Consider the following 57,671-nt stretch of genomic DNA (forward strand, 5'->3'; position numbering starts at 1 on the left):
CCTGTCGGTCACGGTCTCGTCGGCCGGGACAGGCAAGCGGATGATCACGTTGGCCAGGGCCGACGTTGCGCCGTTCGGCACCAGCAGTTGTTGCTGCAACGTTTTGATTACCCATTTGCGGATGACGTCGGACTTGTAGGTGGCGACAAGCGCGTCCAAGGCTTCGCCGACCGCGCCCTTCAAAGAGGCGATGAAGTCCTCGACCAGCCCGCGTACGGCCTCGCGCAACGGCGTCAGCGGGTCCCGCGTGACACGCTCGATCGCCTGCGTGAAGCGGCGCCCGGTGGAATAGACCGAGGAATAAAGCTCGATGCTGGCGTCTGCATCGCCCGACGGCGGAGCTGCCGAGATCGCCTCGTCGAGCACGGCGATGAAGTCGGCCATGCTCCGCGAGACCTCGGGATAGACGCGTTCCAGCGCATCTGTCCCGCTCACGCCATTGAAGGTGAGGTTGCGGAGGCGCATTGAGAACGCCGTCAGTGCGTTGCGCACCGGCGTCAGCACTCGGTCGCGAATGAAGGCGTCGGCATCGTCGGCCAAGCCGCCGCCGAACTCCCGGATTTCGCGCAACTTTGGTTCGAGGCCGAGCAGAAGCAACAAGGCCTTCAGCAGGTCGCTGATCTTGACGATGCCGAGCAGCTTGGCATTGCCGCCGAAGAATTTTGACAGGTCGTTGCCTTTGACATTCTCGGCAGCGGGCGGGATTTCCGGCAGTTGCGGCAGTCCCCCGAGCTGATCTTTCGCGCTGGACGGCACGGTGGGCTGCTGCGCAAATTTGGCGATGGCATCCCCATCGCCGATAGGCCCGCGCGATCGCGAAAGAGCCACGACATCGATTTGCGGCCGCGCCACCGCGCCGCCGCGCTGGCCCTCGTTTCCAAACCGCATCGGCAGCGGCTTCAGGAGGGCAAGGAAGATGTCCCTCTCGTTGTTCGGTTTTGCGGCGGGCTTGTCCTCTCGTACTGCGGAAGGGGGCGGGTCGAACCCGCTCAAGGCGTAAGTTGTGTCGTAGCCGACTGTGACCGGCTGGTTCGGCTGGCCTGTCAGCCGCTCGATCTGCTTGACGTGCACCACCGCGCGCCGCATCGCGGGGTAGAATGGCGGTTGGTCGGCGCCGTTGAGGAAGGCATCGTTGTTAAAGTTGCTGTTCACCGATAGCGGCTGGTACTGCGCCGGATTGATGTTTCGCGCATCGATGCGGCCACCCTCGACGGCGAAGGTCAGCGTCTCGGTTTCGAACTCCGTGTCGCCGTCGTTTTCCGGTGGCGCGTAGATCAGCTTCTGGCTGAACAGCGGTCGCTGCACCAGGGCCGCTCGCGCCACATAGGGCGCAAAGGACGGATCCGGTTGGGTCTCCGGCGGCGTGCCGTGCAGATTGTAGTAGTGCGTCAGCGGCTGCAGCGATTCTGCCCTGTTGACCGTCACATTGTCGACGAAGACCATCGGCATGCGCACCCGGATCTTATCGTCGAGAAGGACCTCGAACATCACTTCGGCACCCGATCGCCGCGCGGTGCGCGGCCAGAACGGCGTGCCCGGTTGCGCATCCTTGGGTTTCGCTTCGTCGGCAGCTTTGGGACGTTCGATGAGGTCGATCAATCCGCCTGGCCACACGCCGGTCTCGTCTCGCGTGCCGGCAAGGTCGAACGGGTCGACGATGTCCGGCGTCTGGAGGGTGACGACGCGGACCTTGCGGAACGGCACGCGGCGCCCCTCGTCGCTTTGCCGGAACGCGCCGAAATCCTTCACGGGCTTGGCAATGCGGATGAACATCCGCTGCCTGAGCACGGCAACCGGACCGCCCTTGCCGTCTATCCGTTCGAACCGCCGCTCGGTGCTTTTGATCAACGATGCGCGGATGCCGAATGGCATCAGGTAGCCCTTGTAGACGACCTCGGCGCTGATATCGCGTCCGAGCACGATGCGGTGCCGCCAACGCTCGATCGACAGCGCGTCGAACAGCGTGCCGCGCTCGTAGTCTATGATGGACGCCGGCGGTTCGAAGGAGGCGTTGACCGAAAGGAACCCGCCGAGGGCGCTCAGCGCCAGTTCGAAGCCCTGGGGATCGAGCGGTCTCGGCACGTAGATATCGCCGAGATCATATTGTTCCTCGCGATTGGCCGGTTTGCCGAGCAGCGAGACCTGGAAGCCCCGCGGCGGCTCGCGCTGGTCCCTGCCGATGCGCTTGCCGCTCAGCGAGACGCGCCCGAGCACCGGAAGTCCATGAACCGAGCTCAGCGCAACCAATTCGTGTCGGTCGAATGCGTCGAGCGAAGTGCGGAATCGATGGCAGTCAAGCTCCCCCTTCGCCTCGGAAAGGTTGAGTGATGAGAGATGCCGTCCGATCACCCAGGGAGCGTAGGGTCCGCGCAATGGTGCGCGGTTGACCCTTGAGCGCTGCTTCGGAAAATGCCGGGTGATGAACTCCGGAAGGGCAGGCGTGGCGGAACTCGCGAACTTGTTCCAAAGGCCTTCGCGACGTGGCTCCTGCGGCAGGAACGCCTCCGACCGATAGTCCGGCGACCAGATCGCGCGGGTTTCCGCGCCGGATTCGGGATCGAGCTCGGCCGTCCACAGCGCCGTGGGTCCGGGCGTGGAATAGTCATCCTGGTCATGGACCGACGGCGGGAAGAGTTTTGCCGGGACTCCCCGCGGGGTGCGGAAGAGCGCATCCTGGGATGGCGACAGCATCAGCCGGAACGGCATCTCGATCGCGGTCTCGAGATCGGTCGGCGGCTCGCTGGACAGCTTGACGACCTCGGCGAGGCGCTGATCGACCGTGACGCGGGCCTCCGACCAACGGCGTGCGCTGGCCGGGTCGGCGAGGTCAGGGTCGCCTTGCACATCTACCGGCTCCAGCTTTCCGCCGCCCTGCGAAAAGCCCTGGTGAACCAGCATGTGGGCGAAGTCCTGGTCGATCTCGGTGTCCCAGGCCGGCCGCCGCGACCCATCGAGGTGCGACAGCAGCAGCTTCTGTGCTCGGCGCACCACGGAAAGCTCGAATCGCGAGAAATCGGTCAGCGCGTCGACAGTGAAGGGTATCTCGCCGGTCGCGAACTTTGGATCGTAATCTTCCGTGTTGATGCGGAAGGCCAGGCGTGTCGGGCCGGACAGCCGCGACTGGACCGGTCGCATCGGCACTTCGGCCCCGGTGTCGGCAGCCGGAAGCACCTTCAGCGCCTCGGCAAGGCGGGCCACCATCTCCTTGGCCCACCACTCGGCAAACGCCTTCTTTGCGTCTTCCTTCTTCGCCTCGTCCTCCGTCTTGACGAGGTCACGGTAGATATCCACGACCAGTCCGCGGAGTTCGTCGCCCCCAGCGAAGGCAGCGAGCTTGCCGGTCTGCTTGTAGCCGGGCGGAAAAGCGACGACGCCTGCAATTGTTGCGTCATATTTCTCGGAGAACGCCGTGTATCCGGGACTGCGCAACTCGCGAAGAGCTTTCGCCTGGGTCTTCGCGTCCTCTTCCGGATTGCCGACCGCGCCGACGAGGTTCGCTTTCAGCGCTTCAAGTTCCGAAGTGCTGACCGGGTTCGCGGGTACGTTGTCGAGAATCGGATTGCCATCGGGCCCGTTTGTGATGGCGGCTTGCTGAAGCGACATCTGTGCCAGTTCCGCATAACGCAGCGTATCCGGATCGACGAACTCAGGTCCCGCGTAGAGTTTTTGCTCGAGCGGAAAATTTGGCGGCGGCGTGTTGATGTCGTCGACCGGTGTTGAACCGGGCATCGGAAACAGGCCGGCGAAGGTGTCGGCAAACGCGAGAAAATCAGTGATCTGCCGCTGGAGCTTGTCGTCCCCCCCGAGATCGAGCGTGCCAGCGGGTACGGCTGACCGCTTGAGCAGCGCCGCCAGAGTCTTCCACGTGTCACGCCAGCCGAGCTTCCACTGGTCGTCGCTTTGATCTTTTGCTTGCGGGATCACTTCCCTGATCAGGAAGAACAGGATGTCGGCACGCAGCTTAAGCCGTGACGCTTCGCTGCCAGGAGCGTAGATGGCGTGCAGATCGCGCAGCGCCTGACCGATCAGCCGAGTTTCGCGCGCAGGCGTCGGCAGCTTGGGAAGCGACGGCCGCACGGTGCGGAGCTGGAAAAATGCCTGCTCGGCCCGGTGTTGCGGCGGAAATTCGACGATGATCATCGGCCGCGGGTCGTGGACGGCACCCGTCAGAGGCAGGGCTAGTGGCTCGGCCTCGGTCTTCCCTGGGTCGCCTGCTTTCTTTACTTTGGCAGCGGCGGCCTCCGCCTCTTCGGACACGACGACAATCTCGTCTGCGAGCTCGGGGTCCGGTAGCGGATCGCCGATGCGGGCGACCACCGCTGGCCCACGGGGCCGCAGCACGCTCTTAGTGCCGTCGTTGATCAGGTCGAGCCCTGCGAAGCGGAAGCGCAGGTCGGCCAGATCGCCATAGCGGAGGACGCGCAACAGCGCGCGATCCATCGGCAGGCTCGAGGCGGGCGGTTCCGGCGCCTGCGGCAGCGGCAGGCCGCTTGTCGTGCCGAGCAGAATGTGGCCAGGGTGCAGGATTGTCGGCTGGTCGATCCCGTGCAGCCGCAGCGCGATCTCAGGGCCGCCGAGGAAATCCAGCCTGCTGAAGTGCCCGCGCGGTGCGCCGAGCTGCGCAACGGTGGCGCGATCGTCGAGCAATGCAACCGATGCGTCCGCTATCCGCACGGCCGCCTCGAAATGCGAGATCGTCGTGAAATTCGTGGCGCGGATCACGATCGGTCCATGCGTGCGCTTGTCGCCCGGCAACTGCTTCTTCAACTCGGGCCGTTCTGCCGAATAGACGCCCAGCGAGGTCGCAAGCGTGAACGTCCTTTCGGCGAGCGGAAGCCGGCACAGCAGGTCGAGGTTGCCCCAGCGTGGGCTGATCGCATTCGCTTCCGAGAGGGCGGTCGACAGGCATAGTTCGCCGCGTTCGAAAGGCAGCTGACCCTCGAGGAACTCAGGTCCCGGCGGCTCGAGTTGCGCCACCGACGCGATGCTGAGATCGCCGGAAAGCATCACCCGCGCAGCAACTGCCTCAGTGGCATCGCCCGTTGCATCGATGACAGTCGACCAGCGAGCGAACTCCACAGCCGCGTGAACCTCGCCCCGTTCGTCGCCCTTGGACTCTTCGTTCTTGCTCGCATCGGGCAACGCCAGCGTGTAATCGTCGAGCACGACGGCTACGATCCCGTGGCTGACGTCATCCGGAAACCGGTGCGCAGCCGCAAGGAGCCGGCTTCCACCGACGGCGGCTCCGCGGAACGCGCCGCGAATGATCGAGCCCGCCGGTTTCCGGTCGGGGAAGTTTCCCTCGACCCAGCCAAGCTCCTCCTTCTTTTCCGTCTCGTTGCTCTCGGTCTCCTTGCCCTCGGTCTTTTTGACATCGGCCTGGCCGGCTTTCTTCGTCGGCTCAGCACGCGGCTGTGTGTCGCGCCAGATATCGAGTTCCGGGGCGCGGGCCACTGTGCTCTGCTGCGGCATCGCGCGCCCTCCGCCAGGCTTGCCGGGGCCGGTCAGATCCGCAGGCCGTACGCTCGACAAGGTGAGAGCCGTCGCCGCGGCGCCTGCTTTCTCGGCGACCGTCGCGATGCGCCACAGAAACTGGTCGCCAGGCTTCATTTGCGGTAGAACCAAGAGCTCGATCCGCGCTGCATCGACGATCGAGCCGAAGACGCTGTCTTTGAATTTCGTGGCGAGGCCATTTGAATCGCCCGCAGTCTCGAGACGGACAGGCTTGCGACCGCTCTTGATCCACGATTCGAGATCCCGGCTGGCTAAGACGGCGGGTTTCTTTTCGCCGAAGATCCACCCTTGAGCCTCGACCCGGAAATCCGGCGCGAAGGTTTGCGCCGTTACGTTGTGCCTGACGACGAAATCGAGCGTGAAGAAGCGGTGCTCGTCCTGGTCGAGCTCTGCCAGCCCTTCCGGCAACATGGTCGCGTGTGAGATGCGGAGCCGCAGGTCCACCCGACCCGCTGTCTCGTCCACCGCGCCGGTGGGGCGCACATCGATCCGAGCAACGACGCCGAACGAGAGCTCGCGGAAATAGAACTCTTGCTTGGGCCTGCCGGCTCCGTCGAAGTAAGTCAGCTGATAAATAAAGCGGTCGGCGCCGTCTTCGGATCGTGAGTATACCCAGCGATCTTTGGGATTGGTTATCTCCGCGCCAAAGACCTTGTCGGCAACAAAGGCGCTGGCAACGCCGCCGGCGATGAATCCGCGTCTCGTGACGCGCAAATGTCCGCTGCCTTCATCGACATCCGATGAAGACCATGCACCCTCCCGCTCGGCCAAGTCCCCCCCCTGTCAAGCAATAGAACCAGCATTTTGTGACCGTGCCTTGAAGACCGTGACCGTGTTTTCGGTCTTTTCTCCGTCAATCGCCCCAGTATCTTCGTCGAAAGCAACCATTGACGCCTCCCGTTAGGTCACTTAGACTCTCTACAGAGTTCATATATAATCAAGCCGTAAGTCTTTCCGGTGCCTCAATAAATGGTATCTGAACTCCACGCCGAACAAGTAGTGAGTGGTTGATACCGAGGATTTTCCGAACACTCGCAAGAGCCGCTTCGCTCACCTCGATGTAAGCCACGATGTACCATTCGCCGTTTTCCTCCTTCGCCATGCCCATGGGTTCGGCCCGCCATTTGAGCGCGCCGTGATGCGGCATGAAGTAGGTCTCCTGAACGCCGCCTACCGCACTCAGGCCTTCGTCGAGAGCATACTCCATGACGGCGCAGCACAACTCGGTAAGCGTGCCTCTGCGCCCAGTCGAACGCTTGTCGGGTACGACGAATGTCCGGGTCCACTCCGCCCAATCAGGGCGCCGCGGAACGCCGGATTTCTCGCACATGTGGGAAAAGACCTCCGAGACCATGTGCGGCTCGCTCGTTGGAATTAATCGAGCCGAGGTAACTACGCGACCATCTTCGATACCGAGCAGGTAGGTCGCCGCATCTGTATCGAATTGATCCAGTTCGCGACCATCCGGGCTCGGAGGGCGCCAGCGTTTTTGATGCACGAAGAAATCGTGCCGCCGGCGCAGAAATTCCTCGAATTCGTTTTCGTAGAGATGCTTGTTATGCGCATTGACTACGTGGGCCGTTATCATGGCGCGATCCCCCGATCACTCTCACAGGGATATTCGCAGTTGCGCTAATATACGTCACCTGTCCGATCGGACAGTTGACTTATCAAGGATGTATTAGTCGGCGGCGCACGGCTTCAACAACAGCTTGCGTTGTAGTCGCAACGCCAAATGCTCGCGGGCTCTTGTTGAATGCCATTTGATGGTACGTTCCGTCAGGCCAAGGATCTGGGACGTTTCCGACGAGGTTTTTCCGGCCGCCGCCCACAGAAGGATTTCCCTCTCACGGTCGGTCAACAGGTCCAAATCCTCCTCATCGTCATCTGAGAAAGCTTGGATCGACATGCCGGCATATACGGCCATAATGACCAGTTGCACCTGCTGTCGAGGTGACAGACGGCAGCACTTGGCCGACGACGCAAACGAGAGCACCGACTGCCAATGATGGACACTGAGCATCGGCACGGCAAAGCCACTGCAGATGCCAAATTCCGTGGCTTCACCTGCCACACGCCGTGATCCCTCGGTATCCGACCATTTTGCGGGGATCTCTTCCCAAAGAAATGGCTTCAGCGTCTTTGCCGAATAGATGCATACGCCATCAACAGCTGCATGCTCTGCTTCGACGTAGCGTTCGAACCAGCCGGCCGGCCAACCATTCAACTCGACCAATCGGTGCAAGCTTTTGTCCACCAAGTGGAACACCGCTTAGGATAAGATGCTCGAAGCCGAAATTCTAACGATTCAAGAAGATCGCTAAGCAGCGGCTCGGTTGCCCTGTGCTTTCTGCAGCGCTCTACAAAATCAAATACGTCTGCGTCGATCGTGGCAGAAACCCCAGTCCCTAGCCGCAGAATAAATCTAGCTAAAATTTTATTCCCCGAATATCCTTCTTTGGCAACCATTAATGAATTTATGCGGTAAAGTCCTTGCGGTTAGTCAACGTCGGCGCCTCACTACTGCTCGACCTCAAGCTGCCGATTCCGGCTTCCGGCGAAGCTCAGGGGCTACAGTGCTGGTCGAGGAACTGACGACGACCCCGCGCTCGACCTACTCAAATGAGCCGATCCGCAACGATCCCGACATTCTGGAAGGCGAGCGCTATATCGAATCGGGTTCACGTTTTCGCCGTACGGATGGAACTTGACACTTCACAACTGCCACAAGATGGATAGCCGAGGAGAACCAAAATGGGCGCATTCAGTATTTGGCATCTCGCGATCGTCGCAATCGTTATTCTCGTCCTTTTTGGGAAAGGGCGGATTTCTGGATTGATGGGAGACGTTGGCAAGGGCGCTGGTAGTTTTCGTCGCGAACTTCTCGGCGCACGAAAGGGTGTCGAGGAAACCGAACTCATGATGAAAAGAGACAAGCTTAAGCTTTGACACGAGTAGGCGTCGCAAATGTCGCCGAGGGGACAGAGGAGGCAATTTGGTGATCGATACTTACCCCAATAAACCCGCAATCAGACTGCTCGCCCTGACAGCCGCCGTTTTCCTGGTGAGCGTGACCACGCTCAAGGGAGCGTACGCATGTAACAGCGGCCCTGATTATTGCACCGACGATCCGCGGATCCCGAGGGCACTCGCCGACAAAAAAGCTCAGTTGGCCAAGGACTACCCGGATCGACTGGTCGCTTTGCTGGATCTTGGAGTGCAATGTGTGGCGCGCATTCAGCAGAGCCCCGATGGCTTCAGTCTGGTGATCGTGAAGGACGGTTCCGTCGACACACTGTCATGGGATCAAGACAATGAGAATGCCGCCAAGGCTGAAATTGCTGCGGGCACAGTCAAGCGCTTCTGGATCGTCAACAGCAGACGCGCCTTTAGCTGCGATGGCCAACCCAGTTACGACGTACAGCCGGATTATGACTCCGCCGACGACGTCAACACATCGCTCGCTATCAAATGTGACAATACGGGATGCTAGTCTTAAATGATTCGCTTTGGACGCAGCTCTCTTGTTCAAGCCCGTAGAAAACATTTTGCGTTTGGGTGGCGGAAGCGCGAGCCAAACGAGCGAAAATGAGGGGCGCGGTAGCCATAACGACGTGGTTTTGCCGCATACTGTTTGGGCGGCAGAAGGGCCCGCGGACTGCCTGCCCTCGCCCAGAATTCTGTTGTATATTCCAGACTGCTTAAATTGAACCTTGGACGGCGTGGTCATGAGCAAGTCTTCGATTGCAATCTGTGTTCTTGCGTCATTGGCGATCTCGACCGGTTCCGCGCAATCTCAAGTGCCCCCCTTCGAGGTGCGTGCAGTCGGCGGGCTGGATGCACCGACACGCGATCTTATCGAATTGATGCCCCAGATAATCAAAGATCAGATCCTGGCAGGTATTAAGGAGGCAAAGCCGCTGATCGACGACAGTTTGGCAAAGGCAACTCAAGGAATAGAAACCGCCCTGCGCAATACGATCGACAACGTTCGATGTCAGGCTGAGGGCCTGCGTGCGACGACCAAGGACACGGTCGATTCCTGGTTTTCATCGCTTAACCCATTCGGCTCGACGGCGCCCACGAAACCCTTTGACGACATCGAGAAGGAATGGAACTCGATGCGAGCAGATATCTCTTACGACAAGAAGGCCCGGCAGATCGCTATCGAGACCGCCGATTACCTGTATCATCTCAGCATCGTGGAATGCAAAACGAAGGTCGGCAACAAAGTTACTGTCACGACTTTACAAGCTGAAATGGCTCAGCGCGGGGACGCTTCGGGCCTGCTTTGGCTCTCTCTGGCGAATCGCTGTGGTACGGCGGACAACTGCCTGGTTGCTCGGTATGAAGATGTAGGGAAAATTCTGGAAGACAGCGACAAACGCGACATTGACGAGGCAGGAGCACGGGCCAGCTACGATGCCCTCGCTAAACCTGTCGTGCTTTCATGGCTAAACCGGTTCACGTTTTCCATCGACAACTACGAACCCGACCTTTTCAAACTGCAGGGCGTCGAACGAAGTGTCAAACTGGCAAAATTTCGCCGGGATGAGCGTGCTCAAGCTCTTATCCCCGGCATCACCAAGGTCCTCGACGACGAAAACGATTTGCTCACCCAGGCGGAGGCGCCGCACAATGTTGCGGGCTTTGCGGGGGTGCAGCAGCTTCTCGCCATGCTTAAGCAGACCAAGGCATTCGTGGTTACCGCCAGTGCACAAGTGCGCACGGATGCTGCGAAAGCGTCAGAGATCTCGTCGGTCGTGCAGGAGGACGTGAAGACAGCACTCGATCGGCAAGACAAGCTTGATGCTCGCGCTGCGAAAATAAAGGTGAAATAACGCGGTCCTCCGCTCTTATCGGCAAAGTGACGGGGCGGTACCAGTGAATCGACGTTTTCCTGCGCACCATTCACTTTTGAGCACACTGCAGATTATGGGATTCGCTCGAAACAGGTGGCTGCAGTGGTGTCTGAGTGCACATTCTTAGAGGACATTTGGTCAACGTCATCCTCTCCGGAGACTGTGTGTTTAGTAAAATTTGAATTTTGAAGAACGTATATGCATGACCAATTGCATGTCACCGCATGGCCGTCGTCGTTGTTGATTCCAACGCTTATTTTCGCAGCACCGCCCGAATTCTCGTAGTGGCACTCAATCGTTTGACCGGCGACCGACGCCTCTGGCAAGGAGATCGACAAACTAGCTCCTGCGATGAAGGAAGCGTATTTGGCACTCAACCTCGGCATTTTTACGTCCGTCCCTTTTGCCTTGCTCGCCAGCCTCGGGGGATTATCGCAGAGTCACGTTCTGCTCTGCGGCAGATCTTATTAGATGTACGATTCAGCCAGCTCCCAGCCTGCCTAATATTGAAAACAAAATCGCGGCAAATACTCTTTCAACAAACGATGCGCATCCCGAGAACGTCCTATATTCTGGTAAATGCGCCTTTAATTAGACAGTTTACAATATTTCCTTTTGAATTACTACTGTTATGCTGCCCCGCCAGCGATCCGGCTAAAGGCGTCATGCGGCTGCGCCACGCCGGGAGTGACATAGATTTCGCATTCCACGGCGCCATCGTCCCTACGTGGCAAAACGCGGAGAACAAGCGCCCGTTTTGGCAGAAGCAGCGAACGGCCCCTTTTTCAGGAACGCCGAGATGGTTCGCGCGCGTTTTTGGCTGATTCCCGCTCAGGAAATCTATTGCTGGGCTTTATTAGCGGGATTCCAGACGCCTGCAGCCCGTATCTTTCACAAGCGCCCGCAATTCGGGCGGAGGTACAAGACAAACAGTTCGAAAGCTTCCACGAACGTCAGGCAAACTGGATGCCGCAGCGTACAATGAGGTACATGGAAATCCCGGCGAACATCCGCATAGGAGCGGTCAATTTCGTCGGCAAAAGAGCGTCCGAAAAGGCCTGTCAGCATCTGCCTCGCGGGAACGAAAAAAGAAGAGGAGCAGAACTTTCGTGTGCGGTTTTTGCACACGACATCTCATAACTGCCTGATTTTCTTTATCTATCCGTCCAGTCCATCATGGGCGCCACGGCAACTTTGTGGCGTAACATATTCATTTTTCTAGTTTCTCTGTCTCAATCCGTCCGACACTCCGTTCGAATGACAGAGCAATTTGGCAAGAGATACAACACCTAACTAACGCGATATACGATTTTGCCGCCGCAACTGAAAGCAAATTGGCATGTCACAATGTCACTGTACGCACCAGTTAGATGCCTGCCGTGGAACGATGCACCGCCGGCGGCATACCAGTCAGCCAAGGCGAAGCGTGTTGCGGGCGATCTGCCACGCGTTCGACATGCCGCCGCGCCGCCGCCTCGTCCGGCTTGCGCGACCGGATTGCATCCATGATTTCGGTCATTCGGCGATCGCCGGCTTTCAGGACCCGACTTCCGGCGATGTCTTGCTGGAAGGAAAATCACTGCTTGCAGTGCCTTCGCACAAGCGCAACATCGGCATGGTGTTCCAACGCTACACGCTGTTTCCGCATCTGACGGTGGCCGAAAACGTCGCTTTTCCGCTGCGGGTTCGCCGCCGGCCGGACGCTTCGCAGCGATGGAGGCGTGCTTAGGATAAGTTGTGGTTCGGTCCATCATCAGCTTCGGTCGGCAAGCGCGTAACGTGTTCGACACACCGGCTGCTGATTGGATGGCGGGGGTAGCTCCTGTATCCATTGACAGTCGTCATGCTCGGTTGGAAGATGAAGAAGGTCAGCGGCGATAGCCATACGGGAAGGCAATGGTCCAACCGCCAGATACCGGACACCATCCTGGCAGCGTCGTCGCGGTCATCGTCATTTGTTTGATCATCGTTGCTTTGTTCTTCATAGGCTTCAGATACTCAAGGCCGGGCCAGGGTACTCTCGTTATTCCTGGCGGTGCGCAGCAGCAACCGTGAATCCGCCCCTTGGCGCGCGCTGATGCGGAGCCGTTCTCGGGCTGCCAAAAGTAGCCGGCGGGACTGGGGGACGCAGCAGAATGGTCCGGCGCTTCGCAGCCGGTCTTTTTGCTCCCGCCGCGGCATTCCTTTCCCACCTAAACAACCAAGCCTGGCCGGTGTGAGGTCGACCATGCCGGGACACGACGAGCCCTCATCTCCAGGCACTAGAGCGTCGGACGTTCATGTGAGTCCATATCCTGCGGCAGAGAAGTAGTTTCTGCATTCTGTTGGAGAGAAGAGATTGCAGATATCGCCAATGGCCTGCCACAGGGCGTCGATGGTTCTGATGGCCTTTGCGCGCAGATGCGCCTTGAGCTTGGCGAAGGCCATTTCGATCGGGTTGAGATCGGGGCTATAGGGCGGCAGGAAGAGCAGCCATGCGCCTCTGGCCCGGATGGCTGCCTCGGCGGCCGGACTCTTGTGGGCTGCGAGATTGTCGAGAATGACGACATCGCCCTTTGCCAGCGTCGGAGCGAGCTGCGTTTCGACGTAGGTGTCGAAGATGCGACGGTTCATCGGCGTGTCGACGACGAAAGGGGCGGTGAGCCCATGGCAGCGCAGCCCGGCGATGAAGGTCTGCGTCTTCCAATGTCCGAACGGTGCCTTTGAGCGCAGCCGTTGGCCCTTCAGGCAGCGACGGCGCAGGCGCGTCATCTTCGTAGTGGTTCCGGTCTCGTCGATAAACACCAGCCGATGTGGCTCAAGCCGCATCCGCGGCTGGCGTTTGGCCCGCCACTGCTGGCGCGCCTTGCTGATGTCGGGTCGATCTTGCTCGCTGGCCAGCAGCGTTTTTTTTGAAGCGGTAGCCGTTCCTGATGAGCCAACGTGAGATCGAGGCGGGAGCCACTTGGACGCCTGTAGCAGTAACCAGCTCGGCGGCAAGCTCCGGCATGGTGATGTCGTCCTTCTCGGCCACACAACCAATCAGGAACGCACGATGCGGGTCGAGCTTGGAATGGCGGCGGCCTCCGCTCGGCTTGGGCACCAGGCTCTCGGTCTTTCGATAGTTCCTCATCAGGATCACGACGAACGAAACCGACACCCCAAAATGTGCCGCCGCCGCACGCCGCGAATGCCCGGCTTCGACATAACCGACAACGCGTTCACGTAGATCGATCGAATAGGGCTTGGGCATCGCAAATCACCTCCTACCGGAAAGTGAATCACGAACGCGGTCTCACTGGAATCCCTCTTGATTCAATCTGAGCGTCCGGCGCTCTAGACGGCCCTGATCAGCCGGAGCAAAGAAAGCGCTTCGAAAAAGGTCCCTTTGCGAAAGGCGAGATAGGTCGGTTCTTCGACACCATGGAACCGGCGCTTGAAGGCCGCCTGCCCCTGCAGGTTGAAGCGGGTGCGATTGACCCACGGCGAGTCATAGGCACGCTGGAAGGCGCGCCGCCAGAAATCGCTTTCGGCAAACCCGCTAGGTCCGATTTCGACAAGCGGCGACAGGCCGAGGGTGACCACGGAAACACCTTCGTCGCGAAAGCGGTCGACCGCGAATTTGGTCAGGCCGATCTCGGCATGCGCCGAGGCATCGATGTGCTTGCGCTTGAACGAGGTGGTGTAGCCGATGACCTTGCCGTCGCTGAACAGCGGATCGAAATCCAGCAAGGCCACGAGTTCTCCATCCGGACCGTGCAGGACGAAACGGCGCATATCGACGCCAAGGTGATCGGCAAAAGGCCTGTTGAGAAACCTCATCTCCCAGCGCTTGACGATGCGGTCGGCCCGCCAATTCTGGGAGAGCCTGGCAATCTCGTCGAGGAAGACGGTCCCATTGTCCTCCGCGAAGGAAAACCCCTTCCTCAAGAGCCAGCGTTCGGAATAACGCACTGTCTCATTACGCTTTCCGGAAAAGTCGTGGCCGGGCAGGACAAGCCTGGTGTCGACGCCGAGGCGGTTGACCTGATAGCCAAGTCCGGCAAGCACGTGCGCCGTCTGTCCGCCGATCTGCACGAACCACGGGCTGCCGGCAACCTCGATGAAACGTTCGATATAGTCGCGCCGATCGGCCGGGGCAGCCATTGGATCACCGAGCGCGAAGTGATGTCGCGTTTTGGTTCCGTAAGCGATGTAGCCCTGGGCATCGCCAAAGTAGTGAAGCCCCTTCTGCACGGCGGTCGAATAGGCAAGGGAAAAATCACCATGGCGACGGACCAGCGCCAGGCGCTCGACATGGTTCAGCTGTAGCCGCGGTATTTTAGGCCCGCGGTTTTCCAGGAAACGATCGAAGCGTCTTCGCAGTGACGACATGGTCGACTTTCGCGTGCCGGCTAGGCCGATGAAAGAGCTGGCGGACCCCAACCGATCATATTGCCGCGAGCTGATCCTTATCTCAGCGCGTCATGCTTCCCCAGCCGGAACCGCCAGATTCCTAGGCGCAATCTGCCCCGGTCCCGTCCCGAGGCGGCACCACGCGTTGTTGCCGACGCCGATGCCACTTCGGAAGCGCCCAGGTCACCTGCCAAACACGATGCTCTTATCGAACTGCGCTCTGAGAAGATTCTGCCTGATCGGAAGCCAGGAACTCGTCGCGTTCTGCTATCCACAAGTCGGCATAGTCGACATTCTGCCACTCGGCAAACCACGGGCCGCCACTCGTATAGTGGACCGCCTTAGGTGTGCCGACAGCAGGCTTTTCGTTCCAGCCCTCGAGCCAATTCCACTCTACCGGCAATGAACCCAAATCTTTGTCGGCAACCCACTGCATTCGGTGAAGATAGGCGCCACTTTCCTGATTCACGACCTCTGGCGTGAGCGATCTGACCGAAGGATGCGCGCAATTGAACAGCATCAACGACGACCAGTTTTTCCGAGGATAGGATGTCTGGACCACGCCATCCATCTTGGTTGTGGCCTTCGGCGTATAGTCATGCTGGACGCAATAGACCGCCTTGTCCGAGTCCGTATATTTCAGCAGGCCTGCGACGTCACCAAGCCACAGGAAATCGCAATCACAAAACAGGGCCCAACCCGTGTAGTCGGCGAGAAAAGGCGTGAGGAAGCGCGTGTAAGTGAACTCCGTCGAGGCGAGTGGATCTTTTTCCCGCCAATACAGCCGGCGGGCACGCATCTCGTCTTGTTTGATCGGAATGACGGAGACAGGCGCCGACGCATGTTTGAGCAGCGAGTGTCGCGCGACGTCGTACGCGATCGGCTCACGGCTGTCCCATCCGATAAATACCCTAAACGCATCAGTCATATTCACTACCCTGGCTTTCGATTTTAACGGTCGTACACTAACTAGTTGGCGATGGCTCGGCAACAATTGCGGTCAACCGAGCCGGTTTCTCACAGGTTTGTCCTGGCCTCAGCCTTGCTTTTTTGGGTGGACCTGGCCTCGCATTCCCAATGCGACACGCGCCCATTTCTGATAGGTGTAGCTGGCCGAATACGCGGCCACCATCGCACCAATGGAACCGTCCAGGAATCCCAGCCGGAAAATATAGCTGCGCACATACGCCCAGACGGAACGCAAAACTGCCTTGCCTATCGAGCTTTTTTTGCCCTCGGCAAGCAGCTGCGCGGCGGATGCTTCTGCGTACCGGCCGATCTTGTCGTGGGCATCTGCCAGGTCGGTGATCGAGTCGTGCTCGATCGGCTGGGACAATCGCCCGACCTTTCCGGTCAGCACCACTTTCTCGTGCACGGTGTCGTCGCTGAAGCGCCCGGAGCGGCGACGGAAGAGCCTGAGCACCAGATCGGGCGACCAGCCACTATGGCGGACAATGTGCCCGCAAAAGCGCGATCTTCTCGGTATTTCGAAGCCGTCATAGGCTTTTGGGTCGGCGATTGCGGCCCTGATTTCCGCGCCGAGCGGCGCCTCCACCCACTCATCGGCATCCAGCGAGAGGATCCAATCCCCCGTTGCCGCGGCCAGCGCACGGTTTTTTTGCGCGCCGAAACCGGGCCAATCAAGGGTCATCAAAACCTTGGCCCCCAAGTCACCGGCAATCTCCCTGGTGCTGTCGCTGCTGTCATTGTCGAGAACGATGATTTCGTCTGCAAAATCCACCGAGCGAAGGCAGCGCGCGATGGACGCCTCCTCGTTGCGGGTGATGATAATGACCGAGAGCGCCGGCACGGTCAGAAGGTTCCGGCATCAAAGCTGCCACTGTCATTCGATTGCATCTGCAGCATCGGCTCCCGGCCCGCTAGCACACTGAGGGTACTAACCTAATTCAACAAAGTCGAAGATCATTTCAGATCAAGGCTTTCATACAGCGCCATCATTCGTTTGATCATGACATTGAAATCATAATGTTCGGCCGCCGCTCTCACCCGGGTTCCGGTTTCAGGTCGTGACGCCAACTGCAGCGCGTGGGCGAGCGCTGCTGCGAGGTCACTTTCGCTGGCCGCATCGCAAACGAGCGTCGGCTCGAACCGCTCGACAAGCTCGCGCGCTCCACAGCCGGTGCTTACCACGACGGGTAAGCCGCTCGCCATCGCTTCGATGACCACTGTGCCGAAAGGATCATAGATGGAAGGCAGCACGGCAATATCGGCCGCGCCGTACCACGGCAGCATGTCTTTCTGCGGCCCCAGCATCTTGAGCCGTGCGCCGAGACCGAGCCTGTTACCGGCCTGCCTGAAGGCGTTGGCGCGCGAATCATGGCCGATGACCCACAATTCCGGCTCGCCATCGAGCGTGGCGACAGCCTTCATCAGTGCAAGCAGTCCTTTTCGCGCAAAGCCCGAGCCGACAAACAGGACGACCGGCCTGTTTTCGTCGACGTCGAGCCGCGCGCGGACCGCGGCCCGATGCTGTTGGCGCAGTTGCGGATTGAAGCGGTCGAGGTCCACCCCGTTGGGAATATGGTGCACATTTTCGGCCGGATAATCATAGTGACGGACAATGTCCTCGGCGACCATCTTCGAAATCGCTATGACAGCTTTGAGCCGTGGGCTGGCATAGGTTGCGCGCTCGAGGCGCAGCGTGTGGCGGTGAAAGGGGCTCAGCGCCATTGCCGCCCTGCCAAGCCGCGTCTCGAAACGCCGCCGTTCGGCAAGATAGGCGGCATGAACGCCCTCCCCGGCCCGGAAAACATCGCAGCACGGGAGGCGATCGTTGCTCTGCACCAGCGCCGGTGGCATCTCGGCGATCTTGCGGCAGGCGGCTTGAGCAAAGGACGCCGCCCGCAGCGAACGCGGAAAGCGGCGGCCGGCGCAACGGATGAATTCTATGCCTTCATAGCGCGGCCAGTCGCCGGAGAGCACGGCCACCGACCGCTGACGCGCGGCAAATGCAGCCATGATGTTTTCCAGCATGATCTCGCCGCCGCCAAAGGGCGCATAACGCTGGCGCACGAACAGGATCGGCCTGTCGAATTGATTTTCGATGCCACGAATGCCGGCATGCATGGGGTCAGGGCTCCGGCCTTGTTGCCATCTGACGATGTCTATAGAGGCCAGCGCGCATCGGCAACAGTTGGAAAGCTCACTCGCGGAACTCAGAACAGGCCTGTGTCCATTGTCCGCGACTGCTTGCGATTTGCCTGACGGTGCTGCATGTAGAAATTAACTGCAAACAGCGGATCAGCGCCAGCTCCAGCCGGGTAGTGACCGCTATGAGGGGGAATCGACGGCTTGAGCAAAGCAACCTGGCCCGCCATTGTCCGCCGGACGATTACCGACACCGCCATATATCGGCTGAGACGCACCTTCGGAAGGCGGGCAGAAGTGTCATCGCTGCGGCCGATAACGCCCCTCAAAGTGAATGACCTGCCTTTGATCCTCGTCATCCGCAACGAGGCGGACAGGCTACGCCCGTTCCTGAAGCACTATCGCGAGCTCGGCGTCACCAGATTCGCCGTCCTTGATGATCGCTCGACCGACGGAACAGCTGAGCTTCTGGCCGAGCAGCCAGATGTCGATCTATTCAGCTCGCCGCTCACCTATTCTCAGTCGGACCTGGGAAACCTTTGGCGGCAGCGTCTTGTGCAGATTTATGGTCAGCCTCGCTGGTATCTGACCGTCGATGCGGACGAATATCTTGTCTATGACGGCATGGATCAGAATCCGCTCGGCGCGATGGCCGCCTGGCTCAAGCGGCGCGGAATGACACGCCTGCTGGCGCCGATGATCGACATGTATCCGAGCGGAAACATCTGGGACGTACCCTTCGATCCCATCGTGCCCCCATGGCAGGTTGCGGACCATTTCGACGGCAGCGGCTATGAGGTGACGAGGAGCCCCCGGCATCTCAAGATCACAGGCGGCCCGAGGACCCGGCTTTTCGCCAGGCAGCACAAGTTGACCAAGTTTCCTCTGATATATGTTGATCGCCAGACGATTTTTACGTCGATTCACGCACCGCTGCCCTACTGGCGAAACTATATAAAGGGATTGGCCGGCCTGCTTCATTTCAAGTTCTTCGCCGATTTCAACGACAAGGCGCAGGTCGCGGTGGCGGAAGGTCAGTATTGGAACGGCGCTTCCAAATATCGCCAGTATCATGAGGTATCGAGCGGTAAAGCCGCTCTCAGCGCGATGAGCGAACAGTCAATGCTGTACGAAGGCGCTCACAGCCTATTCCAAACGGGTTTGATCGACAAAATTGATTGGTAGACGGCACTCCAGCAGATGCCGAACCAACATCATGCATAACCGAACGCTTTCATGAGCTGGGCACCTCGTCCTTGTACCAGGTCCTGTAACTCGGCGTTTCCAAGTTCGGAGCGCCATCTCCCGCTCCCGTCATAGATCGGCTGATTGACCTGTTGGTTCCGGAGCACCTCGTGTGGCGTCTCGACGCTGGCGTCGGTCGGCTTGAACCATTGCTGCGGGTTCTTGTGGTAGTCGAGGAGATCCGGGCTGAAGGTCACATCAAGAAAGCCGCATATCTGCTCGACGACTTTGGCCGGATTCTCGACCAGATCCTCATAGCGATAGATCAGCACATCCGGCTTTCCCCGTTCCGCGAGAACCAGCGCATTGTCGTTGATCCAGCGGTCGAGAGCCTCCTTTGGGTCGTCAAGTCGTCTGGTCAGCGACGCCACGACGTCGCGCCCATCTCGCACCGGCATGATGAAACGCGCGCCGGGCACGAGCCGACGAATGCGGGCCACACGGCGGATATGCCGCGGTGTCTTTTCAAGCAGCACGTTCTTTCCAGCCTCGCGCGCCGCCCGCTTCAGTTTCCAGAAGCGGAACATGGCCAGTGGCGTCCACTTGAAGAAAATGTTGGTTTCCTGAAGCGGCAGGTAGACGTCAGGATGCGACGCAAGGATCGTCGCTATCAACGTCGTCCCGCTATGGCCGCAGCCGCAAATGAATCCGGTCCGCATCACCATGTCGGCAATGCCCCCTAACCCAAAGCGACCCGGGCGCGGTTATCGACGCGAGCATAGCACAAGCCGTTCGTGCTAAAGACCTTGTCCAGCTTCTCCCAATATTCGAACTTGGCCAACTGCTCGTCACAATAGGCCACGTCGTTCTCGGAAAGATATTCGCCGTAACCGCCTATCTTACCCTTGCGCACCTTGAAGCTTTCGGGATCATTCGCATCGCGCGGCTGTAATATCTTGCCGTATCGATCGGACAGATCACCGGTCGATTCACTCACTTTCATCTTGTCGAAGGTTCGGTTGTTCGCCACCTCGACAAGCGTCTGATCGTCAGCCTGCCGGTTCAGGAATCCAAGGATCGCGCGAAGGACACCAGCCGTATCCCGATGCATATCTTCATATTGAAGATACCGGATTTCGCGCATCCGGGGCATGGCTGCGAACCATTGCAGATTGAACCTGATGATCTTTTCAATCCCATGATTGTCGCTTCTGATAAAATCACTGAACGATCCGGCTGGAAGCATGTGGCGCTTCTGAACCTGAAAGTACCCTGAGACCACCGTATCTCTTGGGTCGCGAACAAGCATTATTGTTCTTCTCTTCTTGTAGCGAGATTTATTCTCCTTGAGGCTCGATTTTGGTCGAAGTAACTTGTGGTCGGTTCCGTCGTGAATGTATTGAACTTCAACCCCGAGATCGTCCAGCATGACACGCAGCCACGTGCGCCCTGATTTTGGAAAGGATACGATAAGAGGAAGAGCCGGCGCTTTGGCCTGGAAAAATTTTAGAAAGGACATGGGAGAGACCTCCTTTAGATTATCAGAGCTGGCGCCCGAACCGCTGCCGGCCAGACCAACCCCATTACTGGGCGCCTAAGCCTACGGCTGATTCGAACACAAGGCAGAAATGCCGGCAAGAATTGCGATCCTCTGCGGGGCGAATTGGCCTTTACTATATCCCGGTTCGGAATGCCTTATGTTTTTTGGCCTGTTGCGACGAGTGTTCGACACGGGCGCTCCATTCAGCGATCCGTCGGCCGAACGCTTAATGCGGATCGCGTCGATGCGTATTCAGTGACCCGCTTTCGGACGACATGCATTAGCCACTCACTTTTGTGATCCATGGAGCCAGGATGGCCTCGGCCTCGCTCATCACCACGGACCAGGGGCGTTCCAGTTTCGAGACCAGCACGGCCGATGGATAGTAGGGCGTGCGGTCGCCCTCGACCGGCCAGGAGCGCTTAAAGCCGTCGCCCAGAATGAAAACCGAGGGGATGCCGAGCGCGCCCGCCAGATGCGCACCGGTATTGCTGATGGTCACCACGGCGTCCATCGCGGCAACCTGCGCGGCGAAAAGGTCCATGTCGACGAGCTGATCGACCGATCTGTCATGAAGAATGCGCTCCGGCTCACCGTCGGTCAGGATCTTCAGATCGGTCTCGATCTGGCCGTACTGCAGCGAGACGAACCGGAGGTCCGGGCGGCCGATCAGGTTTCGCCAGGCGGCAAGCGGCGGCAGGTCTTTGCCGGGATTGGAGCTGCCCCATGCGATACCGACCAACGGCCGCCCTTCCTTCTGGTAGCGGGCGCGAAGTTCAGCGACCCGGGCCGGATCCGGCTTAAGGGGCACGAAGTGCTCGCGGATCGTTGCCTCGTCGGTCTCGAAAACGGCAGTCAGATGCTGGACGCCGGCGAAGGCCTGCGCTTCGGCATAGACGGCCTTGCCGCCAGCGCCGACCGGCCGCACATCGGCAGTCGGAAAAGTGCGCTGAAAGAGCGGTACCAGGCGGCGCTCGACGAGGACGATCGAATGGGCGGCGCGCGCCAGGGCACAGCCGACGGAGCTCGCATGATGGATCGCGGTGGCCAGACCCTGCTTTTCGGTTTCCATCAGATCGATCAGCAGTGTCTGGCCAGAAATATCCTGGCCCAGCCACTCGCCATCGACGCGGCCGTTGACGATGTGGCGTCGTGCAATCCTGAGTTCGGCGGCTGCGCCATAGGCGCCCATCCGCATCAGCGCCTTGCTGAGCTCGTCGAGCAGGTGGACCTCGCCCCTCGATTTTGCAATGGATCCAAGAGCCAGGGCTTTCGGCAGTGCCGCCGGCCAATCGCGGGACTCGACGCTCCGCCGATAATCCGCCATCTGATCGGCAATGTCGCCGTCACGCCAGCGAAGGAAGAGCTGCCGCCGGTGACGTCGGAACCAGACCTTGTATTTGTAGCCTGCAAGCGCGACAGCGCGGCGCAACCGGCCGAGAAGTAGGCTACCTTCCATCGCCAGCTCCGCCGATGATTTGCATGACCCGTCCGCCTGCCTCCTGCACTGCCGACGCCCAGGCTCGGCCGCCTTTTCGGACCAGTCGAACGCTCGGATATGCGGCGACGGTCTCGCCGAAGGCAGGCCAGGACAGTCGAAACCCGTCGTCGAGCATGACAACCGTCGGCACGCCGAGCGCTCCGGCCAGGTTGGCACCGGTATTGCTGATCGTCACCACCGCGTCGAGCGCCGCGATTTGGGCGGCAAAGCGGTCCATGTCCGTCAACTGGTCGACGGAAGCGTCATGGATGATGCGGCCCGGCGCGTGGCGCTCGAACTCGGAGAGAGCCGGCCCGACATCGCCATATTGCAAGCTGACGAGGCGCCCCGGCAGGCTGCCGAACAGCGTCCGCCAATCGTCCAGAGCCGGCAGATCCTTGCTCTTGTTCAGGCTTCCCCAGGCAAATCCGATCAGGGGACCCGGGCCGCCATCGAGATAGGTGCCGCGCAGCTCGGCAACCAGTCGGCGGTCCGGCTCCAGCGGAACGAAGGGCGCGCGTGCCGCCGGGTCGTCCGGCCAGAAATGCTTTGCGAGTGTCTCGAAACCGGCAACGACATCGGCGTCCACCGCCGCCATGTCCTCTTCCCCTTCAATCCTGACATCGAGCCCGGGATATGTTCTGCGATAAAGCGGTGCCAGTCGCGGCTCGACGAAGACGATGCATCGACCGGCAGCCGCGACCACTGGGCCAAGCAAAGACGCGAACTGGAAAAAGATCGCCAGGTCGCCTTCGCGACGATCGACGAGAAGCGTGCGACCCGCAAGATCACTGCCATCCCAATCTGGCCTGCCGCGCTGCTTGCTCGCCGCCATCAACTGCCAGATGCGATTTCCTCCGTCGAGACGCCTCAGTCCGCGCCCCGCTTTCTTGATCAGGCCGAGATCGCCAAGCTGCTCACCAAGCGCGCCAAGCGCCAGTGCATGGTCGCGAGCAGTTTGCCAGTCACCACGCTGCACGCTTTCCTCCATCAGCCTCATATGCCTTTCGGCACTTTCGTCGGCGTGGCGCGAGGGACGTCTAAGAAGTTCCTTTGCCCGCTCGAGAACCTTCTGCAGCCGCTTGCCGACGGCGCCTTGCGGGCGCAGATCGGCGGTTTTTGCTTTCTGAAGGATGGTTCGTCTGTTCTGCACGGCGATGTTCTATCGTCCTGGGGGAGCGTCGGAAAGCGTCGTCAGGATCGACGAGAGCCGCCGGCCGGCCTCGTCGAGCACCAGCGACCAAGGGCGCCCCTCCTTGCGAATGACAATGCCCTTCGGATACCAGGGTGTCCGGTCGCCGGTCACCGGCCATGCCGTCTGAAAATTATCGTCGATGAGGAAAACAGTCGGCACGCCAAGGGCTCCGGCAAGATGGGCCGCCGTATTGCTGATCGTCACGACAGCATCGAGTGCGGCGACCTGTGCCGCGAAACGGTCCATGTCGACCATCTGGTCGACGCCGTCGTCAAAGATCAGACGCGCGTCATTGCCGTTGCGAAGGCGCCGCAACGCCGGCTTGATCTGTCCGTACTGGAGCGAAACGAAGGTCGCTTGTGTCTGGGCGATGAACCGTGCCCATTCAGGAAAATCAGGCACGTCCTTGGTGTGGGATTTGCTGCCCCAGGAGAGGCCGACCAGCGGCAGATCCGTCATCGCCCGATAGCGCTTGCGGAATGTCTCGACGTGTTCAGGATCTGCCCGCAGCGGCACGAAGTCGGCAGCAAGCTTTTCGGCATCGCGTCCGAACACCCAGGCGAGATCTTCGAAAGTCGCACGTTTGTTGGCGACCACATCCCGCTGCGCCGGGACCACGGTCGCCTTCGGGAACGTTCGCTGCAGAATTGGTACCAGGCGCGGCTCGACCCGGATTGTTGCGCTTTGCGCATAGGCAGCGGCAGCGCCGGCCAGTCGCGCGTGGCGGATAACCCGGCCAAGGCTGCGCGGGTCATCCTCCACAAGGTCGATCAGCAGTGTATCCGATCCGAGATTCTCGCCGGTCCACTCGTTCGCGCTTTTCCCTTTCCGCAGCCGGCGAGCGGAAAGCCGAAGCTCAGCTGCCCGCGCAAAGTTGCCAAGCCGTTCGAATGCCTGGCCCGCCTTCTGCATCAGCTCCGGGTCGCGATTATGATCGGCCGCGACAGCTATCTCATTGGTACCGGCTTCAAGGCCTTTCCAGTCCCTGCGAACGATCAGGGCCTCAACCTTGGCTTGCAGCTCAAGAATGGACCGCGGCTGCTTGGGGCCGGAAAACAACCTGCGCACCGCCTTTTTGTACCGGCGCACCTGAAGGCCCAGTCCACCAATCACATACCGAACATAGGAACCGTGATAAAAGCTGGTCATCGGCCTTCAGCGCAATACGCTCTGCCGCAGCTTTTTGCCGCTTTCGACCATCGGATCGGGCGCCTCCAGGTGGAATATCGAACGATATATCTCGCTGTGCTTGGCAAGCTGGTCACGCGTTCCAGCATCGACAAGCTGTCCGGCGTCAAACACGAGAATACGATCGGCCGCCTTGATTGTAGACAGCCTGTGCGCAATGCAGATCACTGTGCGCTGAAATGTGTTGTCGAAGGCTGCCTCCATGACTGCCCGTTCGTTTTCACCGTCAAGCGCCGATGTCGCTTCATCATAGACGATTACCGCAGCATTCTTGAGCAGGGCGCGTGCGATGGCGACGCGCTGTTTCTGCCCGCCCGACAGATTGGTGCCGCTCGGCCCGACAAGCGTGTCGAGCCCGTTTTCGAGCGCCGAAGCAAAGCTGGTGACCCGGGCGAGGTTCGCAGCGGACTCGATTTCCTGATCCGTGGCGTTCGGGCGGCCGTCGCGAATGTTGTCGCGGATCGAGCCTTCGAACAGGAAGACGTCCTGTGACACCAGTGCGATATTGTCGCGAACGTCGGCCAGGCTGATCTTCGAAATGTCCTTTCCGTCGATCAGGATCCTGCCCTTGTCCGGCTCCATCAGGCGCAGGATCAGATTGACGATGGTGGTCTTGCCGGCGCCGGAGCGGCCGACGATCGCCAGCTTCTCACGAGGTCGCACGTCGAAGGAAACACCCTCGAGCGCGGGGCTGTTGCCGTCATAGGAAAAGGCCACATCTTCAAACCGGATACCACCATCGACGTCAGCCAGGCGCTCGCCCGCGATTGCGAGTCGCCGCTGCTCGGGCGTGTCGATCAAATCATACATCTGCTCGACGGCGACCATTTGCTTCTGGATGTCGACATTGACCCGGGCCAACCGCTTGGCAGGCTCATAGGCAAGCAGGAACGCGGTAATGAAGGCCATGAATTCGCCGGGCGTCTTGCCGTTGCCGAGGGTCTGCCAGCTGGCGTACATAACGAAAAGCCCGATGATCACGCCGCCGCCGGTCTCCATCAATGGGCTCATCAATGCTGACGTCCGGTTGATCTGGATGCCACGTCTTTCCATCTTGCGGACGGCCTTTGCAAAGCTGGCAACCGCCTTGTCCTCGAGCTGGAAGGACTTGATGGTGCGGATGCCTTCGACGGCTTCCGTGCCGATCGACTGGACCTGTGCGGCCAATTCCGTCTCGCCCCTCGCCAGCGCCTTGAGCTTCCTGGTTATCGCGCCGACTGACAGGAACAGCATCGGCAGAACCGCCACGGATATTAGCGACATTACCGGGTCCTGCTTGACCATGACGCTGGCCAAGGCAATCAGGGTCAGCAGATCAGAGACGGCGCTGCTCGTGAGGGTGAGAATAACGGTCGCCCCGGCGCGCGCGTTGAACATGATTTTGGAGATAAATTTTGCCGGATGCTGGTTCGCGAAACGGCTGATGTCGAAATACACCATTCGGGAAAATTGACGGTTTTGAAGGTCTGAAACGATAGCCCGGCGAATCTTCCCCGTGGTGATGGTCTGGCAGTAGGCAGCTATGCCCTTGACCAGGAAAATGCCGATGATGACGACGCTGATACCCGATACAGCGGCAGCGTCTCGCTCGACATAGATGGTGTTGATCATGACTTTCATGATCCAGGCCGCTGCCCCGGTCGCCGCAGCAGCAGCGATCGAGCACAGCAAACCTGTCACATACAGCATCTTGTGCGGCGGCAGATTTTCGCCAATCAGACGCTTGATCAGCGGATATGCTGGGCCCGTTGACACTCGTTTCTTTGCAATCATCTCGTCGCCGCCCGTTGCGATCCCGTCCGGTCTTCGTGTTGTCTTGAAGCGCGAAACGGTTTCGATCACCTGTCTGTGGCTTCGTTCCCGACCGCAGTCAATGCCGAACCGGATCCTTGCACGTCATCGGCTTGCGACCGTCGGTTCCTCGCGTACGAGCATAGCGGACCCAGCCACGCGGCTCTTGCGCCATTCGCCGTCGGCGGCGCTATGCCCGGTCAGTGTTTCCCGAGGACCATGAGATGGCTTCCAAGAGGCGAGGTGTGATTGCTTTTGATTGAAAAGCCCACATCCGAAAGCACCGCGATCATCTCTCTATCCTTGCCAGGAGGAACGCGGGCAACGATCGTTTGAGCACGCCTGGCGATATCGCACAGCACGCGTCGCGCCTTATCCGCGCCGAGGCTCCACTGCATGTGATGGTAGACCGCCAGCAGCATGACGATGTCATACTGCGGTTGGAGAACATTTTGCAGCTTCCGGCTGCCAAGATCGAGACAATCGAACCGGCTTTGAACCGGACAACCCAGGAAGATCATCCTGGCCGTCTCGATATGCGGCTTGAGAATGTCGATCCCATGGATCGAACTCGGTCCTAGCTTGGATATCTCATAGGCGACAACACCCATGTTGCAGCCAACATCGAGAATGGACTTCCCGGCGTAGTCGACCTCTGCTGAGAATAGGCCGTCCAGTCGGTCGTCCCACGTTCCCTTGAATCTCTTTTGCTTATTTGACCACCACAAATCATTGTTCTCCAAAAGCGGCGCCGGACTGGTTTCCTTGACGGAGGACGACTGTGCGCTGGGCCTTGGCCCCGGACCAGTTGCTGGCGCGCAAACGACACTGTCCAGAACGTCCTGTAAACGCAACCGCGGGAGAAAGGAACTCCTGATCACAGCATCCTGCGAAGACGTTTCGGGAAGCTGACGAACACCAGCTCGACAGATCGACACATCGGTTGGAAACCGCAATGTCGCTTGGCGCCCCCTACCCGGGCCTGCCCTCGAGTTCCTGAAACGTACGCCCTTTCGGCAAGGCAAGCCATGTTTGTTCTTGCTTTGTGCCGGCAGCTATGCTACTAATTTGCCTATGGTGCTGATTTGCACCAACGACCGTCTTGCCGCGAGATGCGGTTTTTCAGCCAGGCTCGATCAAAGCTCGCCCGCATTGCGGGGTCTTGGGCGATCAAGGTCGAGCGCCAGCCTTTTCGGCAGCTTCCGAGAAGGGAAATCGGAAAAGCAGCTTCCGGTTCTCGTCGCAGATTTCGAAGGAAAGGCCTGTCAGGACTGGGCTGCCGCTGAGCAGACCCTCGACCAGGATTTCCTTGGCCGAAGCCATGGCGTTGTCCTGGGCGGCAGACAGGCCATCCAGCTCCCCCTCGAAATTTTCCGTCAAACGGCCGTCATTGTTTCGGAAAAGAAAAAATATCTCGCATGCCTGCTCCGGCTGGTGGGTTATGTCGTCGCGAGCGGTCTCAGAAACAGCGTTGGATTCGTACAGGACAGCACTGTACGATTTTGACATCGGGATTCATGGCATTCAGGCCTTCATGCGTCAGGTCGATCGAACAGCACCCCCAGCCCATGCTCGAACGCACATGCCGCAATCATGTCGTCCAGGGCTTTTCCTGAGACCGGGCAATTCGGCATGACAGCCGTGATCGCCATCTCAGCCGCTGCGGTGGAAACCTCATCGTGGCGCCTCTTCCTGGTCTCGATATATTGCTCGATCAGAATTTTCAGGCGCCGCGCTGCAATCTCGTCGACGACCATCGTTCTCCCTCGATTCGGCACAATGTCCGTCTTCCGGGTGAAAGGTCCGCTGCCATTGGGTAGCAGCGGACCACTCGGCTGGGTGACCCGATAGCCCGAGGCGGGGGTCTCGGACCGTCACACAATAGCTTCGAGAGGCCACTCGTTCCACAGAACGCTGCCGTTGGTAATATTCGTACACTGAACATTGCCGCAGGCAGTCCGCGACTGTGCGATTTTTCGGCTAAGCTGCCGTCGCCGGATACCGGATCAGCTCCGGCTTTGATAGCTGTAGATGCCTGCGCCGATAGCGACCGCTCCTACGGTGATCAGAATCGATGGCACCCCCATCAACGTCGCGACGATCCCCCAGACGATGGCGACGGCGATTGCGCCGGCAGTCCCCAGGACCAATCTAAGCCGTTTCGACATTATCCATTCCCCCAAAAGTGCATCTCTGGCCTTTTCCGGTCGAAATACCGCAATGCGGCACCATTGTCTGCCCTTCGTCCAACTTTCTATGCCGCCCCTGAGCACGACCGCTGAGGCGTAAGCGCTCCGTATGCGGCCCTGTTGCAAACACCCACTCGACAGCGGGGAAGCTTTGGGCGCTAGCCCGAGAAGCGAGGCGTCAGAAAGCGAGATATCTATGCAAAATTTTCGGAATTTACTCCGGTTCTCGATCATGGCGGTGGCGGCCACGACAACCGCAACCAGCGGAACAGGCGGTACCAGCGGCGGTGGCCACTCTACTTGACCATGCCGGCGACCTGGCGGCCGCCAACGGCAATCAATCCCTCATAACAACGGGAGTAGTAGCTTGACGCTCCAACCGAAATCGGCGACCGCGCCCCTCACCGGCCTCGCAGGATTGCTTGGTCTTGCGCTGGCTGTCGCGATGCTCGTCGACAGAAGCTGGCCTGTGCATTTGCAGGCCATGAACGCGTCTGTTCGCAAAGCGCATCGGTCGCCGATCGAGCGCTCCGGCTGAATGCCGTGCTCTGACGATCAGCGGCAGTTGGCGCCTATCGCCTCAACGCGTGATCGCGATGCCGATCCTCGCCGCTCATCGGCAACGGCCGATCGCCTTCGAGCAGGCGGGTGATCCGTGCGAAGCCGGTAAAAGCCTTTCGCGCTTCCTCGGCCGACATCCGGCCGGCCATGGCCGCAGCGCAGCAATTCACGGCGCACTGGTAAACCGGCCCGCGCCGCCCGGCCGGCCATTTTCGCAAGAATGCCATTGCTTCGGCAACGCTGTCGATCTCCTCCACGGGCTGTCCCTGTCCGCGCAAAATCCGCACGGGTGAAAAGAATTGCAAGCGGTCCATCATTTCCTCCCCGTCGACCGGATGCGTGCGATCGAACCCCACTAAACTCGCGAACCGGGCTTTGGTTCCCGGCAAAGAGGGCTTGGCTTGGAAAATGTTGGCGGACCAGACGAGCAGCGGTGGAAACGCCCCGCAGCCCCTATCGGATGACATCTTGCCCCAATTGGATGACATCTTGCTATGGTACGGGAACGTTAGCGCGGCTGATGCATTTCGATGCCACGAGCAGTCTTTTTTGAGGGAAATGCCAAAACATGAGAATAGCCCATGTGGCGCCGCTCCATGAATCCGTGCCACCCCGGTTCTATGGAGGGACGGAGCGCATCGTCTCCTATCTGACCGAAGGATTGGTCGAGCTTGGCCATGACGTGACCCTGTTCGCCAGCGGCGATACCAAGACATCGGCAAAATTGGTGGCGTGTCGCGAGCGCGCGCTCCGTCTCGATCCGCGCCCGCACAAATCCGAAACCGCGGCGCATCTCGCGATGCTCGCCGAGGTGAGGAACCGGGCGCAACAGTTCGACATCATCCATTTCCATCTCAGCCACTTCCTGCATTTTCCTTTCTTCGAACACATGCCTGACCGGACGGTGACGACACCGCACGGCAGGCTCGACTATGTCGACCTGGCCCCGGCCTACGAACGTTTTCCGCGCTTTCCGATGATCTCGATTTCGCGCAGCCAGAGAACCGGGCTACCCATGGCCAATTGGCTGGCGACCATCCATCACGGGCTGCCGATCAATATCTACGAGCCGACTTTCGAGACGGATGCGGACGAGCCGTATCTGGCCTTTCTGGGCCGGCTGTCGCGCGACAAGCGCCCGGACCGTGCCATTGAGATCGCCTTGCGCTCCGGGTTGAAACTGAAGGTTGCGGCAAAGATCGGCGACGACGACCGCGCTTTTTTCCACGGCACGGTCGAGCCGCTGATCGACGGCGACCGTGTCGACTACATCGGCGAGATCGAAGAGGACAGAAAAGCGGAATTCCTCGGCAAGGCGGCCGGCCTGCTGTTTCCGATCGATTGGCCGGAGCCGTTCGGTCTTGCCGCGATAGAGGCTATGGCCTGCGGCACGCCGGTGATCGCCTGGAAATGCGGTGCCCTGCCGGAGATCATCGACCACGGCGTCACCGGTTTCCTTGTCGATTCAGTCGATGCTGCTGTCGCCTCGATACCGGAATTGCTGCGCCTCGACAGGCGACAGGTGAGAGCCGTATTCGAAAACCGTTTTTCTGCCACGAGAATGGCCCACGACTATGTGACTGCCTATGCGCGCCTGATCGGCACTCCCGGTGAAGCGAGAGCGTCCTGATCGGCGTCATTGTGGACGTTGGAAACGAAACGACAGAGCTTGTGACGTATGAATCAACTCGACGAGCGTAAGCTTGATCCCGCCGTAGCCCTCGCCTCGCTCGACGAGGTTGCGCCCCGGGAGCCGCACCGACTGTTCGCCCTCAAGCAAGGCGACTGCTTCGCGGTGGCCGACGCTTATGGCGATATCCGCGGCGCCGGCGACGGCTTTTTCCGAGACGACACGCGTGTGCTTTCGGAATTCCGGCTGACGATCGGTGGCCGGCAAATGTCGCTGCTGGGCGCATCGCTCAGCCAGGACAATGTGCTTTTCACCTCGAACCTGACCAATCTGCCGATCCAGAGTGTCGGTGGCCGCGACATTCCGCAGGGGGCGATCCACATAGAACGCGTCAGGCTGCTTTGGCAGGACCGGCTGTTCGAGCGCATCACCCTTTCGAACTACAGCCAGGAATCGTCGGCCATTCGGGTTTCCTTGCATTTCGCAGCAGATTTCCGCGACATGTTCGAGGTGCGCGGTTCGACCCGGCTCAAGCGCGGAATAGCCCACGCCGCCGAGACCAGTCCGACATCCGTGGTGCTTCGATATGACGGGCTGGACCAGCTCGTGCGCCTGTCGGCGATCTCGTTCTCGCAGGCGCCGGATAATTTGACCGCCAGCCGCGCGGATTTCCTGGTTGCGGTGACGAAGCGCAGCAGCGAGGTCCTCTATATCGAGGTCGGCCCGGAAGTGGCGGAGACACCCGACCGCGACCGTTTTCGGGCTGCCGCCGCCCGCGCTCGCTTCGGCATGCGCGCCAAACGCCGCCACGGCGCGACGGTGCACAGCTCAGGCCGCGTCTTCAACGACTGGATCGAACGCGCGCGCGCGGACGTGGCGTTGCTGACCACCGAGCTTGCAACCGGACCTTACCCCTATGCCGGCATACCCTGGTTCTCGACGGCGTTTGGCCGTGACGGGGTGATTTCCGCACTGCAGATGCTGTGGTTGAATCCTGGGCTGGCGCGCGGCGTACTTGCCTTTCTCGCCCAGCATCAGGCAACCGAAACGTCGCCGTTCAGCGATTCGCAGCCGGGCAAGATCATGCACGAGACCCGCAAGGGCGAGATGGCGGCGCTGCGGGAGCTCCCGTTCGGCCGCTATTACGGCGGTGTCGATACCACGCCGCTCTACATTCATCTCGCTTGCGCCTATGCGGATCGTACCGGCGACATGGCGTTCGTCGACAGCCTGTGGCCATCGCTTTGTGCAGCGGCCGAATGGACGGAAGAGACAAGCCGCGCGACCGGCTTCGTTACCTACCAGCGCGGCGCCGAGACCGGCCTCGCCAACCAGGGCTGGAAGGACAGTTTCGATTCCGTCTTCCATGCCGATGGCCGCATGCCCAAGGGGCCGATCGCCCTGGTCGAGGTGCAAGGCTACGTCTTTGCTGCGTTCCGTGGGCTGGCAGCGCTCGCCCGCCGCCGCGGCGAGGACGACAAGGCCGATCATTGGGAGGAACGCGCCGAAACCATGCGCGCCGCGGTGGAACGCCATTTCTGGATGGACGATCTCAATTTCTATGCACTGGCGATCGATGGTGCAGGCGAGCTCTGCAAGGTACGGACGTCGAATGCCGGCCATCTTCTCTATGTCGGGCTGCCCGAGCCGGAACGGGCGCAGATGGTCGCCGATCAGCTGCTCTCCGCGTCGTTCCACTCTGGTTGGGGAGTGAGGACGCTGGCCGACGATGCGATATTCTTCAATCCCATGTCCTACCACAATGGTTCGATCTGGCCGCACGACACCGCCATGTGCGGTGCCGGCCTGGCACGTTACGGCGTGCGCGACAGCGTGGTCCGGCTGATGAGCGGCACGTTCGAATCGGCTGTCCATTTCAACATGCGGCTGCCGGAACTGTTCTGCGGCTTTACCCGGTCGCCGGGCGAAGCGCCGATCGCCTATCCCGTCGCGTGCCTGCCGCAGGCCTGGTCGGCGGGATCGGCCTTCATGCTGATGCAGGCCTGCCTTGGCCTCGAGATCGACGGCTGGAAGAGCGAAATCCGGGTCACCCGCCCAAGGCTGCCGATCGGCATCGACACGCTGACATTGCGGCATCTGGGTGTCGGCTCGACGGTGGTCGACCTCACATTCCAGCGTGTCGGCGACCGCGTCGTCGCCTTTCTCGCCGATCGGTATGAGGGGATGGTGCCGCTCATCGTGCGCACTTGACGCCGCCGCGCTGCGGCGCATCGAAAATGACACCCGGCACTGCAATCGTCCGGAACCGATAGCCTCTTTGTGCGTTGCAAAAATGGGCAGCGGGGGATGCTGTCGTCGTCACACGGCAGCGAACCAGAAAAACAAATAAAAACGGCTATCGGCCGGCCGGAGGCGAGATCACATTCGATGTCAGATTATACTGTAAACCTGCTCTGGGTTTTGCTGATTGCAAGTTTTGGCTTTTCCGCTTTTGCCATTCTCCTATCGATATCCCGCCAGCGCCGCGGCCGCGCAACGGCGGCCGCATACACGCCGAGCGAGGATGTCGCGTCGGAAGCGGCACGCAAGGTGCTGCGCGAGTTCGAAAAGAACGGCCAATCGGCCGATGCGGCACTCGTCACGTGGTCGCCCGACACCTTGCGCAAGATCCTGGCCGACGACCTGCCGGACGCACAGGTCATCGTGGTGTCCAACCGCGAACCCTACATCCACAACATCAAGGATGACGGCGTGCAACTTTTAGTGCCGGCCAGCGGGCTGGTTTCGGCACTCGAGCCCATCACCCGCGCCTGTGCCGGCACCTGGATCGCCTATGGCGGCGGCACGGCAGACCGCCTCACCGTCGACAAGGACGACCGGGTGCAGGTGCCGCCAGGCAATCCGTCCTACACGCTGCGCAGGGTCTGGCTGACGGAGGAGGAATATCAGGGCTATTATCTGGGTTTCGCCAATGAGGGGCTATGGCCGCTTTGCCATATCGCCTTCACCCGCCCCGTGTTTCGCGCCTCGGACTGGGACGCCTACGAGGCCGTCAACCGCAAATTCGCCGATACGGTGGTTGCCGAAGCCCGCAACGAACGGCCGATCGTGCTGGTGCAGGACTACCATTTTGCGCTGCTGCCGCGCATGATTCGCCAGCGCCTGCCGGACGCGATAGTCATCACCTTCTGGCATATCCCCTGGCCCAATTCGGAAGTGTTCAGCATCTGTCCGTGGCGTGAGCGGATCCTGGAGGGACTGCTCGGCAGTTCGATCATCGGCTTTCATACCCAATTCCATGCCAACAACTTCACCGAAAGTGTCGACCGCTTTCTGGAGAGCCGGATCGAACGGGCAGACGCGGCAATCTCCTATGGTGGGCAGACCACATTGGTCCACGCCTATCCCATTTCCATAGAATGGCCGGCCCAATTGCTGGCAAAACTGCCGTCTGTGGAGGAGTGCCGCGCCCGTGTCCGCGACAGATTCGGCCTGTCAGCGGATACCAAACTGTGCATCGGAGTCGAGCGCCTCGACTACACGAAAGGCATTCTCGATCGCTTCCATGCCTTGGACGAATTGTTCACGAAATATCCCGAATGGATAGGCAAGGTGGTTTTCCTGCAGATCGCGGCGCCGAGCCGGGGGACATTGCCCGCCTACCAGCAACTCCACGACGAATGCCGCCGCTATGCCGACGAGCTCAACCGACGCTATGGCAGCGAGACATACAGTCCTATCCTGATGGTCGCCGAACATCATCGGCAGGAGCAGGTCTACGAGGTCTACCGCGCCGCCGACATCTGCATGGTCACCAGCCTGCATGACGGCATGAACCTTGTCGCCAAGGAATTCGTCGCAGCGCGCGACGACGAACAGGGCGTGCTTTTGCTCAGCACCTTCGCCGGTGCCTCGCGCGAACTGCTGGAAGCACTGATCGTTAACCCCTACGATGCGGCCATGATGAGCGAGGCGCTGTTGCAGGCGCTGACGATGACGCCGGAAGAGCAGCGCGAACGTTTGCGGCCGATGCGCGAGATGGTCCGCGATAACAATGTCTACCGCTGGGCCGGCAGCATGCTGCTGGACGCCGCGCGCCTGCGCAAACGCGGCGATCTCGACAGGGTGACCGGAACCGGCGAGCGCCCGCCATCGAACACCAACAACGTCATCTCAATGTTCGAGCGGGCACGGAAGGCAGCATCGTGAAAAGCTTTGAACAACCGCCGGCTTTGAACCTGCCGGAAGGGCAATGGGCGCTCTTCCTCGACATCGACGGAACCTTGCTGGAACACGCTGCCCATCCCGACGCGGTGTTCGTCGGCGAGGAATTGCGCAATCTGCTTGGACGCATCGAGCAGGGGCTGGATGGTGCGGTCGCTTTCATCACCGGCCGATCGATCTCCGCCGTGGACAAGCTGTTCCATCCGCTGAAGCTGCGGATCGCCGGACTGTATGGGCTGGAGCACCGGCTGACGCCGACGGGTCCCATCGATGCCGCCGACGCGCCGGCCGACATCGCCGCCCTTGCCGACGAGATCGAGGCCGAACTGGGCAGCGGCAAGGTCTATGTCGAGCGCAAGGGGCCGGTCCTTGCCGTTCATACAAGAGCAGCACCGCAACTGCTTGCGCCCGCAATCCAGCTCGTCGAACAGGCATTGGCCCGGCTTCCGAAGGGTTATCGGGTGCTTCCGGGAAACGCCGGCGTCGAGCTCATGCCCCTGGAAGCCGTCAAAGGTGCAGCCATCCGGCGTTTTATGGACATTCCGCCCTTTGTCGGCCGGCGGCCGATATTCCTCGGAGACGATACATCGGACGAACACGGTTTCGAGGCGATCAATGAAATTGGCGGCATCTCCATCCGCGTGAAGCCGAACGGGCCGACGGCCGCAAACTATGCCCTCGACGACGTGACCGGCGCAATAGCCTGGCTCAAGGCCAGTTTCGAGACATCGGCGGTCTCCGGTGCTCTACCGGCCGACAAGCAGGCAGAGACCGAATCAAGGGCGAAGATCAACATCGCAGCCACGGCATCGTCCGGCCGATAAGCGCGGTTCTCATTGAATGTCTTTAAGGCCAAAGCCGGCAAATCGTCTGCTTGCCGGTTCCCCTGCGTCAGGCTTAACCTGCTCCCATGCGTGGAGGCGCGTGCCATAACGAGGGGAGGACATAGCAATGACCATACAAGGCGCATCACCGGACCTGTACAATGACGATCTCGCCCCGGCGAAGGTTCGAAACTGGGGACCGTTCTCGATCTTCAACGTCTGGACGTCGGATGTCCACAGCCTGTGGGGCTACTATCTGGCGGCCAGCCTGTTCCTGTTTTGCGGCGGCTTCGTCAACTTCATCATCGCCATCGGTATCGGTTCGCTGATCATCTATGCATTGATGAACATGGTCGGCTATGCCGGCGTGAAGACCGGGGTGCCCTACCCTGTCCTGGCGCGTGCCTCCTTCGGCATCTGGGGCGCCAACATACCGGCGCTGGTGCGCGCCATAGTCGCCTGCTTTTGGTACGGCGCGCAGACGGCGGCTGCCTCAGGCGCGATCGTAGCTCTGCTGATCCGCTCGCAGTGGTTCGCCGACTTCAACCAGAGCACACATTTCCTCGGCCACTCCGGGCTCGAGGTGATCTGCTTCGCCGTCATCTGGGCGCTGCAGCTCCTGATCATCCAGAAGGGCATGGAAACGGTGCGCCGCTTCCAGGATTGGGCCGGACCGGCGGTGTGGGTGATGATGCTGATCCTGGCCATCTATCTTTGCATCAAGGCAGGCACCTTCGCCTTCACCAGCGACATCCCGATGGATGTGCTGCTGGAAAAGACGAAGGACGCGGGCGTGCCGGGCACGCCGGGCTCCTGGACCTCGCTGTTTGCGGTGGCGGCTATCTGGGTGACCTATTTCTCCGCCCTCTATCTCAACTTCTGCGATTTCGCCCGCTATGCGCCGGACAAGGCATCGCTGCGCAAGGGCAACATCTGGGGCCTGCCGGTCAATCTCATCCTGTTCTCGCTTGTCGCCGGCGTCACGACGATTGCCGCCTTCGACGTTTATGGCGAAGTGCTGCTGCATCCCGACCAGATCTCGGCGAAGTTCGACAGCTGGTTCCTGGCGGCGCTCGCAGCGCTGACTTTTGCGGTGGCGACGCTCGGCATCAATGTGGTGGCGAACTTCGTGTCGCCGGCCTTCGACTTCTCCAACGTCTTTCCACGCCAGATCGACTTCAAGAAGGGCGGTTACATCGCGGCGTTGATAGCGCTTGTGCTTTATCCCTTCGCGCCCTGGGAAGGCAGTGCTGCCTCCTTCGTCAACATCATTGGCGCGACGATGGGGCCGATCTTCGGCGTGATGATGGTCGACTATTACCTGATCCGGAAGGGCGAGGTCGACGTCGAGGCGCTCTACAGGGAGAATGGCGAATTCCGCTTCCAGGGCGGCTGGCATGTCAATGCCTTCATCGCCGCCGGCATCGGCGCGGTCTTCTCCTCGATCCTGCCCAACTTCACCAGCCTGCTGCCGTCATGGTGGGGTGTCTATGGCTGGTTCTTCGGCGTGGCAATTGCCAGCGTCATCTATTACGTGCTGCGCACGATGGCACTCGGTGCCGGAGCCAGGATAGCCAAGGCTTGAGCGATTCGGGGCGGCGCAAGCCGCCCCGTTCATTCTGCGACCATCTCGGCCAGGCGGCGTACGGTGTTCCAGTTGCGCGAGGTGCCGATGCCCAGGCGTTTGTGACTGACCGCTGCAAGCAGCCGCGAACTCGGCGTCTCGCGCGAAAAGACGATCCAGATATCGCCGCCGACAATCCGCAGCTTCTCGCCCTTGCCGGCATAGGCCTCAAGCGCCGCGGCGGCCTCGTCGCGAACGGGCGCCCGCATCACGCGCACCGCCACCTGGTCCGCGGCCTCAGCCGATTCGGCTGGGAACGGATTGCCGGCCGCCAGCCTCAGCCAGCCGTCGGCGCGGCGCACGATTATGTCGACGTGGCGGCCGAAAGTCTTTGCGAACACCGCCTCCAGCCGCTGCTCCAACGCCGCAAGTTCTGTTTCTTGCACCTCGAAAACAAGATTGCCGGTCGCCACCAGCGTGCGCGGGTTATTCAGGCCCAGGCCTTCGGCCATCGCCTTCAGATCGGACATGACGACCCGCCGCCCCTCGCCCAGGACAACGCTGTAGAGCAGCGCGACGTAAGTTTGCATGGGCGGCCAGTCTAGACCAGACGCGACTGCTCTACCGCCGCCTCGATGAAGCTGGCAAACAGCGGGTGTGGATCGAGCGGCCGGCTTTTCAGCTCGGGATGGTACTGCACGCCGATGAACCAGGGGTGGTCGGGATATTCGACCGTTTCCGGCAGCACGCCGTCCGGCGACATGCCGGCAAACACCAGGCCGCAATTCTCGAGCCGCTCCTTGTAGTCGACATTGACCTCGTAGCGGTGACGATGGCGTTCGGAAATCTGGGTATCGCCATAGATCTCAGCGATCTTCGATCCCTTGGCGAGGTCGGCCTGGTAGGCACCGAGCCGCATGGTCCCGCCAAGATCGCCGGTTTCCCTGCGCTTTTCCAGCATGTTGCCCTTCAGCCATTCGGTCATCAAGCCGACGACCGGCTCCTCGGTCGGGCCGAACTCGGTCGATGATGCGTGCTCGACGCCGGCCAGCGAACGCGCCGCCTCGATACAGGCCATCTGCATGCCGAAGCAGATGCCGAAATACGGCACCTTGCGCTCGCGCGCGAACTTCGCCGCCAGGATCTTGCCCTCCGAGCCGCGCTCGCCAAAACCGCCGGGAACGAGAATGCCATGGACCTTCTCCAGCCACGGCGCCGGGTCTTCCTTCTCGAATATCTCGCTTTCGATCCAGTCGAGCTTGACCTTCACCCGGTTGGCGAGGCCACCATGCGACAGCGCCTCGATCAGCGATTTGTAGGCGTCTTTGAGGCCGGTATATTTGCCGACGACGGCGATGGTCACTTCGCCTTCCGGATTGTGGATGCGGTTGGACACCGCTTGCCACCGTTCCATGCGTGGCTTCGGCGCCGGATCGATGCCGAAGGCGGCCAGCACTTCCGAGTCGAGCCCTTCATTGTGATAGGCCATCGGCACGTCGTAGATGTGCGGGACGTCGAGCGCCTGGATGACGGCGCTTTCGCGGACATTGCAGAACAACGACAGCTTTCTGCGCTCTTCCTTGGGGATCGGTCGGTCGGCGCGGACCAGCAGTATGTCGGGTGCAATACCGATGCCGCGCAACTCCTTGACCGAATGCTGCGTCGGCTTGGTCTTCAGTTCGCCCGCGGTCGGAATGTAAGGCATCAAGGTCAGGTGGACGTAGACGGCGTTGTTGCGCGGCAGGTCGTTGCCGAGCTGGCGGATCGCCTCCAGGAACGGCATCGCTTCGATGTCGCCGACTGTGCCGCCGATCTCGCACAGCACGAAATCGTAATCGTCATTGCCGTCGAGGACGAAGTTCTTGATCTCGTCGGTGACGTGCGGAATGACCTGCACGGTGGCGCCGAGATAGTCGCCGCGCCGCTCGCGCTCGATGATATTCTTATAGATCCGGCCGGTGGTGATGTTGTCTTGCTGGTTGGCCGAGCGGCCGGTGAAGCGCTCATAATGGCCAAGATCGAGATCGGTCTCGGCCCCATCATCGGTCACGAAGACTTCGCCGTGCTGATAGGGCGACATCGTGCCGGGATCGACATTGAGATAGGGATCGAGCTTTTTGATGCGTGCGCGATAGCCCCGCGCCTGCAAGAGAGCCCCAAGGGCCGCCGCAGCAATGCCTTTTCCAAGTGAGGAAACCACGCCGCCTGTGATGAATACATATCGCGCCATGGGAGTCATCGCTTAACGCGGCCGAATTGATTCCGCCAGAGAAAAAACCGCCGCGAAGGCTTTTTCCCAAGAAGGCGCTCTGGTCGTTGGCTTATCAAAACAAAAGGGCCGGCGAGGCCGGCCCTTTTGGCACGATCTGTCAAAGCGTCAGATGATGACGACTTTGGTGCCTACTTTCACCCGGCGGTAGAGATCCATGACGTGCTCGTTGATCATGCGGAAGCAGCCATTGGAGGCGCTGGTTCCGATCGACTGCGGCGCGATGGTGCCGTGAATGCGCAGGTGGGTATCCTTCCTGCCGTCGTAAAGATAGATGGCGCGCGCACCGAGCGGATTGTCGCCGCCGCCGGGCATACCGTCCTTGTATTGGCCATAGTGCTTGGGTTCGCGCTTTTGCATATCCAGCGTCGGAATCCAGCGCGGCCATTCCTGCTTGTCGCCGACGGCAACCGTACCCTTGAACTGCAGGCCTTCCCGGCCGACCGCGATGGCATAACGGCGGGCGGTTGACGATGATTCGACGAGGTAGAGACGGCGAGCGCTGGTATCGATGACGATGGTGCCCGGGTTGTAGCCAGTGAATTCGACCTCCTGCGGCACGAATTCCGGCTTGACCTTGAACTGCCGCTTGGCCTGCTTCCTTTCGAGCGCGGCGTCGAGCGCGCGTGTTTCCGGAAGCAGCGACATTGACGAAGAAGATGTGCCGCCGAACAGTCCCGCGAACAGCCCGACGCTCTGCGGCTTCTGCCCCACCGGTTCGCTGCGCAACTCGCCATTGTTGCCGGTCAGGGCAACGTTCATGGCCTCGGCCGGGATCGGCTCGGCCGACTGGATCGGCGCAATGGGCGCAATCGGTTCGATGATGTTGAGGGTCTTCTTCTTCTTGGCTGGCGTAGCGTCAGCCACCTTCGCCGCCGCGAGCGGCTGGCTCTTCTTGGCAAGGAATGCCTGCCGTTCCGCATCGGCTTTGGCTTTCGCCGCCTCCCGCATCGCCAGCTTCCTGGCTTCGAGTGCTTTGGCGCGAGCGGCTTCCTTGTCGGCTGCGATCTTGGCTTCGATCTTGCGGATCTGCGCAAGGTCGTCCGGCGTCGGATCTTTCTTCTTCTTGAGAAGCTTCAATTGCGCCGCATCGCTTTTGGCAGCGACGTTGACGACGTCGGTTGTTGCTGCGGCTTTATGGGCCGAGTTTGCCGTCGGCATGGCCGCGAAAGCGGGCGCACCTAGGCTGAGCACGGCACAAAGGCCGGCAAAAATGAAGCTGCGAAGCTGCATGGGGAAGATCCGATCGTTCAATGCTTGTTGCCCACGGCGTCGCCCGGCGCCCCCCAAGGACGCCGAGAATGCCGCGTGCAACCTATAATCGATTAGCCGGAAGCGCCTCAAGCGCGCGGTGCGGTCGAATCTTCGTGATCGTGCGGCATTTGCCGCGACTGTGTTCAAACGACAACAGATCGCGGCATAAGATGCCCGATTACTGGTTGGGGACCTGCGGCGTGGCCGGCGCGGTGGCGCCGTTTGTCGCTGGCGGCGTCGCCGGAGCGGTTGCCGGCGGCGTCGTTGCCGCGCCATTGCCGGACGGCGGGGTCGGCGCCGTGGTGCCCGAAGGCGGCGTCGGCGTCGTGGTTCCGGGCAATTGGTTGAGTACGCCCTTGCCTGCCCCGTCCGAGGTCGCCGGCACGCGATCGAGAATGTCGATCGGCTTCTCGCCATAGCGCGCTACGATCGACAGTGTCAGCGAAGTGACGAAGAAAGCCGCGGCCAGGATCGCCGTCGCCCGCGTCAGCGCATTGGCGGCGCCACGCGCGGTCATGAAACCCGATCCGCCGCCGATGCCGAGGCCGCCGCCTTCGGAGCGCTGCAGCAGCACCACGCCGACAAGCGCGAGCACGACCATGAGGTGGACGACGATCAGTACGGTTTCCATAATTTATCCTGGCAAGGCCTGGTGCGGCCGCTGATTTGGAGGCGGCTCAATACAATGCTTTGACGGCATTTCCAAGCCCGTGGCCGGAATATGGGAAGCAATGCGTCCTTTGCAACGATTTCGGCGCCGGCCGTCCGCTCAAATGCAGCAAGCAGCCCTTGTATCAAGCGATGTTTCGATAGGCTTCCGCGATGCCGAGGAAGTCCGCCGCCTTTAGGCTGGCGCCGCCGACCAGCGCGCCATCAACATTCCTGACGCCGAGCAACTCGACGGCATTGGACGGCTTGACCGAGCCGCCGTAGAGAATGCGCATCTTGGCCGCCGTATTGCCAAGCTTCCGCGCCAGCTCGTCGCGGATATGCGCATGCGCCTCGGCGACGTCGGCGGCGGTCGGGGTCAAGCCGGTGCCGATCGCCCATATTGGCTCATAGGCAATGACGGTGTTGGAAGCCGTGGCGTTTGGCGGGACCGAGCCAGCGACCTGGCGCGACAGCACGTCGAGCGTGGCTCCTGCTTCGCGTTCGGCTCTTGTCTCACCAATGCAGATGATGGCCACCAGCCCGGCACGCCATGCGGCGGAGGCCTTGGCCTGCACTAAGGCATCGTCCTCCTTGCGATCGGCGCGGCATTCGGAATGGCCGACAATGACATGGCTGGCTCCTGCATCCTTCAGCATCTCGGCCGAAATGCAGCCGGTATAGGCGCCGCTTTCCTCGGTGTGGCAATCCTCTCCGCCGGCCCGCACCGGTGTGCGCGACAGAATCTCGGCGGCGTGCGCAAGTAAGGTCGCCGGCACGCAGAGCACCGCTTCGGTCTCGGCGTCGAGCCCGCTCATGAAGCCGTTGCCGATCATCCTGAGCTCGTTGAGCGAGGCGCTGGTACCGTTCATTTTCCAGTTGCCAGCGACGAGCGGGCGGATTCTAGGCGTCATGGGATTGTTTCTCCGGGCAATTTCCAGCTGGCCCTCACTATCAAAATCAGGCCACAAAGCAATCGACAGTGAGCAGGAAGGGCGCTATTGCGCTTGTTTCAGACTCGGCGCATGCGAAATGCGCAAAAATCGGAAGTACTCATGCTTGGTATGTTGAGAAGTGCGGCGGGGACCTGGGTCGCGAAACTGCTGCTGTCATTGTTGGTGTTGAGCTTCGCCGTCTGGGGTATCTCGGGACGGCTGATGGGCGGTCTTGCCGGCCATGACGCCGTGATCACGGCCGGAGCCACCAAGGTCTCTATCAACGAATACCGCCTCGCCTACGATCGCCAGCTCAGCGTCATGTCGCAGCAATTCGGCCAGCGCATCAGCCGTGAGCAGGCGACGGCGCTCGGCATCGACAACCAGGTGCTGGCGCAACTCGTATCGGGTGCCGTCCTCGACGAACAGGCCCGCAAGCTCGGCCTCGGCCTGTCCAAGGACCGGCTCGCCGAACTGACGCGTGAAGACCCGGCGTTCAAAGGGCCTGCCGGAACCTTCGACAGGAGAACGTTCGAGTACCTGCTTCGGCAGATCGGCATGCGGCCGGAAGACTATTTGAAGAACCGCGCCCAGGTCGCGGTCCGCCAGCAGATCGTCGAGGCGGTTTCGGATGGCCTCAAGGCCCCTGATACATTCTTCAAGGCGGTCGCGCTCTATCGCGGCGAAGATCGCACCATCGACTACCTGACCTTGCCGAAATCGCTTGTCGAGCCGATAGAAGCGCCGTCCGACAGCGTGCTTTCGGCCTATTTCGAGGAAAACAAGAAAACCTACGCCGCTCCCGAATACCGCAAGTTCTCCTATGTCAGGCTCGAGCCGGAAGACATCATGGATTTGAGCGCGGTGACCGACCAACAGGTCAGCGACGACTACAACAAGAACAAGGCGCGCTACACCACGCCGGAGATGCGCACCATCGAGCAGCTTGTATTCAAGACGCCTGATGCCGCGAAGGCGGCGCTCGATTCGCTCAGGACCGGCGCGACCTTCGACAAGATCGTCGCCGCCGAGGGCAAGACCCCGGCCGACACGCTGCTCGGCACGCTGGCCAAGGACAAGATCGCCGACAAGGCGGTCGCCGACGCTGCCTTCAAGCTCAACGTCAATGAGGTCAGCCCGGTCGTACAAGGCGCATTTGGTCCCGTTCTGCTGCGCGTCACCGAGATCAAGCCGGAAGTGGTGAAGCCGCTGGCCGAAGTATCCGAGCAGATCCGCAAGGACCTGGCACTGGGTGAGGCAAGCCGCATCTTGCTGGACGTGCACGACAATTACGAGGATACGCGCGCCTCGGGCAGTTCGCTCGCCGAGGCAGCCGCCAAATTGAAGCTGAAGGTCGTCACCATCGACGCCATCGACCGCACCGGCCAACGGCCGGATGGAAACATCGTCAAAGACCTGCCGGAATCGCCGGCGCTCATCAAGGCAGTGTTCGAATCCGAACCCGGAACCGACAATGAAGGTCTCACCACCGCCGATAACGGCTTCGTCTTCTACGACGTGAGCGCGATCACGCCGGCCCGTGACCGCACATTGGACGAAGTCCGCCAGAAGGTCGTGGCCGACTGGACCGCGGCGGAGACCACCAAACGGCTCACCGCAAAAGCGCAAGAGCTCGAGAAGCGTCTCAAGGCCGGCGCGACGCTCGAGGTGATCGCCGGTGAGCTCAAGCTCGAAAAACAGACCAAGCGCGGCGTCAAGCGCGATGCTGACGACGTCGATTTCGGCAAGGAAGGGGCCGCCGCGATGTTCGGCGTCGGCGAAGGCGGCACCGGGCTGATCCCCTCGCCCACCGGCGACGGACAGATCTTGTTCAAGGTTGCCGAGGTATTCGAGCCGGCCGGGGCCGACGCCAGCTCAGTACCCCAGGACGCACAGAAATCCTTCACATCCGGCATGTCCGACGACCTGCTCGACCAGTTGGTAGCGCAGTTGCAGACGCAATATGACGTCCGCATCGATCAGACGGCCGTAACCCAAGCCCTGGCCAGATGAGCGCACTGAAGATCCACATCGCCAAGGTCGCCGCCGGCAGCGCTCTTTCTTTCGAGGAGGCGCGCGAGGCCTTCGACATTATCATGTCGGGCGATGCTACTCCGGGCCAGATAGGCGGCTTCCTGATGGCATTGCGCGTGCGCGGCGAGACCGTCAGCGAGATCGCCGGCGCCGTCGCCACCATGCGCGCCAAGATGCTGCGCGTCGAAGCCCCCGAGGGCGCCATCGACATTGTCGGCACCGGCGGCGACAATTCGCACAGCGTCAACATTTCGACCGCATCCGCCTTCGTCATCGCCGGCAGCGGCGTGCCCGTCGCCAAGCACGGCAATCGCGGACTGTCCTCGCTGACCGGCGCCGCCGATGTGCTGATCGCATTGGGCGTCAAGATCGACATCCCTCCGGAGACGATCGGCCGCTGTATTCACGAGGCCGGCGTTGGCTTCATGTTCGCTCCGGCGCATCACCCGGCGATGAAGCATGTCGGCCCGACCCGGGTCGAGCTCGGCACCCGCACCATCTTCAACCTACTGGGCCCGCTTTCCAATCCCGCCAGTGTCAGACGGCAGATGATCGGCGTGTTCCTGCCCGAATGGATCATGCCGGTGGCAGAAACGTTGAAGGAGCTTGGCGCCGACCACGCCTGGGTCGTCCATGGCGACGGCTATGACGAGATCACCACCACCGGCGAAACGCAGGTCGCCGAATTGGCCGGCGGCGAGATACGCAGCTTTGTGCTGACCCCGGAAGCAGTCGGGCTGACGCGTCACACCAAGGACGAGTTGCGCGGCGGCGACGCCGCCCACAACGCCCAGGCACTGCGCGACATGCTGGGCGGCGCCGCTGGCGCCTTTCGCGATACGGTGCTGATGAATGCCGGCGCCGGGCTGGTGGTAGCCGGCAAGGCGACGACGCTTGCCGACGGCATGGTAACGGCGGCGCAGGCCATCGACAGCGGCCGCGCGCTGAAAGTGCTCGACAGGCTGGTCGAGATTTCGAACGGTTAAAACCATGTCCGACATCCTGCGCAAGATCGAGGCTTACAAGCGCGACGAGATCGCGGCGGCTAAAGCACGCGTGCCATTGGCCGAGATCAAGGCACGGGCGACGGATGCCGACGCGCCGCGCGGCTTTCTTTCCGCCCTTGAGACCAGGCGCAAATCCGGCGGGTTCGCGCTGATTGCCGAAATCAAGAAGGCTAGCCCATCCAAAGGCCTGATCCGCGCCGATTTCGATCCGCCGGCGCTGGCCAGGGCCTATGCGAAAGGCGGTGCCGCCTGCCTTTCGGTGCTGACCGACGCACCCTCCTTCCAGGGCGCACCCGAATTCCTCACCACTGCGCGTGCTGCCGTCGAATTGCCGGCTTTGCGCAAGGATTTCCTGTTCGACCCCTATCAGGTCTACGAGGCCAGGGCATTGGGCGCCGATGCCATCCTGATCATTATGGCCAGCGTCGACGACGCGCTGGCAAGAGAACTCGAAGCGACAGCTTTCGGGCTCGGCATGGACGCGCTGGTCGAAGTGCATGACGAGGTTGAAATGGAACGCGCGCTGCAGCTGTCGTCGCGGCTGATCGGTATCAACAACCGCAATCTTCGGACCTTCGAAACCAGCCTTGAGACCTCGGAACGGCTGGCAGCGATGGTGCCGGCCGACCGCCTTCTGGTCAGCGAGAGCGGTATCTTTTCGCATGACGATTGCCTCCGGCTGGAGCGGAGCGGCATCGCCACTTTTCTGGTCGGCGAGAGCCTGATGCGTCAGCAGGACGTGGCTGCGGCAACGCGCCTGCTGTTGACGGGCAAGGCGCCGGCAGAGGCGATCTGAGATGGCGGCCGCCCTCACCCATCTTGGCGCGCAGGGCGAAGCCAACATGGTCGATGTCGGCGACAAGGCTGAGACGGTGCGCACGGCAGTCGCGGAAGGTTTTGTCGCGATGCGGCCCGAGACGCTGGACATGATCCTCGCCAGCGACGCCAAGAAAGGCGATGTGCTGGGCACCGCCCGCATTGCCGGCATCATGGCGGCCAAGAAGACGCATGAACTGATCCCGCTTTGCCATCCGCTGCTGCTAACCAGGATATCTGTCGATATCGAGCCGGACGCCGCACTGCCCGGCCTGAAGGTGACGGCATTGACCCGCGTCACTGGCAAGACCGGCGTTGAAATGGAGGCCTTGAGTGCCGTCTCGGTCGCTTGCCTGACCATCTACGACATGGCCAAGGCGGTCGACCGCGCCATGGTCATCTCCGGCATCAGGCTGGTTGAAAAGACCGGCGGTAAATCCGGCGACTACAAGATCACCGGGGCCACCGAGGCAGGCCGCTAATGGCGCTGGTCCCAGTTGCCGAGGCGCTCGAGCGCCTGCTGGACGGAGCAGTTGCGCTGCCGGGCGAACGTGTCGCGCTGCTGGATGCCGCCGACCGCGTGCTGGCGGAGCCGGTTGTGGCGCTCCGCACCCAGCCGCCGTTCAACGCCTCCGCCATGGACGGCTATGCCGTGCGGGCGGCTGACATCGCGTCCCTACCGGCAAGGCTTTCGGTGATCGGCATAGCGCCGGCCGGACGCGGCTTTGCCGGAACGGTGCAGCAGCGGCAGGCCGTGCGCATCTTTACCGGCGCGCCGCTTCCCGAAGGCACCGACACTATCGTCATCCAGGAGAACGTCCGCGACCTCGGCGGCGGCAGCGTCGAAGTGACAGAGCCGACGGTGCAGGGGCGCAACATCCGCCGCCTTGGGCTCGATTTCGCCAAGGGCGATGTCCTGCTGCCCAAAGGCCGCCTGCTCGATTCGGCCGCCTTGTCGCTGGCGGCATCGGCCAATCACCCCGAGGTCGGCGTGGTCAAACGGCCGCTGGTCGCCATCATCGCCACCGGCGACGAATTGCTGCCGCCGGGCAGCGAGCTTGGCCCCGACCAGATCATCTCCTCTAACGCCTATGGTGTCGCTGCCGCCGCACAGTCGGTCGGTGCGCGGGCGCTCGACCTCGGTATCGCGCCGGACCGCAGGGAGGCGATCGCGGCATTGGTTGAAAAGGCCGTGAAGGCTGGCGCGAACGTCATCGTCACGCTGGGCGGTGCCTCGGTCGGCGACCACGACTTCGTCCATGACGTGCTGATCGGGCAAGGCATGACGCTCGATTTCTGGAAGATCGCCATGCGACCGGGCAAGCCGCTGATGTTCGGGCGGCTGGGCGACATTCGCTGCATCGGCCTGCCCGGCAACCCCGTGGCGAGCCTGGTCTGCGCTCAGCTCTTCCTGAAGCCGCTGCTGGCGCGGCTCGGCGGCCGCGCCTTTCAGCAGGATATCCGTCGGGCACGGCTCGGTGCTGCCATGCCGGCCAACGATCTCAGGCAAGATTATGTGCGGGCTGTTGTCACAGACGACGCTGGTGCGCTCGTGGCGACGCCGTTCGGCATCCAGGACTCCTCGATGCTGAAAATGCTGGCCGATGCCAACGGGCTGATCGTCCGCGCGCCGTTCGCGCCTGCTGCGGCGGCGGGCTCCCCCTGCGACGTGCTGATGCTACGCTGAACCTGCCTCACTCCGAGATCAAGGTCCGGGTCAGCGGATGGTCTGGATCGGCCAAACCGTCGATGATGTTGAAATGATGCCGGTCGGGCTCGACTACGGAGCTGATCGCGGCACCCAGGCCGATCCAGATGTTGGCCAGCAACGCGCTCTGGCGCAGGAATTCGGCGCGCTCGCCGCCGCCGGCCCAGCAGGTCAGGCGGGCCTTTTCCATCGGGCGCAGCAGCACCGGACTTTCGGCCTGCGCCTCGGCCTCATCGATCGCCAGCGTCTCGTTCATGCCGGTGCGCATGATCGGGCGCAAATCATGCACCCCCGAGATCGACACCACGTGACGAACGCGCCGGACCACTTCGGGCGCCAGCGGCGTCGTCCTGGTAACCATCCGGCTAACAAGATGGCCGCCGGCCGAGTGCCCGGTCAGCATCAGCGGCCCTGCGACCATCGCCGCCGCCTTGCCTATCGCCGCGCCGACTTCCTTGACGATGCTGCCAATGCGTATCTGCGGACAGAGCGTGTAGGACGGCATGGCAACTGCATAGCCGCGATCAACAGCGCCCGCGGCAAGATGTGACCAGAAACTCTTGTCGAATGCCATCCAGTAGCCGCCATGGACGAACACCACGACCCCCTTCGGCTTGGTGGCCGGCAGGAAAAGATCGAACCGGTTGCGTGGGTTATCGCCATAGGCCAGGTCGAGCCGCGCCCTGCCCTCGGTCGAAAGCGCCTCGCGGAAAACCTGCGCGGGCTCGACCCAGGCCGCCGGCCAGCGATCGCTGCCGGCTATGTTGGCGCCGTTGGCATAGGCGTTGTCCCAATCGGCAATATGACGTTCGAACACCCTGCGCCCTCCCTTGCAATATGGCCTTGCAACCTAGCCGCGAGCATCGCGCGGCGCATCATCGCCAGCCTCACGATTCCAGCTCTCGCATCAATCTCAAGTGACAGCCGCCTTGATGGCGAAGCGCGCATCCTTCCACGCACCGGTGCGCAGGATGTCCTCAAGCACTTCGACGGCCTGCCAGACATCGGCATAGCCGACATAGAGCGGGGTGAAGCCGAAGCGCATGGTCGATGGCGCGCGAAAATCGCCGATCACACCACGTTCGATCAGCGCGCGCATGATCTGGTAGCCATGCTCATGCATGAATGAAATCTGGCTGCCGCGTTTTTCCCCATCGCGCGTGCTTTCCAGCGTGAGACCGTAAGTGCCGCACTTTGCCTCGACAAGCTCGATGAACAGATCGGCCAGTGCGATGCTCTTCTTGCGCACCGCAGTCATGTCGACATCGTCCCAGATGTCGAGCGCGCCCTTCAGCGTGCGCATCGAAAGGATCGGCTGGGTGCCGCACAGAAACCGGCGGATGCCGGTGCCGGCCGCATAGCCTGGCTCGAAGGCGAAGGGCCGTGCATGGCCCCACCAGCCGGTGAGCGGCTGCTGAATGTCGGCAAGATGCCGCTCAGCCGCATAGATGAAGGCAGGCGCGCCCGGGCCGCCATTCAGATATTTATAGGTGCAGCCAACGGCAAAATCGGCGTTTGCTTTGTCGAGCTCGACTGGCATCGCGCCAGCGGTGTGGCAGAGATCCCAGACGATCATCGCCCCGGCTTCCTGGGCCCTGCGCGTCAGAGCCGGCATGTCGCGCAGTTCGCCCGATTTGTAGTTGACGTGGTTGACCAGCACCACGGCGGTGCGATCGTCGATCAGCTCCTCGATGGTCGGCGCGTCGACCCCCGAGAGGCGCAGCAGCGTATCTTTTCGCGTCGAAACCACACCCTCCGCCATGTAGAGGTCTGTCGGAAAACTATCGCCCTCGGCGACGATGGCCTGCCGCTCCGGTCGCATGGCCATGGCTGCGTGCAACAGCTTGTAGATGTTGACCGACGTCGTGTCGCAGACCACCGTCTGGCCGGCCGCGGCGCCGATCAGGCGCCCGAGCTGGTCGCCAAGTTCAAGCGGCATGTTGAACCAGCCGGCCGTGTTCCATGCGCGGATGAGATCATGCGACCATTCTTCGGTCGCGGCCTTGTACAGTTCATCGAAAGCGGCACGTGAAGCAGCTCCTAGCGAATTGCCGTCGAGATAGATCACTCCTTGCGGCAACACAAAGCGGCGGCGCATCGCGCGCAGCGGATCCGCGGCATCCATCGCCTTTACGGCCACGAGATCGGGAATTCCCGTCATGATTTGCCTGCTCCCCCAAAAAATCCAACGCAACGCCGGACACGCATCAACTGTTCTTCCATTACCGGGTAGCGCGTAGCAAGGCTCCACCGGCGAGAAGCAGCCTGACCAGGCGGTGGAAACCAAGAGTTAACCCGAGGTTGGCGTTTTGAGTTCGTTTCGTTCACGGTGCATTGACCAAACCGCACATTCGATAGGGGTTCACTTCCGTGCCCTTTGCCGACCGACGGCCGATGCCAATGCGCCCTTCCGAGACGCCAGAAGAGCGCAAACGAAAGCAGAATCAAGGCGATGAGGCTCGCGGCGGTGAAAATACGGTACGCCGGTAGGGGACGTCGTTTGTTTCCCGAGCCTTAACGCATTCATTAAACTTTAAACAGTTGCGGAACACAACTGGAACAGATAGTGTCTGTTCTGGGTTTGTTTTCTGATTCTGTTGGGGGTCGCTATGCTGACACGCAAACAACACGAACTGCTTATGTTCATCCACGAAAGGTTGAAGGAAAGCGGTATCCCGCCTTCATTCGACGAGATGAAGGAAGCGCTCGACCTGGCTTCGAAATCCGGAATCCACCGACTGATTACGGCGCTGGAGGAGCGCGGCTTCATTCGCCGTTTGCCCAACCGGGCCCGTGCGCTGGAGGTGCTACGCCTGCCTGACTCGATCGCCCCCGGCCTCAATGCGGCACGCAAGTTCTCGCCGAGTGTCATCCAGGGCAGTCTTGGGCAAGGCGCCCCTCGGCAGGGCAAGCCGACATCGTCGCGCGTCCCTGCAGCCGGCAATGACGACGATGTCGTCGCCGCCGTTTCGATCCCGGTAATGGGCCGCATCGCCGCTGGTGTGCCGATCGATGCTATCCAGCACCAGACGCATTCGATTTCGGTGCCGCCGGATATGATCATGGGCGGCGAGCATTATGCGCTCGAGGTCAAAGGCGATTCGATGATCGAGGCTGGCATTTTCGACGGCGACACGGTGATCATCCGCAACGCCGATACGGCGAGCCCCGGTGAGATCGTGGTGGCCTTGGTCGACGAGGAGGAAGCGACGCTGAAGCGGTTCCGCCGCAAGGGCGCCTCGATCGCCCTGGAGGCCGCCAATCCGGCCTACGAGACGCGCATCTTCGGACCAGACAGGGTCAAGGTGCAGGGCAAGCTCGTTGGGCTGATCCGCCGCTACTGAGTTGCGCCCTTGGTGCCGGCTTTTGGATTGTCGGCCCTGCGGTATGGCGGCAGGCCGCGCGCCGCGCGTGAAAATTTCCGCTGCACGTGCCAGGGCCGGTATGATTTTTCGACGGCGAAGCGGATTTCGGCGCGTGTTGCCGCTTGTGGATCGAAATAGACGGCCGCACTTCCCGCGCGCGCAAGTTGCCGTTTGGTGACGACGAGGACCAGCCGGTCGTAGTAGCAGGGATTATGGGCGGTGGCGTCGTCGATGACGATCAAGCTGGCGAAGGCGCAGGCTGGCCGTGCGGTATCGCGGTCCTTGGCTTGCGCAATGATCGCGCCGGATGGATGCCTGGCGAGGCAGAGACCGTCCGTGCAAATGAACGGCCTGCCCGGCGGTAGGTCGGCCGGATCGGCAATGTCGAATTGCGGATCGTTCTTTCCAGGTGTTTCCGGCGCGACGATAGCCTCTGATGTGAGCGCGCGTTTCCAGTTGTCGATGGTGAACTCATTCGGGCGTGCCCGGTTGACCGCGAGTTCACCGCTGCCGATCGGCAGCGCGACCAGCCGTGCGTCCTCCGAGATCAATACGTCGGGTACGCGCGTCTGCGTTGTCGTTAGCAAGCCGGCGAGCGCAAAAGGAATTGCCGCGAGCCGCAACCAGGTCGTCGCCATGTTGGCAATGACGAGGGCGATCGTCACCAAAAGGACAGATCTCAGCGAAATCAGTCCGACCGCATCGATCGGCGAGCGCTCGGAGATCCACCCGGACAGGGCGATCATCGCCGTCAGCCCCTTGCCCATCACGTAGAGGAAAGGCCCATCCGCGCCGAACGGCATCGCCAGCGCGCTGAGCACGGCGAAGGGCATGACGACCAGTGAGACGATAGGCATGATGGCCAGATTGGCGAACAGGCTGAGCGGCGCTACGCGCTGGAAATGCCATATGGCGAAAAGCGCCGTGGCGCTCCCTGCAATGATCGAGGTCATCGCCAGGCCGCCCATGCCCAGCAGGACCTTTCGAGTGGCCAAGCGTAGCGGCGATCGCCGGGGCGGCGGCGTGGTGGCCCTGCCGGTGCGGTAATCGGACCAGCCGGCATAGGCGCCGACAAGGGCCGCCGTCGCGGCGAAGGACATCTGGAAGCTCGGACCGACCACCTCGTGCGGCGACACTACGATGACCGCGATGGCCGAGATCGCCAGATTGCGCATGGTGAGCGCGGCCCGGTCGAACAGCACGGCGATGAGCATCACCGCCAGCATGATGAAGCTGCGTTCGGCCGCCACCACAACGCCGGAAAAGACGAGGTACGCCGCAATCGAAAAAAGCGCGGCGGCTGCGGCATATTTCTTGACCGGCCGTCGCGATGAGAAGTCTGGAAACAGCGCAAAGGCGCCGCGCAGCAGCGCCATGATGGTGCCGGCGACCAACGCCATATGCAGCCCCGAGATGGAGATGATGTGGTAGATGCCTGTACGCCGCATCGCTTCGTTGATCTCCTCGGGAATGCCGGCGCGCACGCCAACGATCAGCGCAGCAGCAATCTCGCCCTCGGCGCCGCCGATGCGGCTGCGGATATGGTCGGCGATGGATTCGCGCGCGTCTTCGATCGCGGAAGAAAGCCGCGCGGCAAGCGGCATGCTGCCCGAAGCCACGACTTTCGGATTGCCGAGAAAGAAGCCGCTGCCGCCGATGCCCGCGAAATAGCTGTCGAAGGAGAAATCATAGCTGTCGGGCCGCACCGGGCCGGTCGGCGGCAGCAACCGCACATAGCCGGCGATCTCGGAACCAGCGGCCAGCTCAGCCGGTATCTTCATCGCCGAAATGCGGACCCGTTCCGGCATGTAGCGCAGCGTCGGCCTGGCGGTTGAGATCACATCGATCGTCAGCCTGATGCGGCCGCTCGCCATGGGCTCGTACGATACGACACGACCCGTCAGCCGCGTCGAGATTTCGGAACCGAGCATCTGCGTCCCGACACGCCAGGTCTCGAACTTGGCGGCAAGCACGCCAAGCGCGCAGAGCAGCGCCACCATGAAGCACAGGCGGGTTCTGGGCCATGACCGCGACATGACGGCACAAAGTGCCGCGAGGAGCACGATTGCGATCGGCTGCGGAAAGGCTGGCTCCACCGACAGCGCGAAATATACGACCACCCCGCATGCGAGGAACACCGGCACCAGCAGGAAGGCGACCCCACGGTCGAGTTCCAGGCCGGCTGCCGAGGTTACGCCGTTGCGGATACGGGACGGTGACGGGAGGCGGAAACGACGGCGTAGGCGCACGATGGGCTCGCCCGCGGGCACGAGATCCGTTGCTGGGTCGCTGGCCGGCAGCGACGGAGCATCGAAGAGCGGAGCGGGCAGCAATGCCGATACCGGCAGGGCAGGCGGGGGAGCGGCAAACAGCAAGCGTTCGCTGACGCCGCTACCAGCGTCCTCGCCCTCGCCCGCACCACGGCTTCGCACAGCCATTGGGTCTGCCCCTTGCGCCCTCGACCTCCTATGCTACATGAACGCGCAACGCGCGAAAGGTCCGCGCATCCAAATCCGCTCAGCGCCTGACTGAGTCGCTTCCTCTATCCCCAGCGCCTGGCGTTTCGGGGAAGTGGCCGGGCGCAACTTTGGCGCCGATCCGCGACCGTCGGCCGGCTTCAATCTGATGACGCTGGAGCCTCACCTAGCGGCCGTCCATAAACGGCTTGCTGGCGTGGTCATTGAGCAGCTCGATTGTTTGGCCTTCATCAACCGCTATGCCAGGTCGGGCACGCTGTTTTACCTAACCCACCATATTTCGGCAGTGAGGGTGACTACAGCAAGGAGTTGTTCGGCCGCGACCAGTTTCGAGGCCATCGCCGATTGGCTGCGGAGAGGGTCGGTTCGTACTCTCAATCAACGACGTGCCCGAGAGCCGCGCGGCTCTCGCTGGTTCTCCATGGACGAGGTTGATTTGCGGTATTCCGTTAGCGAAGGAACCGGGACTGCACCAGTGCGGGACTGATCCTGATAGCAACCTAACTCCGCTTGGACGGTCTTGAAGACCATCGACTTCGTGTGCTCTCTTGCAACGCGAACAAACAGGTCTTCCGTGCTCAGCGCCCGGAATTCCTCCAGTCGAGGGTGCCCCTTAATTTGCAGCAGGAGGGATTTCCGGGGATAGTCGGCATAGATTTCAAGCATCCGGTCGTACCATCTCAGTGGGTCGTCGATAGGTTCTTGGGGCGCCTCCGGCTTTCCGAATATGGCATTGCCAAATTTCTTAGCTGCTTTGGCTTCCTGGTCTGTCAGCGGTATCCTGATGGACGCTCTTTCAGCGGTAGAACGGTCCTTGACGATCACGTAAGCCTCCTTATGGAGCGATGCGACTTCCTCGATCCAGCCAACTCTCTCATCACCATCTTTGCCGGCGTATCCAATCAAGCTGCCAATCTTCAGCGTGTTTATCGGCTGACCTCGCTCATCCAGCAATTCGTCGGGTACGCCTTCAAAACTAGCCGGCACTTGCTGAACCAATGAGAGACAGTCATGCACCCATCGAACGGGGCGATGTTTGTCGTGCCGATCCATCGCGGTCTCCACGTCGACCGTTTCCTCCCGGAAATTGTCCATCGCGAATCCCATTAGCAATCCGTAGAAATTCAAGTGTGTCGCATCGTCATTTGCGAGATCGGGATTATTTGTAATGAAAACATAGGCAGGCGGTGGCCGCTGGCCGTTGACTGTCATCGTCTCCGCACTGGTGACGGCGGCGTTAATAAGCTGGCGAAGCCCTTTCGCGTGCTGCTCAGTAACGCCATCAGCTATGCCGAGTTCAAACCAGTAAATCGGGTTCGTGAGCTTCTTCTTGGACGAGGCATGCAGCTTATCGCGGAGCCATCCTGTCAACTCGGCGACAAAACTTTCGCTTTCTAGGTTGAACTCTGCCTTCCAACTCTGCTTTCGCTTCGCTTCAACGGCATAGGGCTCACGGCCGGGAAAAGTGGCGAAGAATTCAGGCTTCGGCTGATTGCCTTTCGTGTCCTCGGCCCCATCGATTTTCGCGCCGGCCAAAGCGAAGGCCGAGGCGACAATTGCCTCGTAAAGCGCCAGAGCAAAGTTGGTTGGGTGTCGAAGCCTCTTGATCAGACTCTTCGGTGGCTTGTCATTGTGTTCGATGAGGTAGAGCGCGTAACAGAGGCGGCTCAGTGCCGAAGAATATCCTCTGATCGGGAGGGAGACGCTAACTGGATCTCTCTTTCGTGCTTCTTCGGTCCGCCGGAGCCACCGAAACAGTGCATGATCGGGCATAGCAAGCGAGGCAGCCGCCCCCCATTCACGGCCCATCACTGTCTTCATGTTGTCGAGCAGAAAATCGCCGAAGAATTCCCAGCGCGACGAAAACACCCTCCGTTTGCCAACGACCATCGCCCGCTTGCCCGCGACAAAGCCTGTCAGCATAGGCCTGCCATAGCCCTGCTGACGTTTCCGAAGCATTTCCTTCGCCTCTTGCATCCGCAAAAGTTCGTCAATTCGTCGGGCGGTTTCTTTATCGACGTTAGGCGAGGTGCTCAGCCGACCATGGCACTGCTTATATCGCCGTCCGCTGTTGCACGGACAGGGCGCGTTTCTGGGGATCAGAGCATCATGACTCGACGTGCTTAATATCATCGCCGTATTTTAGCATACGGCACTGTCGAGTTTGAAGTTTAAGGCAAAAGCCGAAGTTTAATGCGTCGGGGCTCCCTGCCCGACGGATGGCCCACAGACCTACCGGGACCTGCGGCATGCCGACTGCGTCGTCGCCCTCACCCGCACCGCGGCCCCGTCCAGCCATTGGGTCTGCCCCTTGCGCCCTCGACCTCCTATGCTACATGAACGCGCAACGCGCGAAAGTCCGCAAACCCACTTCCTTGACCCGCCTGAGAGTTCCATGCCCGATAAGGTCGTCACCCGTTTTGCCCCCTCGCCCACCGGTTATCTGCATATTGGCGGCGCGCGCACGGCGCTGTTCAACTGGCTGTATGCCAAGCACACAGGCGGCACGATGCTGCTGCGCATCGAAGACACCGACCGCGAGCGCTCCACCGATGCGGCAACCGCGGCCATTCTCGACGGGCTTTCCTGGCTTGGCCTGACATGGGACGGCGAGCCGGTGTCGCAGTTCGAGCGTGCGCCGCGCCATCGCGAGGTGGCCGAGGAGCTCGTTCGCATGGGCAAGGCCTATTATTGTTATGCGACGCCTGCCGAGCTGGAAGCAATGCGCGAGAGCGCACGGGCCAAGGGGCTGCCTCCCCGCTATGACGGACGCTGGCGCGACCGCGACCCGTCGGAGGCGCCGCCCGGCGCCAAGGGGGCGATCCGCATCAAGGCGCCGACAGACGGCGAGACGGTGGTGCATGACCGCGTCCAGGGCGACGTGCGTTTTCCCAACAAGGATCTCGACGATTTCATTATTCTGCGCTCGGATGGCAATCCGACCTACATGCATGCCGTCGTCGTCGACGATCACGACATGGGCATCACCCACATCATCCGCGGCGACGATCATTTGACCAACGCCGCACGCCAGACCGTAATCTACCAGGCCATGGGCTGGGAGGTGCCGTCGATGTCGCATATCCCGCTGATCCACGGTGCCGACGGCGCCAAGCTGTCGAAGCGGCACGGTGCGCTTGGCGTCGAGGCCTATCGCGCCATGGGCTACCTGCCGGAGGCGCTGCTCAACTATCTGGCGAGGCTTGGCTGGAGCCACGGCGACGATGAGATCATGTCGATTGCCGACATGATCGCATGGTTCGACATTGGCGATGTCAACAAGGGCGCCGCCCGTTTCGACTTCGCCAAACTCGAGGCGCTCAACGGCGTGCATATGCGCCGGATGAACGACGCGGCGCTGCTCGACATCTTCATCGCCACTCTGCCCTATCTCGAAGGCGGCCCGTCAATCGCCGCCCGCCTCGACGACAGACGCAAGGCGCAACTGCTTGCCGCTTTGCCCGGCCTGAAGGAGCGCGCCAAGACGCTGGTCGAACTCGTTGAAGGGGCTGCATTCCTGTTCGTCGAGCGGCCGCTGCCGGTCGACGAGAAGGCGGCGGCGCTGCTCAGCGGTGAGGCGCGCGCGATCCTGCGGGGCGCTCATGCGGCACTGGCCACGGTTTCGGACTGGTCTGCCGCCTCGGCGGAAGCCGCGATCCGCGACTACGCGCAGGCCGGCGGCCATAAACTCGGCGCCGTGGCCCAACCCTTGCGCGCCGCGCTCACCGGCAAAAGTACCTCGCCAGGTGTCTTTGATGTGCTTGCCGTGCTGGGCCGCGAGGAAAGCCTGGCGCGGATCGCTGATCAAATCGATTAGCGAACTGGCCCAAGAAGATTGGCATTGAAAGGTGCGTTTCGCAGTGCAACATTGGGCCTTGGCCTAATCTGGCGCGCAGATACAATTGCGGGCACAAATATGCATATTCCGATGCTTTTGACGTGTTGGGTTCAGATATTTTGCCTTTGCC

Annotated in this window: 45 protein-coding genes and 2 pseudogenes (1 of these 47 running past the window's edge); 18 read left to right on the forward strand and 29 right to left on the reverse strand. The window is 61.1% G+C overall.

The window, feature by feature from the left end:
- The 3 genes from NKI79_RS11510 to NKI79_RS11520 all read right to left on the reverse strand — a co-directional run.
- A protein-coding gene (locus tag NKI79_RS11510; RefSeq protein WP_352801631.1) for a hypothetical protein crosses the window boundary here: on the reverse strand, window positions 1-6,285 show its 5' portion. Its footprint begins 3,342 nt before the window's first position; 6,285 of the gene's 9,627 nt are visible here — the first part of the coding sequence; its start codon is at window positions 6,283-6,285; its stop codon lies beyond the left edge, outside the window.
- A gap of 166 nt (window positions 6,286-6,451) precedes the next feature.
- On the reverse strand, window positions 6,452-7,102 hold the full coding sequence (locus NKI79_RS11515) for an acyl-homoserine-lactone synthase (RefSeq protein WP_352801633.1): 651 nt from the start codon (window positions 7,100-7,102) through the stop codon (window positions 6,452-6,454).
- 93 nt (window positions 7,103-7,195) lie between these two features.
- Window positions 7,196-7,771, reverse strand: a complete 576-nt coding sequence (locus NKI79_RS11520; protein ID WP_352801822.1) for a helix-turn-helix transcriptional regulator — start codon at window positions 7,769-7,771, stop codon at window positions 7,196-7,198.
- A gap of 319 nt (window positions 7,772-8,090) precedes the next feature.
- On the opposite strand from NKI79_RS11520, the gene NKI79_RS11525 reads away from it, so the two are divergent.
- The 5 genes and pseudogenes from NKI79_RS11525 to NKI79_RS11545 all read left to right on the forward strand — a co-directional run.
- A complete protein-coding gene (locus tag NKI79_RS11525) occupies window positions 8,091-8,225 on the forward strand; it encodes a hypothetical protein (protein ID WP_352801635.1) in 135 nt (44 codons plus the stop codon).
- A gap of 43 nt (window positions 8,226-8,268) precedes the next feature.
- Window positions 8,269-8,463 carry a twin-arginine translocase TatA/TatE family subunit gene (locus tag NKI79_RS11530; protein ID WP_352801637.1) on the forward strand — a complete coding sequence of 65 codons (195 nt, stop codon included), beginning with the start codon at window positions 8,269-8,271 and terminating at the stop codon, window positions 8,461-8,463.
- A gap of 49 nt (window positions 8,464-8,512) precedes the next feature.
- A complete protein-coding gene (locus NKI79_RS11535) occupies window positions 8,513-9,007 on the forward strand; it encodes a hypothetical protein (RefSeq protein WP_352801639.1) in 495 nt (164 codons plus the stop codon).
- A gap of 235 nt (window positions 9,008-9,242) precedes the next feature.
- Window positions 9,243-10,355 (forward strand): hypothetical protein, encoded by a 1,113-nt coding sequence (locus NKI79_RS11540; protein WP_352801640.1) that lies wholly within the window; start codon window positions 9,243-9,245, stop codon window positions 10,353-10,355.
- 1,546 nt (window positions 10,356-11,901) lie between these two features.
- Window positions 11,902-12,081 (forward strand): annotated as a pseudogene (locus NKI79_RS11545) (ATP-binding cassette domain-containing protein); the annotation flags it as partial.
- Between the two features lie 572 nt (window positions 12,082-12,653).
- Here the strand turns inward: NKI79_RS11545 and NKI79_RS11550 are convergent.
- The 5 genes from NKI79_RS11550 to NKI79_RS11570 form a co-directional block, all read right to left on the reverse strand.
- Window positions 12,654-13,608 (reverse strand): IS630 family transposase gene (locus tag NKI79_RS11550; RefSeq protein WP_502909808.1). Its coding sequence is split into 2 segments (ribosomal slippage): window positions 12,654-13,281 and window positions 13,280-13,608, totalling 957 coding nucleotides; the frame shifts between segments, so codons are not numbered across the junction.
- A gap of 83 nt (window positions 13,609-13,691) precedes the next feature.
- Window positions 13,692-14,729 (reverse strand): phosphatidylglycerol lysyltransferase domain-containing protein, encoded by a 1,038-nt coding sequence (locus NKI79_RS11555; RefSeq protein ID WP_352801643.1) that lies wholly within the window; start codon window positions 14,727-14,729, stop codon window positions 13,692-13,694.
- A 226-nt stretch (window positions 14,730-14,955) separates the two neighbouring features.
- Window positions 14,956-15,678: a glycosyltransferase gene (locus NKI79_RS11560; RefSeq protein WP_352801645.1), complete on the reverse strand. Its 723-nt coding sequence runs from the start codon at window positions 15,676-15,678 to the stop codon at window positions 14,956-14,958.
- A gap of 108 nt (window positions 15,679-15,786) precedes the next feature.
- Window positions 15,787-16,560, reverse strand: a complete 774-nt coding sequence (locus tag NKI79_RS11565; RefSeq protein ID WP_352801647.1) for a glycosyltransferase family 2 protein — start codon at window positions 16,558-16,560, stop codon at window positions 15,787-15,789.
- Between the two features lie 113 nt (window positions 16,561-16,673).
- Window positions 16,674-17,837, reverse strand: coding sequence for a glycosyltransferase family 4 protein (locus NKI79_RS11570; protein ID WP_352801649.1), 1,164 nt, complete (start codon window positions 17,835-17,837; stop codon window positions 16,674-16,676).
- A 225-nt stretch (window positions 17,838-18,062) separates the two neighbouring features.
- On the opposite strand from NKI79_RS11570, the gene NKI79_RS11575 reads away from it, so the two are divergent.
- Window positions 18,063-19,043 carry a glycosyltransferase family 2 protein gene (locus tag NKI79_RS11575; RefSeq protein ID WP_352645679.1) on the forward strand — a complete coding sequence of 327 codons (981 nt, stop codon included), beginning with the start codon at window positions 18,063-18,065 and terminating at the stop codon, window positions 19,041-19,043.
- Window positions 19,044-19,072: 29 nt separating this feature from the next.
- On the opposite strand, the gene NKI79_RS11580 is transcribed toward NKI79_RS11575, so the two are convergent.
- From NKI79_RS11580 to NKI79_RS11630, 11 genes are all read right to left on the reverse strand, one after another.
- Window positions 19,073-19,762, reverse strand: coding sequence for a sulfotransferase family protein (locus NKI79_RS11580; RefSeq protein ID WP_352801651.1), 690 nt, complete (start codon window positions 19,760-19,762; stop codon window positions 19,073-19,075).
- A 20-nt stretch (window positions 19,763-19,782) separates the two neighbouring features.
- Window positions 19,783-20,562 (reverse strand): sulfotransferase domain-containing protein, encoded by a 780-nt coding sequence (locus NKI79_RS11585; RefSeq protein ID WP_352801652.1) that lies wholly within the window; start codon window positions 20,560-20,562, stop codon window positions 19,783-19,785.
- Between the two features lie 301 nt (window positions 20,563-20,863).
- A complete protein-coding gene (locus NKI79_RS11590; protein ID WP_352801654.1) occupies window positions 20,864-22,042 on the reverse strand; it encodes a glycosyltransferase family 9 protein in 1,179 nt (392 codons plus the stop codon).
- On the reverse strand, window positions 22,032-23,216 hold the full coding sequence (locus NKI79_RS11595; RefSeq protein ID WP_352801656.1) for a glycosyltransferase family 9 protein: 1,185 nt from the start codon (window positions 23,214-23,216) through the stop codon (window positions 22,032-22,034). The genes NKI79_RS11590 and NKI79_RS11595 overlap by 11 nt, the downstream gene beginning before the upstream one ends.
- 9 nt (window positions 23,217-23,225) lie before the next feature.
- Complete coding sequence (locus NKI79_RS11600) at window positions 23,226-24,407, reverse strand: glycosyltransferase family 9 protein (RefSeq protein WP_352801658.1); 1,182 nt, start codon at window positions 24,405-24,407, stop codon at window positions 23,226-23,228.
- 6 nt (window positions 24,408-24,413) lie between these two features.
- Entirely contained in the window at window positions 24,414-26,126 is a 1,713-nt protein-coding gene (locus tag NKI79_RS11605; RefSeq protein WP_352801659.1) for an ABC transporter ATP-binding protein, read from the reverse strand.
- Window positions 26,127-26,437: 311 nt separating this feature from the next.
- Window positions 26,438-26,980: a class I SAM-dependent methyltransferase gene (locus tag NKI79_RS11610; RefSeq protein ID WP_352801661.1), complete on the reverse strand. Its 543-nt coding sequence runs from the start codon at window positions 26,978-26,980 to the stop codon at window positions 26,438-26,440.
- Between the two features lie 427 nt (window positions 26,981-27,407).
- Window positions 27,408-27,746 (reverse strand): DUF6894 family protein, encoded by a 339-nt coding sequence (locus tag NKI79_RS33220; protein ID WP_502909809.1) that lies wholly within the window; start codon window positions 27,744-27,746, stop codon window positions 27,408-27,410.
- 23 nt (window positions 27,747-27,769) lie between these two features.
- A complete protein-coding gene (locus tag NKI79_RS11620) occupies window positions 27,770-27,994 on the reverse strand; it encodes a hypothetical protein (protein ID WP_352736519.1) in 225 nt (74 codons plus the stop codon).
- 249 nt (window positions 27,995-28,243) lie between these two features.
- On the reverse strand, window positions 28,244-28,405 hold the full coding sequence (locus tag NKI79_RS11625) for a hypothetical protein (RefSeq protein ID WP_352507299.1): 162 nt from the start codon (window positions 28,403-28,405) through the stop codon (window positions 28,244-28,246).
- Window positions 28,406-28,998: 593 nt separating this feature from the next.
- Window positions 28,999-29,376, reverse strand: coding sequence for a DUF982 domain-containing protein (locus NKI79_RS11630; RefSeq protein ID WP_502895588.1), 378 nt, complete (start codon window positions 29,374-29,376; stop codon window positions 28,999-29,001).
- A gap of 179 nt (window positions 29,377-29,555) precedes the next feature.
- Here NKI79_RS11630 and NKI79_RS11635 point away from each other — a divergent pair, with 179 nt between their 5' ends.
- The 5 genes from NKI79_RS11635 (at window position 29,556) to NKI79_RS11655 (ending at window position 37,211) form a co-directional block, all read left to right on the forward strand.
- Complete coding sequence (locus tag NKI79_RS11635; RefSeq protein ID WP_352801665.1) at window positions 29,556-30,617, forward strand: glycosyltransferase family 4 protein; 1,062 nt, start codon at window positions 29,556-29,558, stop codon at window positions 30,615-30,617.
- Between the two features lie 48 nt (window positions 30,618-30,665).
- A complete protein-coding gene (locus tag NKI79_RS11640) occupies window positions 30,666-32,828 on the forward strand; it encodes an amylo-alpha-1,6-glucosidase (RefSeq protein WP_352478897.1) in 2,163 nt (720 codons plus the stop codon).
- Window positions 32,829-33,005: 177 nt separating this feature from the next.
- Window positions 33,006-34,787 (forward strand): alpha,alpha-trehalose-phosphate synthase (UDP-forming), encoded by a 1,782-nt coding sequence (locus NKI79_RS11645; protein ID WP_254817288.1) that lies wholly within the window; start codon window positions 33,006-33,008, stop codon window positions 34,785-34,787.
- Entirely contained in the window at window positions 34,784-35,626 is an 843-nt protein-coding gene (otsB, locus tag NKI79_RS11650) for a trehalose-phosphatase (protein ID WP_352801667.1), read from the forward strand. The genes NKI79_RS11645 and otsB overlap by 4 nt, the downstream gene beginning before the upstream one ends.
- Before the next feature lie 127 nt (window positions 35,627-35,753).
- The gene (locus NKI79_RS11655; RefSeq protein ID WP_352801668.1) at window positions 35,754-37,211 is read left to right on the forward strand and encodes an NCS1 family nucleobase:cation symporter-1; all 1,458 of its coding nucleotides are present in this window, start codon (window positions 35,754-35,756) and stop codon (window positions 37,209-37,211) included.
- 29 nt (window positions 37,212-37,240) lie between these two features.
- Here the strand turns inward: NKI79_RS11655 and NKI79_RS11660 are convergent, their stop codons facing one another.
- The 5 genes from NKI79_RS11660 to tpiA form a co-directional block, all read right to left on the reverse strand.
- Window positions 37,241-37,780 (reverse strand): DUF1697 domain-containing protein, encoded by a 540-nt coding sequence (locus NKI79_RS11660; protein WP_352801669.1) that lies wholly within the window; start codon window positions 37,778-37,780, stop codon window positions 37,241-37,243.
- 11 nt (window positions 37,781-37,791) lie between these two features.
- Complete coding sequence (pyrG, locus tag NKI79_RS11665) at window positions 37,792-39,420, reverse strand: CTP synthase (protein WP_352801671.1); 1,629 nt, start codon at window positions 39,418-39,420, stop codon at window positions 37,792-37,794.
- A 147-nt stretch (window positions 39,421-39,567) separates the two neighbouring features.
- Window positions 39,568-40,692, reverse strand: coding sequence for a L,D-transpeptidase (locus NKI79_RS11670; protein ID WP_352801672.1), 1,125 nt, complete (start codon window positions 40,690-40,692; stop codon window positions 39,568-39,570).
- Window positions 40,693-40,891: 199 nt separating this feature from the next.
- The gene (secG, locus tag NKI79_RS11675) at window positions 40,892-41,344 is read right to left on the reverse strand and encodes a preprotein translocase subunit SecG (protein ID WP_254817294.1); all 453 of its coding nucleotides are present in this window, start codon (window positions 41,342-41,344) and stop codon (window positions 40,892-40,894) included.
- Between the two features lie 163 nt (window positions 41,345-41,507).
- Entirely contained in the window at window positions 41,508-42,275 is a 768-nt protein-coding gene (gene tpiA, locus NKI79_RS11680; protein ID WP_352801674.1) for a triose-phosphate isomerase, read from the reverse strand.
- A 141-nt stretch (window positions 42,276-42,416) separates the two neighbouring features.
- Here tpiA and NKI79_RS11685 point away from each other — a divergent pair, with 141 nt between their 5' ends.
- The 5 genes from NKI79_RS11685 to NKI79_RS11705 are packed head-to-tail and all read left to right on the forward strand — an operon-like array spanning window position 42,417 to window position 47,840.
- Entirely contained in the window at window positions 42,417-44,309 is a 1,893-nt protein-coding gene (locus NKI79_RS11685; protein WP_352801676.1) for a peptidyl-prolyl cis-trans isomerase, read from the forward strand.
- The gene (gene trpD / locus NKI79_RS11690) at window positions 44,306-45,316 is read left to right on the forward strand and encodes an anthranilate phosphoribosyltransferase (RefSeq protein WP_352751705.1); all 1,011 of its coding nucleotides are present in this window, start codon (window positions 44,306-44,308) and stop codon (window positions 45,314-45,316) included. Before NKI79_RS11685 ends, trpD begins: the two co-directional genes overlap by 4 nt.
- Before the next feature lie 4 nt (window positions 45,317-45,320).
- Window positions 45,321-46,133, forward strand: coding sequence for an indole-3-glycerol phosphate synthase TrpC (gene trpC, locus NKI79_RS11695; RefSeq protein ID WP_352801678.1), 813 nt, complete (start codon window positions 45,321-45,323; stop codon window positions 46,131-46,133).
- Between the two features lies 1 nt (window position 46,134).
- The gene (moaC, locus tag NKI79_RS11700) at window positions 46,135-46,635 is read left to right on the forward strand and encodes a cyclic pyranopterin monophosphate synthase MoaC (RefSeq protein WP_352801679.1); all 501 of its coding nucleotides are present in this window, start codon (window positions 46,135-46,137) and stop codon (window positions 46,633-46,635) included.
- A complete protein-coding gene (locus NKI79_RS11705) occupies window positions 46,635-47,840 on the forward strand; it encodes a molybdopterin molybdotransferase MoeA (protein ID WP_352645655.1) in 1,206 nt (401 codons plus the stop codon). Before moaC ends, NKI79_RS11705 begins: the two co-directional genes overlap by 1 nt.
- A gap of 7 nt (window positions 47,841-47,847) precedes the next feature.
- On the opposite strand, the gene NKI79_RS11710 is transcribed toward NKI79_RS11705, so the two are convergent.
- Together NKI79_RS11710 and kynU are read right to left on the reverse strand one after the other, a co-directional pair.
- Window positions 47,848-48,678 (reverse strand): hormone-sensitive lipase, encoded by an 831-nt coding sequence (locus NKI79_RS11710; protein ID WP_352801681.1) that lies wholly within the window; start codon window positions 48,676-48,678, stop codon window positions 47,848-47,850.
- Between the two features lie 96 nt (window positions 48,679-48,774).
- Entirely contained in the window at window positions 48,775-50,022 is a 1,248-nt protein-coding gene (gene kynU, locus NKI79_RS11715) for a kynureninase (protein WP_352801682.1), read from the reverse strand.
- A gap of 448 nt (window positions 50,023-50,470) precedes the next feature.
- Here kynU and lexA point away from each other — a divergent pair, with 448 nt between their 5' ends.
- Window positions 50,471-51,205, forward strand: a complete 735-nt coding sequence (lexA, locus tag NKI79_RS11720; RefSeq protein WP_023674949.1) for a transcriptional repressor LexA — start codon at window positions 50,471-50,473, stop codon at window positions 51,203-51,205.
- Here the strand turns inward: lexA and NKI79_RS11725 are convergent.
- From NKI79_RS11725 to NKI79_RS11735, 3 genes and pseudogenes are all read right to left on the reverse strand, one after another.
- Window positions 51,199-53,664 carry a ComEC/Rec2 family competence protein gene (locus tag NKI79_RS11725; RefSeq protein ID WP_352801684.1) on the reverse strand — a complete coding sequence of 822 codons (2,466 nt, stop codon included), beginning with the start codon at window positions 53,662-53,664 and terminating at the stop codon, window positions 51,199-51,201. The two genes, lexA and NKI79_RS11725, sit on opposite strands and share 7 nt — an antisense overlap.
- A gap of 417 nt (window positions 53,665-54,081) precedes the next feature.
- Window positions 54,082-55,680 (reverse strand): hypothetical protein, encoded by a 1,599-nt coding sequence (locus NKI79_RS11730; RefSeq protein ID WP_352801829.1) that lies wholly within the window; start codon window positions 55,678-55,680, stop codon window positions 54,082-54,084.
- Window positions 55,681-55,740: 60 nt separating this feature from the next.
- A pseudogene (locus NKI79_RS11735) lies at window positions 55,741-55,836 on the reverse strand (SEC-C metal-binding domain-containing protein); the annotation flags it as partial.
- Between the two features lie 262 nt (window positions 55,837-56,098).
- On the opposite strand from NKI79_RS11735, the gene gltX reads away from it, so the two are divergent.
- On the forward strand, window positions 56,099-57,520 hold the full coding sequence (gene gltX, locus NKI79_RS11740; protein WP_352801686.1) for a glutamate--tRNA ligase: 1,422 nt from the start codon (window positions 56,099-56,101) through the stop codon (window positions 57,518-57,520).
- Window positions 57,521-57,671 lie beyond the last annotated feature (151 nt).

The organism is Mesorhizobium sp. M0340, from assembly GCF_040321535.1.
In the GTDB taxonomy this organism is placed as follows: domain Bacteria; phylum Pseudomonadota; class Alphaproteobacteria; order Rhizobiales; family Rhizobiaceae; genus Mesorhizobium.

Bases quoted from the DNA above. Each gene is read 5' to 3' on its own strand.
- NKI79_RS33220 (WP_502909809.1), bottom strand. From the start codon at position 27,746: ATGTCAAAATCGTACAGTGCTGTCCTGTACGAATCCAACGCTGTTTCT.
- trpC (WP_352801678.1), top strand. From the start codon at position 45,321: ATGTCCGACATCCTGCGCAAGATCGAGGCTTACAAGCGCGACGAGATC.
- NKI79_RS11635 (WP_352801665.1), top strand. From the start codon at position 29,556: ATGAGAATAGCCCATGTGGCGCCGCTCCATGAATCCGTGCCACCCCGG.
- NKI79_RS11530 (WP_352801637.1), top strand. From the start codon at position 8,269: ATGGGCGCATTCAGTATTTGGCATCTCGCGATCGTCGCAATCGTTATT.
- NKI79_RS11645 (WP_254817288.1), top strand. From the start codon at position 33,006: ATGTCAGATTATACTGTAAACCTGCTCTGGGTTTTGCTGATTGCAAGT.
- NKI79_RS11670 (WP_352801672.1), bottom strand. From the start codon at position 40,692: ATGCAGCTTCGCAGCTTCATTTTTGCCGGCCTTTGTGCCGTGCTCAGC.
- NKI79_RS11620 (WP_352736519.1), bottom strand. From the start codon at position 27,994: ATGGTCGTCGACGAGATTGCAGCGCGGCGCCTGAAAATTCTGATCGAG.
- NKI79_RS11685 (WP_352801676.1), top strand. From the start codon at position 42,417: ATGCTTGGTATGTTGAGAAGTGCGGCGGGGACCTGGGTCGCGAAACTG.
- NKI79_RS11640 (WP_352478897.1), top strand. From the start codon at position 30,666: ATGAATCAACTCGACGAGCGTAAGCTTGATCCCGCCGTAGCCCTCGCC.
- NKI79_RS11540 (WP_352801640.1), top strand. From the start codon at position 9,243: ATGAGCAAGTCTTCGATTGCAATCTGTGTTCTTGCGTCATTGGCGATC.
- NKI79_RS11585 (WP_352801652.1), bottom strand. From the start codon at position 20,562: ATGTCCTTTCTAAAATTTTTCCAGGCCAAAGCGCCGGCTCTTCCTCTT.
- NKI79_RS11555 (WP_352801643.1), bottom strand. From the start codon at position 14,729: ATGTCGTCACTGCGAAGACGCTTCGATCGTTTCCTGGAAAACCGCGGG.
- NKI79_RS11625 (WP_352507299.1), bottom strand. From the start codon at position 28,405: ATGTCGAAACGGCTTAGATTGGTCCTGGGGACTGCCGGCGCAATCGCC.
- moaC (WP_352801679.1), top strand. From the start codon at position 46,135: ATGGCGGCCGCCCTCACCCATCTTGGCGCGCAGGGCGAAGCCAACATG.
- lexA (WP_023674949.1), top strand. From the start codon at position 50,471: ATGCTGACACGCAAACAACACGAACTGCTTATGTTCATCCACGAAAGG.
- tpiA (WP_352801674.1), bottom strand. From the start codon at position 42,275: ATGACGCCTAGAATCCGCCCGCTCGTCGCTGGCAACTGGAAAATGAAC.
- pyrG (WP_352801671.1), bottom strand. From the start codon at position 39,420: ATGGCGCGATATGTATTCATCACAGGCGGCGTGGTTTCCTCACTTGGA.
- NKI79_RS11705 (WP_352645655.1), top strand. From the start codon at position 46,635: ATGGCGCTGGTCCCAGTTGCCGAGGCGCTCGAGCGCCTGCTGGACGGA.
- NKI79_RS11580 (WP_352801651.1), bottom strand. From the start codon at position 19,762: ATGCGGACCGGATTCATTTGCGGCTGCGGCCATAGCGGGACGACGTTG.
- trpD (WP_352751705.1), top strand. From the start codon at position 44,306: ATGAGCGCACTGAAGATCCACATCGCCAAGGTCGCCGCCGGCAGCGCT.
- NKI79_RS11515 (WP_352801633.1), bottom strand. From the start codon at position 7,102: ATGATAACGGCCCACGTAGTCAATGCGCATAACAAGCATCTCTACGAA.
- NKI79_RS11655 (WP_352801668.1), top strand. From the start codon at position 35,754: ATGACCATACAAGGCGCATCACCGGACCTGTACAATGACGATCTCGCC.
- NKI79_RS11730 (WP_352801829.1), bottom strand. From the start codon at position 55,680: ATGCAAGAGGCGAAGGAAATGCTTCGGAAACGTCAGCAGGGCTATGGC.
- NKI79_RS11590 (WP_352801654.1), bottom strand. From the start codon at position 22,042: ATGGAAGGTAGCCTACTTCTCGGCCGGTTGCGCCGCGCTGTCGCGCTT.
- kynU (WP_352801682.1), bottom strand. From the start codon at position 50,022: ATGACGGGAATTCCCGATCTCGTGGCCGTAAAGGCGATGGATGCCGCG.
- gltX (WP_352801686.1), top strand. From the start codon at position 56,099: ATGCCCGATAAGGTCGTCACCCGTTTTGCCCCCTCGCCCACCGGTTAT.
- NKI79_RS11570 (WP_352801649.1), bottom strand. From the start codon at position 17,837: ATGCATGCCGGCATTCGTGGCATCGAAAATCAATTCGACAGGCCGATC.
- NKI79_RS11600 (WP_352801658.1), bottom strand. From the start codon at position 24,407: ATGACCAGCTTTTATCACGGTTCCTATGTTCGGTATGTGATTGGTGGA.
- NKI79_RS11560 (WP_352801645.1), bottom strand. From the start codon at position 15,678: ATGACTGATGCGTTTAGGGTATTTATCGGATGGGACAGCCGTGAGCCG.
- secG (WP_254817294.1), bottom strand. From the start codon at position 41,344: ATGGAAACCGTACTGATCGTCGTCCACCTCATGGTCGTGCTCGCGCTT.
- NKI79_RS11725 (WP_352801684.1), bottom strand. From the start codon at position 53,664: ATGGCTGTGCGAAGCCGTGGTGCGGGCGAGGGCGAGGACGCTGGTAGC.
- NKI79_RS11660 (WP_352801669.1), bottom strand. From the start codon at position 37,780: ATGCAAACTTACGTCGCGCTGCTCTACAGCGTTGTCCTGGGCGAGGGG.